Source organism: Thermoanaerobacterium aotearoense (assembly GCF_009905255.1).
Taxonomy (GTDB): domain Bacteria; phylum Bacillota; class Thermoanaerobacteria; order Thermoanaerobacterales; family Thermoanaerobacteraceae; genus Thermoanaerobacterium; species Thermoanaerobacterium aotearoense.
The window spans coordinates 2402574-2460244 of sequence record NZ_CP047602.1 but is presented as its reverse complement, the minus strand read 5'-3'; the positions used below and the strand labels follow the sequence as shown (position 1 = coordinate 2460244).

The 57671-nt window shown below is 34.8% G+C and carries 56 protein-coding genes and 1 riboswitch (2 of these 57 cut by a window edge); of the genes, 51 read left to right on the top strand and 5 right to left on the bottom strand.

Features of this window, described 5'->3' with window-relative positions; translation table 11 throughout:
- The 36 genes from GSH73_RS12300 to GSH73_RS12125 form a co-directional block, all read left to right on the top strand.
- Window positions 1-1124: the 3' portion of a DUF3794 and LysM peptidoglycan-binding domain-containing protein gene (locus GSH73_RS12300; RefSeq protein WP_014757675.1), read on the top strand. The gene continues 409 nt to the left of window position 1, outside the view; only the last 1124 of its 1533 coding nucleotides appear in the window; its start codon lies off the left edge, out of view; its stop codon occupies window positions 1122-1124.
- A gap of 150 nt (window positions 1125-1274) precedes the next feature.
- On the top strand, window positions 1275-2141 hold the full coding sequence (gene ispE, locus GSH73_RS12295; RefSeq protein WP_014757676.1) for a 4-(cytidine 5'-diphospho)-2-C-methyl-D-erythritol kinase: 867 nt from the start codon (window positions 1275-1277) through the stop codon (window positions 2139-2141).
- The gene (locus GSH73_RS12290) at window positions 2134-2811 is read left to right on the top strand and encodes a GntR family transcriptional regulator (protein ID WP_014757677.1); all 678 of its coding nucleotides are present in this window, start codon (window positions 2134-2136) and stop codon (window positions 2809-2811) included. Before ispE ends, GSH73_RS12290 begins: the two co-directional genes overlap by 8 nt.
- Window positions 2812-2818: 7 nt before the next feature.
- A complete protein-coding gene (locus tag GSH73_RS12285) occupies window positions 2819-3541 on the top strand; it encodes a nucleotidyltransferase family protein (RefSeq protein ID WP_014757678.1) in 723 nt (240 codons plus the stop codon).
- 82 nt (window positions 3542-3623) lie between these two features.
- Entirely contained in the window at window positions 3624-3836 is a 213-nt protein-coding gene (locus tag GSH73_RS12280) for a CLC_0170 family protein (protein ID WP_014757679.1), read from the top strand.
- 20 nt (window positions 3837-3856) lie between these two features.
- Complete coding sequence (locus tag GSH73_RS12275; protein WP_038069574.1) at window positions 3857-5470, top strand: spore germination protein; 1614 nt, start codon at window positions 3857-3859, stop codon at window positions 5468-5470.
- Entirely contained in the window at window positions 5454-6545 is a 1092-nt protein-coding gene (locus GSH73_RS12270) for a GerAB/ArcD/ProY family transporter (protein WP_014757681.1), read from the top strand. The genes GSH73_RS12275 and GSH73_RS12270 overlap by 17 nt, the downstream gene beginning before the upstream one ends.
- Window positions 6545-7693 carry a Ger(x)C family spore germination protein gene (locus GSH73_RS12265; RefSeq protein WP_014757682.1) on the top strand — a complete coding sequence of 383 codons (1149 nt, stop codon included), beginning with the start codon at window positions 6545-6547 and terminating at the stop codon, window positions 7691-7693. Before GSH73_RS12270 ends, GSH73_RS12265 begins: the two co-directional genes overlap by 1 nt.
- Before the next feature lie 95 nt (window positions 7694-7788).
- Window positions 7789-8424: a stage II sporulation protein R gene (gene spoIIR / locus GSH73_RS12260; protein WP_014757683.1), complete on the top strand. Its 636-nt coding sequence runs from the start codon at window positions 7789-7791 to the stop codon at window positions 8422-8424.
- Window positions 8425-8437: 13 nt separating this feature from the next.
- Entirely contained in the window at window positions 8438-9895 is a 1458-nt protein-coding gene (locus tag GSH73_RS12255; protein WP_014757684.1) for an aminotransferase class I/II-fold pyridoxal phosphate-dependent enzyme, read from the top strand.
- A 49-nt stretch (window positions 9896-9944) separates the two neighbouring features.
- Complete coding sequence (gene sleB, locus GSH73_RS12250) at window positions 9945-10661, top strand: spore cortex-lytic enzyme (RefSeq protein ID WP_014757685.1); 717 nt, start codon at window positions 9945-9947, stop codon at window positions 10659-10661.
- A 9-nt stretch (window positions 10662-10670) separates the two neighbouring features.
- Entirely contained in the window at window positions 10671-12005 is a 1335-nt protein-coding gene (gene ypeB, locus GSH73_RS12245) for a germination protein YpeB (protein ID WP_014757686.1), read from the top strand.
- A 66-nt stretch (window positions 12006-12071) separates the two neighbouring features.
- Window positions 12072-12257, top strand: a complete 186-nt coding sequence (locus tag GSH73_RS12240; protein WP_013786991.1) for a small, acid-soluble spore protein, alpha/beta type — start codon at window positions 12072-12074, stop codon at window positions 12255-12257.
- Between the two features lie 573 nt (window positions 12258-12830).
- Window positions 12831-14249 (top strand): ABC transporter substrate-binding protein, encoded by a 1419-nt coding sequence (locus GSH73_RS12235; RefSeq protein ID WP_014757687.1) that lies wholly within the window; start codon window positions 12831-12833, stop codon window positions 14247-14249.
- Between the two features lie 68 nt (window positions 14250-14317).
- The gene (locus tag GSH73_RS12230; RefSeq protein ID WP_014757688.1) at window positions 14318-15232 is read left to right on the top strand and encodes a carbohydrate ABC transporter permease; all 915 of its coding nucleotides are present in this window, start codon (window positions 14318-14320) and stop codon (window positions 15230-15232) included.
- A gap of 15 nt (window positions 15233-15247) precedes the next feature.
- The gene (locus tag GSH73_RS12225) at window positions 15248-16120 is read left to right on the top strand and encodes a carbohydrate ABC transporter permease (protein WP_014757689.1); all 873 of its coding nucleotides are present in this window, start codon (window positions 15248-15250) and stop codon (window positions 16118-16120) included.
- Between the two features lie 128 nt (window positions 16121-16248).
- Complete coding sequence (locus GSH73_RS12220; RefSeq protein ID WP_014757690.1) at window positions 16249-17286, top strand: LacI family DNA-binding transcriptional regulator; 1038 nt, start codon at window positions 16249-16251, stop codon at window positions 17284-17286.
- 41 nt (window positions 17287-17327) lie between these two features.
- Window positions 17328-19589: a glycoside hydrolase family 31 protein gene (locus GSH73_RS12215; RefSeq protein ID WP_014757691.1), complete on the top strand. Its 2262-nt coding sequence runs from the start codon at window positions 17328-17330 to the stop codon at window positions 19587-19589.
- Window positions 19590-19870: 281 nt separating this feature from the next.
- The gene (locus GSH73_RS12210) at window positions 19871-20359 is read left to right on the top strand and encodes an arginine repressor (RefSeq protein ID WP_014757692.1); all 489 of its coding nucleotides are present in this window, start codon (window positions 19871-19873) and stop codon (window positions 20357-20359) included.
- A 31-nt stretch (window positions 20360-20390) separates the two neighbouring features.
- Window positions 20391-21767, top strand: a complete 1377-nt coding sequence (locus GSH73_RS12205) for an amino acid permease (protein WP_014757693.1) — start codon at window positions 20391-20393, stop codon at window positions 21765-21767.
- A gap of 397 nt (window positions 21768-22164) precedes the next feature.
- Window positions 22165-23412: an arginine deiminase gene (gene arcA / locus GSH73_RS12200; RefSeq protein ID WP_014757694.1), complete on the top strand. Its 1248-nt coding sequence runs from the start codon at window positions 22165-22167 to the stop codon at window positions 23410-23412.
- Between the two features lie 28 nt (window positions 23413-23440).
- Complete coding sequence (gene argF, locus GSH73_RS12195) at window positions 23441-24430, top strand: ornithine carbamoyltransferase (protein ID WP_014757695.1); 990 nt, start codon at window positions 23441-23443, stop codon at window positions 24428-24430.
- A 68-nt stretch (window positions 24431-24498) separates the two neighbouring features.
- The gene (locus GSH73_RS12190) at window positions 24499-25926 is read left to right on the top strand and encodes a basic amino acid/polyamine antiporter (RefSeq protein ID WP_014757696.1); all 1428 of its coding nucleotides are present in this window, start codon (window positions 24499-24501) and stop codon (window positions 25924-25926) included.
- Window positions 25927-25941: 15 nt separating this feature from the next.
- Window positions 25942-26931, top strand: coding sequence for a carbamate kinase (gene arcC / locus GSH73_RS12185; protein WP_014757697.1), 990 nt, complete (start codon window positions 25942-25944; stop codon window positions 26929-26931).
- 51 nt (window positions 26932-26982) lie between these two features.
- Window positions 26983-27432: an arginine repressor gene (locus tag GSH73_RS12180; protein ID WP_014757698.1), complete on the top strand. Its 450-nt coding sequence runs from the start codon at window positions 26983-26985 to the stop codon at window positions 27430-27432.
- A 145-nt stretch (window positions 27433-27577) separates the two neighbouring features.
- A complete protein-coding gene (locus GSH73_RS12175; protein WP_014757699.1) occupies window positions 27578-28666 on the top strand; it encodes a D-alanine--D-alanine ligase family protein in 1089 nt (362 codons plus the stop codon).
- A 13-nt stretch (window positions 28667-28679) separates the two neighbouring features.
- Window positions 28680-29102 carry a YwiB family protein gene (locus tag GSH73_RS12170; RefSeq protein ID WP_014757700.1) on the top strand — a complete coding sequence of 141 codons (423 nt, stop codon included), beginning with the start codon at window positions 28680-28682 and terminating at the stop codon, window positions 29100-29102.
- Between the two features lies 1 nt (window position 29103).
- Window positions 29104-30792 carry an arginine--tRNA ligase gene (gene argS / locus GSH73_RS12165; RefSeq protein ID WP_014757701.1) on the top strand — a complete coding sequence of 563 codons (1689 nt, stop codon included), beginning with the start codon at window positions 29104-29106 and terminating at the stop codon, window positions 30790-30792.
- A 135-nt stretch (window positions 30793-30927) separates the two neighbouring features.
- The gene (locus GSH73_RS12160) at window positions 30928-31569 is read left to right on the top strand and encodes an MBL fold metallo-hydrolase (RefSeq protein WP_014757702.1); all 642 of its coding nucleotides are present in this window, start codon (window positions 30928-30930) and stop codon (window positions 31567-31569) included.
- A 602-nt stretch (window positions 31570-32171) separates the two neighbouring features.
- Window positions 32172-33107: an ABC transporter ATP-binding protein gene (locus tag GSH73_RS12155; RefSeq protein ID WP_014757703.1), complete on the top strand. Its 936-nt coding sequence runs from the start codon at window positions 32172-32174 to the stop codon at window positions 33105-33107.
- 12 nt (window positions 33108-33119) lie between these two features.
- Window positions 33120-34241, top strand: coding sequence for an ABC transporter permease (locus tag GSH73_RS12150; RefSeq protein WP_014757704.1), 1122 nt, complete (start codon window positions 33120-33122; stop codon window positions 34239-34241).
- Window positions 34242-34243: 2 nt separating this feature from the next.
- Window positions 34244-35386: an ABC transporter permease gene (locus GSH73_RS12145; RefSeq protein WP_014757705.1), complete on the top strand. Its 1143-nt coding sequence runs from the start codon at window positions 34244-34246 to the stop codon at window positions 35384-35386.
- Between the two features lie 86 nt (window positions 35387-35472).
- On the top strand, window positions 35473-36582 hold the full coding sequence (locus GSH73_RS12140) for a sensor histidine kinase (protein ID WP_014757706.1): 1110 nt from the start codon (window positions 35473-35475) through the stop codon (window positions 36580-36582).
- Window positions 36583-37227 carry a response regulator transcription factor gene (locus GSH73_RS12135; protein WP_014757707.1) on the top strand — a complete coding sequence of 215 codons (645 nt, stop codon included), beginning with the start codon at window positions 36583-36585 and terminating at the stop codon, window positions 37225-37227.
- A gap of 68 nt (window positions 37228-37295) precedes the next feature.
- On the top strand, window positions 37296-37958 hold the full coding sequence (locus tag GSH73_RS12130; RefSeq protein WP_284700707.1) for a beta/alpha barrel domain-containing protein: 663 nt from the start codon (window positions 37296-37298) through the stop codon (window positions 37956-37958).
- A gap of 88 nt (window positions 37959-38046) precedes the next feature.
- A complete protein-coding gene (locus GSH73_RS12125) occupies window positions 38047-39912 on the top strand; it encodes an APC family permease (protein WP_014757709.1) in 1866 nt (621 codons plus the stop codon).
- Between the two features lie 2 nt (window positions 39913-39914).
- On the opposite strand, the gene ltaE is transcribed toward GSH73_RS12125, so the two are convergent.
- A complete protein-coding gene (ltaE, locus tag GSH73_RS12120; protein WP_014757710.1) occupies window positions 39915-40952 on the bottom strand; it encodes a low-specificity L-threonine aldolase in 1038 nt (345 codons plus the stop codon).
- Window positions 40953-41102: 150 nt separating this feature from the next.
- Between ltaE and GSH73_RS12115 the strand changes: the two genes are divergently transcribed.
- Window positions 41103-41936, top strand: a complete 834-nt coding sequence (locus GSH73_RS12115; RefSeq protein ID WP_489884366.1) for an aldo/keto reductase — start codon at window positions 41103-41105, stop codon at window positions 41934-41936.
- Window positions 41818-42243, top strand: coding sequence for a 4Fe-4S dicluster domain-containing protein (locus tag GSH73_RS13905; protein ID WP_489884365.1), 426 nt, complete (start codon window positions 41818-41820; stop codon window positions 42241-42243). The genes GSH73_RS12115 and GSH73_RS13905 overlap by 119 nt, the downstream gene beginning before the upstream one ends.
- 49 nt (window positions 42244-42292) lie before the next feature.
- Here the strand turns inward: GSH73_RS13905 and GSH73_RS12110 are convergent, their stop codons facing one another.
- Window positions 42293-42598 (bottom strand): hypothetical protein, encoded by a 306-nt coding sequence (locus GSH73_RS12110; RefSeq protein WP_014757712.1) that lies wholly within the window; start codon window positions 42596-42598, stop codon window positions 42293-42295.
- A gap of 141 nt (window positions 42599-42739) precedes the next feature.
- Here GSH73_RS12110 and GSH73_RS12105 point away from each other — a divergent pair, with 141 nt between their 5' ends.
- From GSH73_RS12105 to GSH73_RS12085, 5 genes are all read left to right on the top strand, one after another.
- A complete protein-coding gene (locus GSH73_RS12105; RefSeq protein WP_014757713.1) occupies window positions 42740-42988 on the top strand; it encodes a hypothetical protein in 249 nt (82 codons plus the stop codon).
- 24 nt (window positions 42989-43012) lie between these two features.
- Window positions 43013-43480, top strand: coding sequence for a methylated-DNA--[protein]-cysteine S-methyltransferase (locus tag GSH73_RS12100; RefSeq protein WP_014757714.1), 468 nt, complete (start codon window positions 43013-43015; stop codon window positions 43478-43480).
- A gap of 35 nt (window positions 43481-43515) precedes the next feature.
- Window positions 43516-43614: riboswitch (TPP riboswitch) on the top strand.
- Between the two features lie 57 nt (window positions 43615-43671).
- Window positions 43672-44310: an energy-coupled thiamine transporter ThiT gene (gene thiT, locus GSH73_RS12095; RefSeq protein ID WP_014757715.1), complete on the top strand. Its 639-nt coding sequence runs from the start codon at window positions 43672-43674 to the stop codon at window positions 44308-44310.
- A gap of 200 nt (window positions 44311-44510) precedes the next feature.
- Window positions 44511-45626, top strand: coding sequence for an MGDG synthase family glycosyltransferase (locus GSH73_RS12090; protein ID WP_014757716.1), 1116 nt, complete (start codon window positions 44511-44513; stop codon window positions 45624-45626).
- Between the two features lie 13 nt (window positions 45627-45639).
- Window positions 45640-46182 (top strand): phosphatase PAP2 family protein, encoded by a 543-nt coding sequence (locus GSH73_RS12085; RefSeq protein WP_014757717.1) that lies wholly within the window; start codon window positions 45640-45642, stop codon window positions 46180-46182.
- On the opposite strand, the gene GSH73_RS12080 is transcribed toward GSH73_RS12085, so the two are convergent.
- The gene (locus GSH73_RS12080; protein ID WP_014757718.1) at window positions 46172-46609 is read right to left on the bottom strand and encodes a CBO0543 family protein; all 438 of its coding nucleotides are present in this window, start codon (window positions 46607-46609) and stop codon (window positions 46172-46174) included. The genes GSH73_RS12085 and GSH73_RS12080 overlap by 11 nt on opposite strands.
- Window positions 46610-46735: 126 nt before the next feature.
- Here GSH73_RS12080 and GSH73_RS12075 point away from each other — a divergent pair, with 126 nt between their 5' ends.
- Window positions 46736-47242 carry a ferritin-like domain-containing protein gene (locus tag GSH73_RS12075; RefSeq protein ID WP_014757719.1) on the top strand — a complete coding sequence of 169 codons (507 nt, stop codon included), beginning with the start codon at window positions 46736-46738 and terminating at the stop codon, window positions 47240-47242.
- Between the two features lie 444 nt (window positions 47243-47686).
- Here the strand turns inward: GSH73_RS12075 and GSH73_RS12070 are convergent, their stop codons facing one another.
- Window positions 47687-48652: a phosphodiester glycosidase family protein gene (locus tag GSH73_RS12070; protein ID WP_233432551.1), complete on the bottom strand. Its 966-nt coding sequence runs from the start codon at window positions 48650-48652 to the stop codon at window positions 47687-47689.
- A gap of 363 nt (window positions 48653-49015) precedes the next feature.
- Between GSH73_RS12070 and GSH73_RS12065 the strand changes: the two genes are divergently transcribed.
- The 6 genes from GSH73_RS12065 to GSH73_RS12040 all read left to right on the top strand — a co-directional run bounded on the left by GSH73_RS12065 (window position 49016) and on the right by GSH73_RS12040 (window position 56816).
- On the top strand, window positions 49016-52222 hold the full coding sequence (locus tag GSH73_RS12065) for a DEAD/DEAH box helicase (RefSeq protein WP_014757722.1): 3207 nt from the start codon (window positions 49016-49018) through the stop codon (window positions 52220-52222).
- Window positions 52223-52400: 178 nt separating this feature from the next.
- Window positions 52401-53480 carry a hypothetical protein gene (locus GSH73_RS12060; protein ID WP_014757723.1) on the top strand — a complete coding sequence of 360 codons (1080 nt, stop codon included), beginning with the start codon at window positions 52401-52403 and terminating at the stop codon, window positions 53478-53480.
- Between the two features lie 42 nt (window positions 53481-53522).
- Window positions 53523-53858, top strand: coding sequence for a hypothetical protein (locus GSH73_RS12055; protein ID WP_014757724.1), 336 nt, complete (start codon window positions 53523-53525; stop codon window positions 53856-53858).
- Between the two features lie 244 nt (window positions 53859-54102).
- Window positions 54103-54663 (top strand): hypothetical protein, encoded by a 561-nt coding sequence (locus tag GSH73_RS12050; RefSeq protein WP_014757725.1) that lies wholly within the window; start codon window positions 54103-54105, stop codon window positions 54661-54663.
- A gap of 38 nt (window positions 54664-54701) precedes the next feature.
- On the top strand, window positions 54702-55808 hold the full coding sequence (locus GSH73_RS12045; RefSeq protein ID WP_014757726.1) for a hypothetical protein: 1107 nt from the start codon (window positions 54702-54704) through the stop codon (window positions 55806-55808).
- Window positions 55809-56021: 213 nt separating this feature from the next.
- The gene (locus GSH73_RS12040) at window positions 56022-56816 is read left to right on the top strand and encodes a hypothetical protein (protein WP_014757727.1); all 795 of its coding nucleotides are present in this window, start codon (window positions 56022-56024) and stop codon (window positions 56814-56816) included.
- On the opposite strand, the gene GSH73_RS12035 is transcribed toward GSH73_RS12040, so the two are convergent.
- Window positions 56699-57199: a LiaF transmembrane domain-containing protein gene (locus GSH73_RS12035; protein WP_014757728.1), complete on the bottom strand. Its 501-nt coding sequence runs from the start codon at window positions 57197-57199 to the stop codon at window positions 56699-56701. The two genes, GSH73_RS12040 and GSH73_RS12035, sit on opposite strands and share 118 nt — an antisense overlap.
- 241 nt (window positions 57200-57440) lie before the next feature.
- On the opposite strand from GSH73_RS12035, the gene argC reads away from it, so the two are divergent.
- Window positions 57441-57671, top strand: partial view of an N-acetyl-gamma-glutamyl-phosphate reductase gene (argC, locus tag GSH73_RS12030; protein ID WP_014757729.1) — the beginning only. The gene runs 804 nt beyond the window's last position; only the first 231 of its 1035 coding nucleotides appear in the window; the start codon lies at window positions 57441-57443; the stop codon falls past the right edge of the window.

The window sequence follows — 57671 nt, the reverse complement described above, 5'->3', positions numbered from 1 at the left end:
CAAAAGAAAAGAAAGAGGCCATAGTGGGAATACAAAGTGATGAAGGTATAGAGTATCTGAAAAAGACCATCAAATTGGCAAATATAGTAGGTCAAAACAGCGCAGAGACTTTCTTGAAAGAACAAGTTAAGATTTCTGACGGTGAACCTAATGTTTCCAAAATATTAAAAACTGACATGATCATAAAGCCTGATGAGCCTAAAATAACAGATAACCGCGTCATAATACAGGGCAGTGTCCACGTGTATATAGTGTACGAAGGCGATTCGAAGGATGAGTACGGCTATGAAGAATGTGACCTAAACTACGCGAATTTTATAGACGTGCCTGGTGCATTAAGCTATATGAATGCCAATACTTATGAAAGAATAATAGAGAAAAACATAGAAATTTTGCCTGATGAAAGCGGAGACAACAGGATAATCGACATAGAATTGGTTTTAAAGACTGATGCTGTTGTAACAGAAAAAGATGAAACTGAGATCCCAGTAGACATATACGGCATCAATAGAAATGTTGAGCCTGTAATCGAGAAAATAGAAGCCATAAGTCAGCAAGGGCGTTTTAAATCACAAGCCATATTTAAAGAAAATGTGGAATTTAGAAACAATGTCAGGAGAATAATTGATGTTGTTGCATATCCTGTACTTTCAGACTATGCTTTAAAGGATGGAAAAGCCATCTTAGAAGGTGTGATCGATTATAACATCGTATATATAGGTGATAATGGCAATCCCATGTCTTATAAAGATGAAACACAGTTTAAGACGTTTTTAGATGTGCCTATAGATGACGGAGATCTTTTCATCGATTTAAAAGTAACGCATATTTCCTATGATATTATGGCCATGAAAGAGGCAGAACTTAAATTTGTAGTAGATGCAACTGTGGATGCTTTTAAAATTAGCAAGTACGATGTGCTTATAGATGCGAAAGAAGCTGAAGATTTAAGAAGCGAAGAAAATAGACACAGCATTACAATATACATGGTCCAAAAAGATGATGAGCTTTGGGATATAGCTAAAAGGTATAGGACTTCTAAAGAGGAAATAATTAAAGTAAATGAATTAAAGGACGAGAGGATTTTGGCTGGGTCGAAGCTTATAATACCTAATAAAATATGAGATTTAGGCTAAAGTTGGAATTCATGATTATTCCAACTTTATTTTTATTAGAGAAAATTTATTTGTTGATTTAAACATATATAGAAGGATTTTCGTGTATAATGTATAATATATATTATAGCGTAAATTTTTTGTGGAAGTGAATTGATAATGAACAAACTAAAGGCGAAGTCGTACGCAAAAATAAACTTGGCACTTGATGTCAAAGGGAAAAGAGATGATGGATACCATTTTGTTGAGATGGTTTTGCAATCGATAGATTTATATGATAAATTAGAATTTGAGATGTGTGATGACATAGTTTTGGAATGCGAGAGGAAAGACGTACCTACAGATAGATCCAATTTGATCATAAAAGCAGCAGATTTATTAAAAAGGGAATTTGGCGGATACGGTGTTCATATTAGACTTAAAAAAAACATACCGGTTGCAGCAGGACTTGCTGGCGGCAGTTCAAATGCCGCGGCAACTTTGGTCGCTTTAAATAAGCTTTGGAACCTTAACATAAAACTGCCTGTATTAAAAGACTTGGCTGCTTCTTTAGGTGCTGATGTGCCTTTTTGCATAGAAGGCGGTACAAAAGCGGCTTCTGGTATAGGTGATGTGCTTCAAGATTTAGAAACGCCACATTTAAGATTGTTAATAGTAAGGCCTTCTGTATCTGTATCGACGAAAGATGTGTATACTGAATATGACAATCTTGCTTTCATAGAAAATAATTATACTAAAAATATGATTGATGCCATAAGATCGGGAAGTATCATAAACATTTGTATGAAATTAGGAAATGATTTAGAGCGGGTGACCATCAGAAATTATCCTATTATAGGCGATATAAAAAAGATGATGGTTGAAAGAGGAGCATTAGGTACCCTTATGAGCGGCAGCGGACCGACAGTATTCGGCATCTTTGATGATAGTAAAAAATTGGATGCCGCTTACGATTCTTTTGTGGCTGATGGATTTTATGCATATATTTCTAATACTATTGATAAGGGGATAGAACTTTATGAATAACTATTTGCCATTGGAAAATTACAAACCGCTTAGGGACATTGTATTTGATTACATGAAAAATGCCATTATAACAGGTGAATTTAAGCCGGGAGAAAGGCTTATGGAGGTCCAGTTGGCGGAGAAACTGGGAGTTAGCAGGACTCCTGTAAGGGAAGCCATAAGAAAGCTGGAGTTAGACGGGCTTGTAGTCATGGTTCCCAGAAAAGGTGCGTATGTGTCAGATCTTAGCACGAAAGACCTGCTTAATGCGTTTGAAGTCAGGCAGTCTTTGGAAGGACTTGCAGCATCGCTTGCTGCTGAGAGGATTACGGACGATGAGCTAAAAAAGCTAAAAGACGTATTGGACAAATTTTATGAGGGGATACAAGAAAACGACGTAGAAAAGCTGATTAAATACGATCAGGAGTTTCATGACTTGATATTCAATGCTTCGAGGAATGAAAAATTGGTGCAGATAATGAACAATCTTCAAGAGCATGTTCACAGGTTTAGAGTAAGATATATAAGCGATTTTAAAAAGTCAAAGAAGCTGTATCAGGAGCACAAGAAGATATTGGAGTCATTGGAGATGCGAAGCTCAGACAACGCTCAAAAGTGGGCAGAAAAACACATACAGAATTTTCAAAATGATTTAGTGAAAGATATGAAGCATTTTAGCGATGGAGAGTGAATGAATCATGAATGCTTTAATACTGGCTGGAAGCACTGGCGATGAGAAGCTTCCAGAAAAGGCTCTTATTAAGATAAAGGATAGGTATATGATATCGTACGTGATTGACGCCCTAAGAGATTCGGGAAAGATAGATAAGATTGCTGTAGTAGGCGACAAGGAAAAGTTGCAATGTATAGATGGCATAGATATATTGATAGATCAAGGGAACTCTATAATAGAAAATGTCGTCAAGGGAATAGAACCTTTTAAAAATGACAGGCGTGTATTGATATTGACGTGTGATATTCCTATGCTTACGAAAGAAGCAGTAATAGACTTCGTAGAACAGTCTGAAGCTTTGAATGCAGACTTATGTTACCCAATAGTGAAAAGAGAGGACAACGAGAGGAAATTTCCAGATGCAAAGAGAACCTACGCTAAAATCAAAGAAGGCACTTTTACCGGTGGGAATATATTTTATATAAATCCTCAAATTGTCGATGCCTGCATTGAAGCGGCAAAACAATTTATAGCTTTTAGGAAAAAACCGTGGAAGTTAGGGCAGTTGCTGGGCCTTAAGATTTTGATATTGTTCGCTTTTGGCCGTGTGACTATAAGTCAGCTTGAGAGAAAGGTATCAGAGCTTTTCAATATTAACGCAAAAGCTGTAATATCTAAATATCCAGAGATAGGCAATGATGTAGACAAGGATGAAGACGTAGAAATGGCAAATAAGTATATAGCTTGATATATGCACAAAATAGGCGGAGGCCTATTTTTTTTGCATATATTTTTTTTATTGTGAAATACTTAAAAAAGGTGATGTGGATATGATGAATGTACTTCTTTTTTTGAAACAGGTTTTTAACACGTATTTGTTTGCCGTACTTTTCATAACAGGTTTTTATGAGGCAGTATTTGATCAGAGGAATCTTAAGAAAAAGGGACTTGATAAGGATTCAAAAATCTGCAGAAATATAGGCATAGCGTATCTTGCAATTGATGCAATCATGTACATAATAATTAAAATTTCACCGATTTGATGAGAAGGGAGTGCTTTTTTTTGGGATTTTTCAATAAACTTTTCAAAAACAAAAACAATGACAATAGGGAAAGCAAAGATGTGGAAAGCCCAAAGGTGAAAGAAGACATTGAAGAAAATATAAAGTACATAAAGGATATGTTAAAAGATTCTGATGACATAATTTACAGGGAATTCTGGGTTGGAGAAGAATTTCAGCACAAATTGGAATTAGTCTTTGTGGATGGGCTTGTGGATAAAGGCATTATAAACGAGCACGTGATGCATTCTCTTATGCTTGATTCAAGGCAGGCAAAACCTTCAATTGATGAGATCAAAAAAAACATATACGAAGTAATCAAAAAGGCAGCCATAACTGGTGGCGACATAAAGGAAATCGATGATTTAGACAAATGCATAACATCTATACTTTCAGGTGATACGGCTCTTTTCTTAGACGGGCATCCTAAAGTTGTCATTATATCCAGCAGAGGATGGCAGATGAGATCTGTCGCACCTCCTGAGACAGAAATGGTTGTACGGGGTGCAAGAGAAGGTTTTACTGAGACTTTGAGGGTAAATACAGCTCTTGTCAGAAGGTGGATAAGGGATCCGAAGTTTAAGATAAAGCAGATGCAGATAGGGAAAAGGTCTAAGACGGACATTGCTTTGCTTTACATAGATGACATCGTCAATAAAGATTTATTGTCATTGATACAAGAAAGGCTTAAACAGATAGACATAGACGGCATTTTAGAAAGCGGCTACATTGAGCAGCTTATAGAGGAAGACTGGCATTCACCGTTTCCACAGATGCTTAACACCGAAAGACCTGATAAAGTTGCTGCATCAGTGTTGGAGGGAAGGATTGCCATACTCATTGACAATTCTCCTTTTGCTTTGATAATACCTACAACATTGGCTACACTTTTCCAATCACCGGAGGACTATTTTGAGAGGTGGATGATTTCTTCACTTCTCAGGATACTAAGGTTTACGGCGGCAATCATCGCACTTGTAGGTCCATCTATATACATAGCATTTACATCATATCATCCTGGTATGATACCTACAAAATTGGCTCTTTATATAGCTTCGACAAGGCAAGGGGTGCCATTTCCTGCATTTATGGAAGCGTTGATAATGGAAGCGACTTTTGAACTTTTAAGAGAAGCAGGTATAAGGCTTCCTGTTCCAATAGGACAGACGATAGGCATAGTAGGCGGTTTGATCATTGGTCAGGCTGCTGTGATGGCAGGAATCGTAAGCCCACTGATGGTGATAGTGGTAGCAGTGACGGCTGTTTCATCTTTCTCAATACCCAGCTACAGTGCTGCTATTGCCTTTAGGCTTTTAAGGTTTGTCTTTATGCTGCTGGCGGCCGTATTGGGACTATACGGTATAATGTTGGGCTTTATACTTATGCTGACACATTTAGTTGTACTTAAAAGCTTTGGACTTCCTTATCTGTCTCCGTTTGTAGAGATAAATTTAAGCGATCTGGCAGATACAATTATAAGAGCACCGCTAATGGTCTTTAAAAAGAGGCCGCCTACACTGGATACACAGGATAAGAAACGGATGAAAGATTTAAGGCCAGAAAAAATCGAAAGCGTAGAAGTAGACCGGAGGGATAATAATGATAAAAAACAATGACAAGATTTCAGAAAATCAGCTTTCCATACTGCTTTTTACCACTATGTTAGGAGCTGGCGTATTAAGCTTGCCTGCAGATGTGGCTAAAGCAGCAGGACCCAATGGTCTTATTGTGATACTTTTAGGAGGGCTTGTGGCTTTAATATTTGCCAGGATTATAAGTTTCGTGGCGTCAAAATTTCCAACGGAGACATTTGTAGAGTATTCTGAGAAGATTATGACTAAGCCTGTATCTGTTTTGCTTACGATATTTTTAATCGTGTATTTTTTGATTTTTTGCAGTTTAAATTTAAGGATATTTGGTGAAGTTGCCAAGTCGTATTTATTAAATAGCACTCCTATAGAGGTAATAATGATAACTTTGATCTTCACGTCGGCGTACATTGTGCGATATGGGATAGAACCTATTGCAAGGATGTCAGAGATACTTTTCCCAGTAATGGTTATACCTACCATGATCATCCTTTTGCCTGCTTTAACAGATATAGATTTAAGCAATTTTCTGCCTGTACTTAGAATTTCTCCTTTAAGGCTTGCAAAAGGCATTTTGCAGACTACTTACAGCTTTGTGGGATTTGAAATATTGTACGTCATATTTCCGTACATTCAATTGGGAAATAAGCTTAAAAAAAGCATAAATGTATCTTTTTTTTCTATAATATTTTTTTATCTTTACATTACGTTTTTCACCATAGGTATATTCGGGTACAAGGAAACAAGTGTCCAATTGTGGCCATTGCTTACAGTCATAAAATCCATCAACTTTCCGGGTTTTTTCATTGAAAATCTCGAAAGCCTTATAATGGGTATTTGGACGTTTGCAGTGTTTACATCTATATCGGCTTTTCATTATGCTGCCACACTAAGTTTGTCAAAGCTTATAAAGGCAAGGGAACATTCATATCTTGTTATACCGCTTGTGCCTGTCATATACTTCATGGCGCTTATACCCGAATCAATCGTAGAGGTGTACAGATACGCATCATACGCTACATATTTGACGCTGTTTTTTGTGATTATCCTTCCTTTATTAATGTGGGCTATAGTGAAGTTAAGGCATGGAGGTGAAAGGTAATGAAAAAACTCATTGTCACGTTGATACTGATTATACCGTTAATTTTGACTGGTTGTTGGGACAAGGTTGAGATTGAGGACAGAGCATTTGTGATGGCTATAGGGATTGACACGTCAAATCAAGCAAAAAATTACGTAGTGACTTTTCAATTTCCAAATGTAAAACAGGTGTCCAGTGCTGCAGGTGGCGGCGGTGGTGGAGGAGGACAGCCTAATTTCTCCATATCAGAAATTGGGGATACGGTCTTCTCTGCATCACGTCATGTAAGCACAAGACTTGATAAAAGGCTTTTTTTAGGCCATACGAAAGCTGTAATATTAGGCAAAGATGTAGTCAGCAATAGGGATAAATTCCTTGAAGTATTGGATACTTTGGATAGAAGCTATGAATTAAGCAGGAAGCTAAGGTTGCTTGTGACGGACGGCAAGGCACAGGATATACTGCTTAAAAATTATAAATTTGATCCGGATATTGGCGCGTATATAGACGATATATTCAAACAGTACAACAGGACGTCAATATTTCCTAATATAGATTACAATAAAATAACCAAATCGTTGCATGACACAAATGGAAATGCCATAATTCCAGTCATATCAGCGGGAAAAGATGAGCTAAAAATTGCTGGTTCTGCCATCATAAAAAACTATAGACTGGCAGGATGGATGTCAGATGGAGAAAACATGGGGTACATGTGGCTTATGGGCTTTGTCAAAGGTGGAGACATAACATTTGACATGCCTACAACAGATGGCAAGGAAGTAAAGGTGCCATTTAATATCACAAATACCGTTATGAAAAGACAGGTTACTGAGCAAAACGGGAAGATAATATACAAATTGAAATACGATGTGGAAGGAGAAGTGACTGAATACAGCTTTCAAAAACATGGGGAGATGTTTGACACAAATGTCTTAAGTACAATGGAGAAAAAAGCCGATGGCGTCATTGAAAAAATGATTAATGAATCACTTAAAAAATTCCAAAAGGATTTAAAAGTCGATATGATTGGCGTGGGAGATTACATTGAGAAGTACAATCCTTCGCTTTGGAGCAAGGTTGGACCTACTTGGAATGAAAAATTCCCTGATGTTGTGGTAGAGCCTATTGTGACTGCTCACATTAGAAGGATAGGCTTATTTAGATAAATTTTGTATAATTCCCATCCTATTTGGCAATAATTGAAATTGAAGACAATTTACCTTACGGTTGTCAAATAAAAATAATTGGGGGATTATACATAATGAAACGCTTTATTGCAATTGCACTAATAATTTCTACAGTATTTTTCTTTGAGATAAGTAAAAACGATGACACATACGCCATGAAAAAGGATATCTCAAATAAGCTTATCAGATTTCACGTCATAGCAAACAGCGATTCTAAAGAGGACCAAAGCCTAAAGCTAAAAGTGAGAGATGCTGTAATCAAAAGCATGAACGACAAATTCATTGGCGCGACAAGTCTAAAGGAGTCAGAAGAAATAATAAAGAAGAACATACCATACATACAGAAAATAGCGCAGGACACTGTTTACGCCAATGGGAAAAATTATGGTGTCAAAGTCATGTACGGTCGCTTTGACTTTCCTACAAAATACTACGGCACAATTACACTGCCTGCAGGAAATTACAATGCACTTAGGATTGTCATAGGAAAAGGAGAAGGGAAAAATTGGTGGTGCGTGATGTTTCCGCCGCTATGCTTTATCGATATAACCCATGGGCTTACAAGTGAAGAAACGAAGAAAGAATTAAGCAGGTTTTTGTCAGAAGATGAATTGTCCATGATAGAGACAGAAAAACCGCAGGTGAAATTTAAAGTCGTGGAAGTGTTGGAAAGATACTTTAATGAAATAAAAATGGCATTAAAAGATTAGGAGGAAAACTTAGATGACAAAATACACCCAAAATGATGCGCCTTTATTTGAGGCGCTAAAAAATTATGTAGAGGAAAATGTGTATGCCTTTCACGTTCCCGGGCACAAACATGGGAAGGGAAACAAAGAATTTACCCAGTACGTTGGAAGTGCAGTAATGGGCATTGATGTAAATAGCATGGAAGATTTAGATAATCTCGCAAATCCTGTAAGTGTAATAGAAGAAGCACATAAACTTGCGGCACAAGCATTTGGAGCAGATTATGCCTATTTTTTGGTCAATGGAACTACATCTGGAATACAAGCCATGATAATGGCAGCTACAGAGCCGGGAGATAAGATAATAATGCCGAGAAATGCCCATAAATCAGCTTTTTCAGCTCTCATCCTATCAGGGGCAATACCTGTTTACCTGTATCCTGAAATAGATGAGGATTTGGACGTAGCATTAGGGATTAGTGTTGACAAGGTACAAGAGGCGATTTTAGCTAATCCTGATGCTAAAGCAGTCCTCATACTGAATCCTACATATTACGGCATTACTTCAGAATTGGAAAAAATAATCCATTTGGCACATGAAAATAATATGGCAGTTTTGTGCGATGAGGCACACGGAAGCCATTTTTATTTTCATCCTGATATGCCCCCTGGCGGTATCACACTGGGAGCTGACATTTGTGCTCTTAGCATACATAAAACGGGAGGCTCAATGACACAAAGCTCCCTTCTTTTGTCTAAAGGGGATAGAGTGGAGGTATCTTCAATAAAGTCAATTTTAAACCTTTTACAGTCCACTTCTGCTTCATACGTTTTGATGGCGTCACTGGATGTAGCGAGAAAACAGTTAGCTACTAAAGGTGAAGAAATACTTGCGAAAGTCATCGAACTTTCAGAATACGCTCGCGAGGAAATCAACAAGATAGATGGGTTAAAAGCCATTACCCAGAAAGATATAATGAGCCCATACATGTTGGATCCCACTAAACTTGTCATAAATGTATCAAAGACAGGTATGACGGGATACGAGATAATGAGAGAACTGAGGCTTAAATATCATATTCAATTGGAGATGGCGGATCTTAGCAATATAATGGCAATAATAAGCCTTGGCGATGAAAAAGATGATGTAGAGCATCTAATACGCAGTTTAAAGGAGTTTGTCAGAATGAAGAAAAATCATGATGAAATAACAACAGGAAACATTATAAGGCCAGAAGTCATCGTTGCCCCAAGAGATGCGTATTACAGCAAAAGCAGATCAATTCTTTTGGATGATGCAGAAGGTGAAATATGTGCGGAGATGATTATGGCATATCCGCCGGGTATACCAATGATTTGCCCAGGCGAAAGGATAACAAAAGACATAATTGAAAGGGTAAAGCTGCTTAAAATGCAGCATTGTCAGCTTCAGGGCACGGAAGATCCAAACATAGATCATATAAAAGTTTTGGGACACGTGTATAAAGTTTGATTCTCTACAAAAAATATCTACAAATACTAATTTGTAGAGGAGGAAAGAGATGAAAAACTATTCCGTTTCAAGAGTAAAAGTAGTTTTGCTTATATTAATATTATTTACGACTTTTTGCGTCGAGCTAAGCACGTTAAACATGTCCATGAAGACAATGGCGAATTTGTATTGGGGCAATTCTGGCTCGGATGTATCGAGAGTTCAATCAAGGTTAAAAGATTGGGGATATTACGACGGACCTGTAGATGGATTTTTTGGAGTCAGAACATGGCTGGCTGTGAGAAAATTTCAAGCCAATAATGGACTCAATGTGACTGGAATTGTGGACGATCAGACGAAAGTAGCTTTAGGATTTAATATTAGCAAATATACTTCAATATCAAGCACATACACTCCAGCAACATCTACTACTACAAACGACGATGTATATCTTTTGGCGATGCTTATAAACGGTGAAGCAAGAGGTGAGCCTTTTATAGGTAAAGTAGCCGTTGGAGCAGTTGTGATGAACAGAGTAAGGTCACCGATGTTTCCACATACGATTGCAGGGGTGATTTTCCAACCTGGAGCATTTTCTGCGGTTGATGATGGGCAAATGTGGCTTCCTCCCACTCAGGACTGCATAAGAGCCGCTCAAGATGCAATAGCAGGATGGGATCCAACAGGTGGAGCACTGTACTATTACAATGCATCGAGAGTACAAAATTACTGGATTTTTAACAGGCCAATAATAACGCAGATTGGCAACCATATATTTGCAAGGTAGGTGATGTAAATGAAGAGAATATCGACAGTTGTGATGCTTCTTTTGCTTTTAGTCGTAGGTGCATGGGGGTACAACCAATACATGCAAAAAGTAACATACCATAGATATTTGCAGGCACAATACGATAGATCTTTTTATCAGCTTGTAAACAGCATAGAAAACATAGAAACGTCAACAGGCAAGTTGATGGTTTCATCGCAAGAGAACACGACAATTCCCATTTTAAGCGATGTATGGAGACAGGCGTTTGAAGCGCAGGAGAACTTAAGCCAGCTTCCTATAAGTCAGCCTGAATTAGACAACACTTCAAAATTTTTATCTCAAATCGGCGATTATTCTTACAGCCTTTCAAAAAACGTCGCTGATGGTAAAAAATTGACAGACAAAGATTTAAAGACAATATCAGAGCTACATAATTACGCAGTGTATCTTGGGAAAAGTCTACAGGATTTAAGAAGCAAAATACAAGGCGGGTACGATTTAGACAACTTAAACAAAAAAGGTACTCAAAAGATGAGCCAGATAGACAGCAAAATACTAAATGTGAATATGAATACTGTAAATCAACAGATGTCTAACTATCCAACGCTTATATACGATGGACCCTTTTCTGAAAGCCAGGCAAAGCTGACGCCAAAAGGACTGACTGGCAGCAATGTCTCGTATGATAATGCAGTTTCAATAGCAAAAAGGTTTTTAGGAAGGCCAATATCGTCTGCAATTAAATACAGCCCTAACAATGGAAAGATAGATGCGTATGGAGTAGAATTAAAGCCAACTCAAAATGCTCCTTCTATTTACGTCAATGTAAGCAAGAAGGGTGGGCATGTAATATGGCTTATGGATCAAAGAGCAGTTTCTAAAGTGAATATATCAGAGACACAAGCATTAAATTACGCTATGAAATTTTTAAAATCGCACGGTTTCAGCAACATGGAAAATACTTACTCTATAAAGGCCAATGGAACAGTCCAATTTAATTTTACTCCTGTTCAGGATAACGTTCGAATCTATCCTGACATTGTAAAAGTAAAAATAGCATTGGACAATGGCGATGTAGTAGGTTTTGATGCCACATCATACTATATGTCACACGTTGACAGAAAAATAGAAAAGCCGAAGCTTACGGAGTCTGAAGCGCAAAGCAAGGTCAGCAAGAATTTAAAGATTGAAAGCAGCCGATTGTGCATAATACCGTTAGATGGTGGCAAAGAAGTTTTGGCTTATGAATTTAAGGGAACATACAGCGGCGATACATTTTACGTATACATCAACGCAGAAAATGGCGTCGAGGAGAAGATTTTGAAAGTCATAAAGACAAATCAAGGCAATTTGACGATGTAACTTCTTTTAGAATAAAAAAGTGCTTAGTAGGAAAAATATAAATGGGCCCAAAAGGAGGAATTGAAAATGAGTAGACGTCGCAATAGCCTCATGTCAGATAACCTGAAAGAGGAATTGGCAAAAGAGTTAGGCGTTTACGACATTGTAAAGACTGAAGGTTGGGGAAGTGTATCATCTCGTGACTGCGGCAATCTTGTAAAACTCGCTATCAAGAAAGCCGAGGAAAGTATGGTACAGAACAATAACTTCTAAGTCTCCTCATTAAAGCCCAGAAAGGCCGGGGAAGATAAATTTCTTCTCTGGCCTTTTAATGTTTATAAGGCATGTATTAAAGTTTTTACAAAAAAATTATTTTATACTATTGAAAATATTTTATTATTTGATATAATAAAGACAGATAATTTAAGTGTAACGTTAAACTTTTTGCATGTAGATGAAAGAATTTAAGATAGGATTCAAAATAAAGTTATATCGCGTGCATAATTATACTTTAATTATGGATAAGAGTTCTGATTTTCGCAGTATTTAAATTTCTTATTTTCTTGTAATTCAATTTCTTTTTATTCTCTTATCATATTATGTGTGCGATTATAACCCATTAATTGATTTAGCAAATTTAGAAATAATTACTTAGATTATAAGATGGTATAGATTTATTAATAAGATAGAACATTTAAAAGATTGTTGTGAGAATGATCTATTATACAATTTTTTAATGTAAATGTTAAAGAATTATATAATAAATCATGAAAGGAGGTGTAATTTAAGAAGTTTAACGTTAAATCTCATAAAAAACAATAAAAATAAAAAGAAAGGAGAATAAAATTGAAAAAAATAACCAGATTATTAGTGATTCTTTTGGCATTAATTTTTATACTAACAGGATGTAATACTAATTCATCTATTAATAATAGCACAAATAATAAATCTGAGCAAGCTAAAAAGAAAGTTGTGCTTAAACTGGGAATTTGGCCTGAGGATACATTGACGAATGATATTCAAACATTTAATAAATGGAAGGAAGAGTTTTCTGCTAAATATCCAAATGTTGAAGTAGTACCAGATCATTATAAATATGCTACAGATACATTCGTACCAATGGCTGAAGCGGGTGAAGTTCCAACAATTTTTGAAACATGGTTTACTGAACCACAGAAATTAATATCTGGTGGATTTGTAAAGGATATAACAAATGAATTAAAAGCAAGAGGATGGGATAAACTTATGAATCCATCTATCAAGGACTTGCTTTCAAAGGATGGAAAGATATATGGAATACCGCGGGATGGATATGCTTTAGGATTGTATTTGAATCTTGATTTATTTAAAAAGGCGGGTTTAATTAATTCTGATGGAACAGCGAAATATCCGAAAACTTGGGATGAATTAGCTAATGATGCTAAAATCATAAAAGAAAAAACAGGAAAAGCAGGCTTTTGTTTGTTAGCTAAAGATAATGCGGGTGGTTGGCACTTTTCACAAATTGCATGGGACTTTGGAGCAAAATTAGAAATTCAACGAAATGGAAAATGGTATGCTAATCTTAATTCGCCTGAAGCTATAGCTGCAATGAATTTTGTAAAGGATTTAAAATGGAAATATAATGCTTTAACGGATAATCCGCTAAATGAGGATTGGGCCTCGGGATTTGAAGCTATAGGTACAGGAAGAGCTGCTATGTATCTTGGTGCACAAGATGCGGTGAATCAGCCAACACAAGTAAATGGTTTACCAGTTGATAAATTATCTATAGTACCTGTTCCAGCTGGCCCCGGGGGTCAATATTCGTTAATGGGTGGTACGCCTTATATGTTTAGTGCTAATGCAACGCCTGATGAAATTAATGCTGCTATGAATTTTTTGGAAATAATGGGCAAAGCTCCTGTTGTGACTGACGAATCTATAGCTGGTCTCAAAGCAGATGCAGAGAATAAAGTAAAAAGTGGCGTTCCTGTAATACCGCCATTCCCATTATGGACAGACAGTGCTTATCTTAAAGCGCAAAATGATGTAATATCTCAATACAAAAATGTAAATATGGCACTCTATGATGATTATTACAATTGGATTAAAAAAGAAGGTGTTTTGCATCCGGAAGAACCACAATTAACTCAGGATATGTATTCAGAACTAACAAAGGTTTTACAAGCAGTTCTGACCGATAAAAATGCTAATGTAAATGAGCTTATGAATACAGCTAACAATAATCTTCAAACCTTATTGGATAGCAATATTAATAAGTGAGTTAAGCATAGTTAGAGTACTGTAAATACAGTACTCTAACTATCAAAAAAAGTTATAGGAGGATACCAATGTACAAGTCATATGTTTATAAAAGTGAAATTATGATGCCAACGTCAAACAAACTTAAAAGAAATATTTCTGGATGGTTGATTATGATTCCTAGTTTGTTTTTGTTTGGGTTTTTTGTATGGGGTCCATTATTGGAAAGTATTTATTTATCTTTTTATTCATCTAATGGCATGCGAATTGAAAAATTTGTTGGATTAAGTAATTATATGAGTGTTTTAGAATATCCAGATTTCAAAGCTGCTTTAATAAATACTTTTACCTATACTTTATGGTCTCTTGTGATAGGTTTTTTAGTTCCAATTATAATGGCAATAATTTTAAATGAGGTTATACATTTGAAGGGATTTTTTAGAGTAGCGACGTATCTTCCTAATGTTATTCCCGGATTGGCAATTGCAATGATGTGGACTTTTATTTTTAGACCAAGCAATTCTGGATTGCTTAATATAATATTAAAAATATTTGGAATCGGACCTCAGATGTGGCTTTCAAATCCGAAATGGACAATTCCTTTAATTGTATTTACAATGACTTGGAGAGGAGCGGGTGCGACTGCACTTATTTATCTCGCAGGTTTACAAGGTATTGATTCAGAGCTTTATGAAGCTGCTGCAATTGATGGAGCAAATATTTGGAAACGGTTAATCAATATAACCATTCCCAACATATATAATTTGGCACGTACTTTATTGGTGCTTCAAATATTATCTGTATTTCAAGTATTATATGAACCATTGGTTATGACAAATGGAGGACCTAATAATGCTTCTTTATCTCTTATGCAATTAGTTTATAGGTATGCTTTTGAAAAGTTTGATTATCCAAAAGCCGCATCTGTTTCGGTTGTAATAGGTGTATTACTTATAATTATTACAGCTTTATATAATTTAATTATTAAAGAAAAAGATATGTAGAGGGGAGCAGAGCAGATGGTTAGACTCAGTGAAAAAAATAGTGGCATTATAAGGCAGTTTGACATAAAAAGACGAAATGTGAAAATAGGTTATTATTTTCTCTTTTTGGTATCTTGTATAATGGTTTTTATTGCTTTGATACCGATTATATGGATTCTACTTTCTGGTTTTAAAACTTTAAATGAATTTGTTAATGAATCAACATTTTTACCTAAATCGTATGATATTAAAAATTTTATAAAAACATGGCAATTACTTAAATTTGGGAAGTATTATTTGAATTCATTTTATTCCGTAATAGGGAGTGTGTTTTTTGCTGTAATTTGCAACGGATTACTGGCTTATGATATTTCAAAAATTAAGCCATTTGGTTCAAAATTAATTTTTGCATTGATTATGTGGAGCTTAATGATTCCATCCACGACAAGTATTGTTCCATTATTTGTTAATATAAACAAGATAGGATTGCAAGGTACTTTTATACCATTGTGGTTATCAATGGGGGCTAATGCTTTTTATGTTATTTTATATAAAAATTTTTTTGATTCAATACCTCAATCTCTTGTTGAAGCTGCGAGATTAGATGGATGCAGTGAATTAGGTATATTCTTTAAAATTATATTACCATTAAGTGCTTCAATAAATACAGTTGTTGTAATTTATGCTATTAATGCTGCGTGGTCTGATTTTTTACTTCCGTATCTTGTTTTAAATAATTCTGGATATGAAACTGTGATGGTTCGTTTATTTCAATTTAGGACAAGTATTGCTACTGATGTTGATATTATAAGGGCAATTGTATTTTCAATAATTCCACCTATTATATTATTTGGTTTGTTTCAAAAGTACATTATGGAGGGAATTACTCAGACTGGAATTAAAGGTTAACGAATAGTGAATTTTTATAAAATATAATGATATATAATGATTTTTAAATAGAAAGGTGTGAGTATGTTAGATCAAATTCAGCAAATTAATTTAATTTATAAGTTGCTGAATTTGCTTAAAAGAAGATTATGGGAAGAAAAAAAGATATAGTTACTATAAGAGATATTGCAAAAGAAGCTAATGTAAGTGTTACAACAGTGTCAAATGTTATTCATAGAAATTATGGGCGAGTATCTCAAGAGACTATCAATCGAATAGAAAAAATAATTAAAGAAAAACAGTATATCCCTAATATGTCAGCTCGTTCTTTAGTCAATAATTCATCAAAGATTATTGGGGTTATTAATAATTTAATTCCAGAGATTAATAGCAGTTTTATTCAAGACCCTTTTCATTCTGCGTTTATTGGGGGTATAGAGAAAGAATTTAGCAAAAGTGAGTATTTTACAATGATTCGAACTGTAATGGATAAACAAGAATTAGTTGCGTTATTAAAAAATTGGAATTTAGATGGTATTATTCTAACAGGAGTTTTTGATGATGAGTTTTATCATACGTTAAAAATGTCTGAGATACCTGTAGTATTGATAGATAGTTATATAAAAGATGAAGAAATTTTAAGTGTCGGATTGGAGGATTTTAATGGGGGATATATAGCAACTAAATATTTAATCGAAAATGGTCATAAAAATATTTTATTTGCATCTCCTAAAATCAAAGCGAATGGAGTTGTTGAAGAAAGATTAAAAGGTTATAAAAAAGCTTTATGTGAGGCAGGTTTATTGTTTAATAAAAATAATGTATATGAGTATGAAAAAGCAATAACAATAGATGAATGCATAAAATTGGGACGCAAATTAAGCGAGCGACGTGATATAACAGCAATATTTGCTACTGCTGATATAATGGCAGTTGGAATCATGAGTGGACTTCAAGAAATGGGTGTGCGTATTCCTGATGATATTTCAATAATAGGATTTGATGATTTAGATATTAGTCGTATTACTAGTCCCAGATTGACTACTATTCACCAGGATGCGGAAAAGAAAGGTTTAATTGCAGCAAAAATGATGATAGCGTATCTTAAAGAGCATAATGTTAAGAGCAAAAAGGTTATTTTGCCTGTACATCTTGTAGAAAGAGAAAGTGTACGGAAAATTTTATAAAATGTAATTTACTTAAATATTATTACAAGGAGGAATTAGTTTTGGTTACAAAATTCAACGATGGAGTTGTTGTGAAAAAAAATGGTATAGCATTACAGATAAGGATAATCAATAGCAAAATTATTAATTTTTTTATAACTGATAAGGATGAAAAAAGAAAAGATACAGTTGCAATAGAGAAAAGAGAAGATGATACATTTTGCACTTTTGATATTTCAGAGAATTCAGATTTTATTACAATAAAAACAGAGTCTTTAAATATTATGGTTAATTTAAATGATTTTTCGGTAAAAATTTCAAATACGGAAGGTTTAATAATTAATGAGGATTATAATGGTGGTGTTAGATTCTATAATAATGATATAAGATGTTACAAGAAATTAAATGAAGATCATTATTATGGATTTGGAGAAAAAGCTGGTTATCTTGATAAAAAAGGTGAGTATTTAGAGATGTGGAATACGGATGAACTTATGACACACAATCAAGGTACGAAGCTTCTGTATCAATCATATCCATTTTTTATAGGGTTAAATAAAAAATATACGTATGGTATATTTTTTGATAATAGTTTTCGCTCTTTTTTTGATATGGGTTTTGAAAGTAATGAGTATTATTATTTTGGCGCTAAAGGAGGGCAAATGAATTATTATTTTATATATGGAGAAAGTATAAAAGAAGTAGTAGAAAATTACACTTACCTTACGGGAAAAATTAATATGCCACCAATTTGGTCTCTTGGTAATCAACAGAGTAGATATAGTTATACACCACAAGAAAAAGTTTTGGAAATTGCTAAAACTTTTAGAGAAAAGGGAATTCCATGCGATGTAATTTACCTTGACATAGATTATATGGAAGGATATAGAGTTTTTACTTGGAATAAAGAAGCTTTCTTAAATTATAAAGAAATGCTTCAGAAACTTAAAGAAATGGGGTTTAAAGTTGTAACGATTATAGATCCTGGTATTAAGAAAGATTATGATTATGATATATATAGAGAAGGAATTGAAAATGATTATTTTGTTAAAGATAAATTTGGTATACCTTTTATAGGACATGTATGGCCAGGAGAATCATTATTTCCTGACTTCTTGAGAGATGATGTAAGACATTGGTGGGCAGATAAACTTAGAAGTTTTGTAAATGAAGGCGTAGATGGGATATGGAATGATATGAATGAGCCTTCTGTTTTAGATGGGATTAACAAAACAATGCCAGAAGATAATGTACATTATCTAAATGGGTATAAAATATTGCACAGTGAGGCACATAATGTTTATGCAACATATATGGCAATGGCGACACAAGAGGGATTGTTAAAAGCCAGACCTAATGAAAGACCTTTTATTCTTTCAAGAGCAGCATTTTCTGGAATCCAGAAATATGCTGCGGTTTGGACAGGAGATAATAGGAGTTTGTATGAACACTTACTTTTAATGATGCCAATGATTATGAATTTAGGACTATCTGGTCAGCCTTTTGCAGGATCTGATGTAGGTGGATTTGGAGACGATGGCCAAGAAGAGCTTTTTATAAGATGGATTGAAGCTGGAGTTTTTACACCATTTCTGAGAATACATTCAGCAAATGGGACAAGGCCCCAAGAACCGTGGTCATTTGGGAATAAGTGTGAAGATATATCAAAAAAATATATTAAGATGAGATATGAAATATTACCATATATATATGATTTATTTTATATTGCTTCTCAAAAAGGTTATCCAGTTATGAGGCCATTGGTTTTTGAGTATCAAAATGATGAAAATACACATAATATATATGATGAATTTATGCTTGGAGATAATATGCTTATTGCACCAATTTATTTACCGTCAAAGACGATAAGAGATGTATATTTGCCTAAAGGCATATGGTATGATTATTGGAATGGTAATGAGTTTAAAGGCGAAAAACATTATCTTATAGAAGCACCCATTGACATTATACCACTTTTTGTAAAAGAAGGTTCTATTATACCTAAACAAGATGTGCAAGCATATATAGGCGAAAAACAAATAAATGAACTTATTATAGAATTATATAGCGGTTCATGTGGAGAATACACTCATTATGAGGATGATGGAATATCAGTTAATTATATTCGTGGTGAATATAATTTAACTAATTTTAAATTTAAATATATAAATGGAGTTTTAAAAATATATATAAACAGGATTTATTCAGGATATAAAAATGGAATTAAGAAATATAAATTTATATTTAAAAATTTTGACAAGATCGAAAAAATTTTTGTAAACAACAATGAATATAAAATAGATGATTGTGTTATAGAAATATAAAATTCTTATTAGAATTAAATATACAATATTATAAACAAATAGCAAAATTGCAAAAACCTCTTTCTTGGCTGTAAATAAAACAGTTTGAGAAAGAGATTTTTAATTGTTAAAATAGTATTTTGTAATATTTGGAGTAAGGGCTGATATTGTAAACTACAGTCTTAAAAAATTTTTAGTGCTCAACAAAAATTGTAGACATTTAATAGCAAACGCGATAAAATTATTGTGTAAAAAATGTTTAAAAATAATCAATAATTTGGTAGAGATTTGAGGTGAGTTATATGACAAAGCTGGATCGCCACAACAAGATATTAAAAATCATCAAAGAGAAAGATATTGAGAATCAAGAGGAATTGGTAAATGAATTGCAAAAAGAAGGATTCATTGTGACTCAAGCAACTATATCGAGAGATATAAAAGAACTGAAATTAGTAAAAATATTAAGCAGCGATGGCAAAAAATACAAATACTCCACCAGGGATGTAAATGAGAATATCACATTGGACAAATTTTTATCGCTTCTTTCTAAAGTAATTGTAGATATGGATTATTCAGGCAATATAATTGCTATTAAAACGTTGTCTGGTGCTGCATCCAGTGCCGCTGAAGCCATTGATGAATTGAGCTGGAGTGAAATAGTAGGCACCATTGCAGGAAATAATACTATTTTTGTGCTTATCGATAAAGATGATAATGTAAAAGGAGTCATTGATAAATTAAAAGAAATAGTTGATACGCATACAGGGGAAAATATAAAAAAGTTAAGCTGATTTTTGAAAACAATATAGGAGGCAAAATTAAATGAATTTATTCAGAAAGAAGTCGGCAGATCAACTGCTTGAGACTGCTGAGAAGACAAATTTAAACAAAAAACTCACCGCTATTGATTTGGCTGCATTGGCCATTGGTTCTGTCGTTGGAACAGGAGTGTTTGTGTCGACTGGTGAAGGTGCTTTAAAAGCTGGTCCAGCAGTGATTATCTCGTATATAATTGGTGGCGTTACGGCTGTTTTAGCTGCTTTTATATTTGCAGAGTTGGTCACGATGTTTCCGGTAGCTGGCAGCACGTATACTTATTCTTATGTTGCTTTTGGTGAAATAGTCGCTTGGATAATAGGATGGGATTTACTTCTGGAATATCTTATATCTGCAAGCGCTGTGGCATCAGGGTGGTCTGGTACTTTTATTGGATTTTTAAAAACTCTTGGCATTACATTGCCTAAAGTCATAACTACACCTCCGATTTCTGGCGGCATCATGGATTTGCCCGCAATTTTGATTACTGCGTTTGTGACATGGATTTTGTACGTTGGCGTAAGAGAAAGCGCTACCGTAAATAATTTGATAGTTCTTTTAAAAATTGCAGTTATAGGGTTGTTTGTATTTTTAGGGTTTAGTCACATTAAAATGGCTAATTTCACCCCATTTGCACCGTATGGATTTAAGGGGATAATGACTGCAGCAGCTATCATATTTTTTGCGTATGTAGGATTTGATGCTGTTTCTACTGCAGCCGAGGAGACGAAAAATCCGACAAGAGATGTTCCTTTAGGACTCATGGTGGCTGTGGTATTGATTCTTGTCATATACATGGCGGTTGCCATAACATTGGTTGGTATGGTGCCTTTCAAACACATAGATCCGAACAATGCGCTGCCGGGTGCACTTTTAAGTGTAGGGATTAACTGGGGTTCTGCACTGGTTGCTACAGGTGCTATTGTAGGCATGGTTTCGACGCTTTTAGTGACTTTGTATGGTCAGATAAGGATTTTTATGGTGATGGCCCGTGATGGCCTTTTGCCAGATGTTTTTTCAAGGGTTCATCCAAAGTATAAGACGCCACATGTAAATACGTTAATAACATGTGTTTTAACCGCTATTATTGCGGGGTTCCTCCCATTAGACGAAATAATTGAGCTTACAAACATCGGTACATTAAGCGCTTTTATCATTGTATCGATTGGCATATTGGTGCTAAGAGTAAAGATGCCAAACGCCGAAAGGAAGTTTAAAGTGCCATTTGTGTGGATTGTAGCGCCACTTACGATGATATTTAGCTTATATCTTATTGTCAACCTTCCGATGGTGACACTTGCAAGATTTGTCATATGGATGATAGTAGGTTTGATCATTTATTTCGCATACAGCAGATATCACAGCACTTTAAATGTAAGATGAGGAAATCAAAAATTTTTCTTAATGAGAATAACCGGGATTAAAACCTGGTTATTTTTTTATAAAAAATTTAAATTAATATTTTATGCAGTGTATGTATAAAAGTTTGTATAAGATTGTATATTTTATAACAATTAGCGACATTAAAAGACATTTATGAATAAAAATCAATCAGTATGCAAGTAAAAATTCATTATTTTTTATAAAAATCGGATAAATACATAAATTTCAGAGAATATACGCATATTTAAGAGGCAAATCGTTATTTTTCTTAGAGAAAACCATATCATATAAAATTAAAATATTTTAAGATTATTGCTATTTTATTGGATGAGCGTTTTAGATGTATAATTGCGGTGAACAGATGATGATAAATAAATTTAGAAATGGAGGTAACAATATGGAATCCTGTGTCAGTATCGATTCTTTGAGCATAAACGTCTATTCAGAAATAGGCGTATTAAAAAAAGTTTTACTACACAGACCTGGGAAAGAAATTGAAAATTTAGTTCCAGACTATTTAGGAAGGCTTTTGTTTGATGATATACCATATCTCAAGGTGGCTCAGCAAGAACATGATAAATTTTCAGATGTATTGCGAGAAAATGGAGTAGAGGTAGTGTACGTTGAAAATTTGATAGCAGATGTCTTAAATGACGATGATATCAAAAATGAGTTCGTTGAAGAATTTTTAAATGAAAGTGGCATAATTTTACCTGTTTTAAAGGATGCATTGAAAGAATACCTTCTTAGCATGAATACAGAAGAAATGATTGACACGATAATTGCTGGAATACGAAAAGATGATGTAAAGCTTAAAAAGGTCAATTCTCTTTCAGGCATAATTAAAGATGATTATCCATTTTACCTTGATCCGATGCCAAATCTATACTTTACAAGAGATATCGGCGCTTCAATTGGAAACGGCCTTTCTATAAGCAGAATGAAAACTGAAGCCAGAAGGAGAGAAACACTTTTTATAAAGTACATCCATAAATATCATGATCTTTTTAAAGATGCAAACATTCCTCTTTGGTACGACAGGACAATGCCTTTTTCCATCGAAGGTGGGGATGAACTGATATTGTCAGATGAAGTGATGGCAATAGGCTGCAGCGAAAGGACATCGTCGGAAGCAATTGAAATTTTAGCTAAAAACTTGCTAAACGGCGATACAAGCTTTAAAAAGATATTAGTCTTTGAAATCCCCAAAGCCCGTTCCTTTATGCACTTAGATACTGTATTTACAATGGTTGATTACGACAAATTTACAATACATTCAGGCATACAAGGAAATCTCAATGTCTATGAAATTTCAAGCGGAAGTGATGGTACTCTTAAGTACAGGAATGATACTAATTCACTTGAAAACATTTTAAGCAACGCATTGGGACTGGATTATGTCGAGCTCATAAAATGTGGAGGCGGTGATCCAATAATTTCAGGCAGAGAACAATGGAATGATGGATCTAATACGCTGGCGATAGCACCTGGTGTTGTCGTAACATACGAAAGAAACTACGTATCTAATGAATTGTTGGAAAAGAAAGGCATTAAAGTTTTGAGAATACCAAGTGCAGAGCTTTCAAGAGGTAGAGGCGGCCCAAGATGTATGAGCATGCCTCTCGTTAGAGAAAATTTAAGATAAAAACTAAAAGATTTGAGGAGGAATTATTATGCCAATAAACTTAAAAGGAAGAAGCTTTTTAACACTTAAAGATTTTGCAACAGAAGAAATAAGGTATTTGTTGGATCTTTCACGCGATTTAAAAGCAAAAAAGAGAAAGGGCCTGAAAGATAAACTTCTTGACGGGAAAAATATCGTCCTCTTGTTTGAAAAGACATCTACAAGGACAAGATGTGCGTTTGAAGTGGCTGCATTAGATGAAGGAGCGCATGTGACATACTTGGATATGAACAGCTCTCAGATGGGTAAGAAAGAATCGCTGGAAGATACGGCAAAGGTTCTCGGCAGGTTCTATGATGGAATCGAGTATAGAGGTTTTGAGCAAAAGGTCGTTGAAGACCTTGCGAAATACTCTGGAGTTCCTGTGTTTAATGGGCTTACAGATGTTGACCATCCTACACAGATACTGGCAGATATGCTTACGATTGAAGAACATGTAGCAAAACCGCTTGACAAAGTAAAGATAGTTTTTGTGGGTGATACAAGAAACAACATGTCTTATGCATGGCTTTATGGTTGTGCAAAAATGGGAATGCATTTTGTGGCATACGGACCTAAAGAACTGTGGCCAGATAGTTCTGTCCTTGATGAGGCAAATAAAATTGCAGAGAAAACTGGCGCTATACTTGAAGTTACGGATGATATTGAAAAAATAAAAGGTGCTGATGTCATATACACTGATATATGGGCTTCAATGGGTGAAGAAGATAAACTTGCTGACAGAGTAAAGCTGCTTACACCTTTTAGAGTTGATATGGAGATGTTAAAAGCTACACAGAATCCAGAAGTCATATTCATGCATTGTTTGCCATCTTTCCACGATTTTGAGACGACAATGGCTAAGAATGCGAAAGAGAAAATGAATCTCGACATTAGAGAAGTTACTGACGAAGTTTTCAGAAGCAAACATTCGGTTGTTTTCGATGAGGCAGAAAATAGAATGCACACAATTAAAGCAGTGATGGTTGCTACTCTATGATGCATCTTACAATGGGTTAGGTTACATACCTATCCCATTGTAAAAATAAATGTATAGGAGGGAAATATATGGAAGGTAGTGTTGGGAAGCAAAAAAAGTTGGGGCTGATGCTTTTAATAGCATTGGGTGTGGGTTCGATGATCGGTGGAGGTATATTCAATAGCCCTACTGATCTCATAGGTGTGTCAAATCCGCAGTCAGCTCTCATTGCGTGGCTGATTGGAGGCGTTGGCATAGTATCGTTAGCGCTGGTGTTTCAGATGCTGGCAAATAAAAGACCAAGTTTGACAGGTGGTATTTATTCTTACGCAAGAGCAGGTTTTGGAGAATTTGTAGGGTTTAATTCTGCATGGGGTTACTGGCTAAGCGCATGGCTTGGCAACGTGGCATTTTTGGTTTTGCTTTTCAAAACATTTAATAGCTTGCTTGGAAAAGGACATGAGTTAAAACCAGTAGTTACTTTCATAGTCGCTTCGATTTTGCTTTGGATAATACATTATATCATTACAAGGGGAATCAAAGATGCTGGTGTTGTAAATGCGATTGTAACAGTTGCAAAGCTGCTTCCATTGATTTTAGTCATCGTATTTGGATTGATAGTTTTCAAGGTTCCAATATTTAATGTGCACAACTGGACGACGACACTTGCATCCGATGGCAGTGCAAGTAGCTTAATAGGACAGATAAAAGGTGCCATGGGAACCATATTGTGGTGCTTTATAGGCGTTGAAGCCGCAACAGTATTGTCCGAAAGAGCTGAGTCTCAGAAGATAGTTGGTAAAGCAACAGTCTTAAGCATTTTGATTACGCTTTTGATTTACATGCTTATATCGACTATTGCAATGGGCGTTGTGCCTGCAAAGGTTTTAGCAAAAGCCAGCACTCCATTGGCAAATGTACTTCAAGCCACCATATTAGGCGGAGCCGGTGGAGTTATCGTAAAGCTTGGTCTTATAGTATCACTTTTAGGTGCAACTTTAAGCTGGATATTGTTAGCTGCAGAAATTCCTTATGTGGCGGCAAAAGATGGGGTTATGCCTAAGTGGTTTTCTAAAGAAAATAAAAACGGAGTGCCGATAAATTCGCTTATTTTGACAAATGTATTGACACAAATATTTTTAGTGTCGTTGTTATCTGATAAATTACAATCTGCATACTACACATTGTATTATATGGCAACTACATTGATACTTGTACCATACCTTTTTTCAGCACTGTTTTCTCTAAAAGTATGTAATGAAGACAAATCTTTGGTCGCTGATACGATAATTTCTTTGATAGCTACTATATATTCTTTGTACGTGATTTATGCTGTAGGCATATCGTATTTAGGTCTTGCATTCATAATGTACGCGATAGGTATAATTCCTTACTATATTGCTAAAAGAGAGAGAGGAGAAAAAGTCAGTAAGGCTGAAGTCATTTCTATGGCAATAATGATTTTAATAGCAATAGTGATGATTTATGAAGTTGCAACAGGAAAAATAACACCTTAGAGAGGAGAAAATAATATGGCAAGAATTGTTGTAGCACTTGGAGGAAATGCACTTCAAGAAAATCCTAAAGATACATCTGCAGAAGCACAGCTTAATACAGCACATAGCACTGCAAAAGCAATTGTGGATCTCATAGAAGATGGACATGAGGTTATTATTTCTCATGGCAATGGACCGCAGGTAGGACAAATTGTATCAACGTATGAAACAGCTAATTCTGTAAATAAGAATATACCTGTTATGCCTTTCCCTGAATGCGGTGCATTCAGCCAAGGGTACATTGGGTACCACTTGCAACAGGCGATTAGAGACGAGATGGTTAAAAGAGGCATCAATAAAGACGTTGCATCTGTTGTTACGCAAGTAGTTGTTGATAAGGATGATCCGGCTTTTAAAAATCCTACAAAACCTGTTGGATCTTTCTTCACAGAGGAACAAGCTAAAAAATTGATGGAAGAAAAAGGATACGTAATGAAAGAAGATGCTGGCAGAGGTTTCAGGAGAGTTGTCGCATCACCGATGCCGAAAAAGATCGTGGAAGAGGAATTGATAAAAACGATTGTCAGTGCAGGTCATGTGGTTATTGCTGTAGGCGGTGGTGGCGTGCCGGTAATTGAGAATGAAGATGGAAGCTTAAAAGGTGTTCCAGCAGTTATAGATAAGGATCTGGCTTCTGAAAAATTAGCTGAAATTTTAAATGCTGATATTCTCATGATACTTACGGCAGTGGAACAAGTCGCCATAAACTTCAATAAGCCAGACCAAAAGAATTTATCGCTGCTGACGGTAGAAGAAGCCAAAAGATATATGGAAGAAGGACATTTTGCAGAAGGCTCAATGCTGCCTAAAGTCAAAGCGGCAATGATGTTTGCAGAATCTAAGATGGGAAGAAAGTCGATAATAGCATCATTAAGCAAGGCGAAATTGGCAGTAATGGGCAGAAGCGGAACTTCCATAATCTTAAGTCCTGTTGTCGAAAGAAAACTTGCTGATTTAAAAGCTTAAAAGATATTATATCAAGTGCTATGGATACTTACAAAGGCGGTTTTGATAATTATGGTTTATAATCAAAAGGCTTTGAGACAATCAAAGATAATCGAGATAATAAGAAAAAAGGAAATAATAAACCAAAGACAGCTTATAGAGGAGCTTAAGCTAAATAAAATTATAGCTACACAGTCCACAATTTCACAAGATATTAAAGAGCTAAGGTTGATAAAAGTTCCAAGCACTGATATGAAATCATACAAGTATGCTTTTAATGAAGACTGCAGTCTTCCCAAAAATAATTTCTTAAAATCCATAGTTGATATTAAATGCAATGGGAATATCATTGTCATAAAGACACTGTCTGGAGCCGCATCTGCTGTAGCCGAGATGATAGATCTATTAAAGTGCGATGACATCGTTGGCTCTGTAGCTGGTGACAATACGATTTTTATATTGGTAAGAAAAGCAAGCAGCACAGTGGCTAAAGAGATTTTCAAAAGTGAAGTGACAAATTAAAATATTAAGGCGGATTTATCCGCCTTAATATTTTATCCTATTGAAAACTTTAGCTTGAATCCATATTTCTAAAAGGTTAGAATATAATTAATGAACAATACATAATTAATTATATGTATACTATTTGAAAGGAATGAATTCTTTTATGGATAAGCTTAAAGTAGCTGTATTGTTTGGGGGGCAGTCTGGAGAACATGAAGTTTCAAGGGTTTCAGCCACTTCTATAATTAACAATATAGATAGAGAAAAGTACGAAGTCTACATGGTAGGCATAACGAAAAATGGTCAATGGTATTTATACAGTGGAGATGTCCACAAGATCGCCACAGGCGAATGGGAAAAAGAAGCTGTGCCTGCTTTGATAGGACCTTCTACTAAGTACAAGGGGATAATCGCATTTAAAGACGGGAGCTACGAATTTTATCCCATTGATGTAGTTTTTCCAGTTTTGCATGGGCCCAATGGAGAAGATGGAACGGTACAGGGCCTTTTGGAGCTTCTTGAGATGCCGTATGTGGGGCCTAACGTGCTTTCGTCATCGTTGTGTATGGATAAGGTCTTTTCAAAGAGGATTTTTTTGGAGTCTGGCATACCTACGCCGAAGTTTACAGTCGTATACAGAAAAGATGTAAATGATGCAGAGAAGTATGAATATATAAAAAGCGAAATATTAGAAAAGATTGGATATCCTTGTTTTGTAAAGCCGGCAAACATGGGTTCAAGTGTTGGAATAACAAAAGTTCACAATGAAGGCGAGCTGTTTGATGCCTTGAAAATTGCTGCAAAGTATGATAGAAAGATTATTGTAGAAGAAGGCATTGATGCAAGAGAAATTGAGTGCTCCGTTTTAGGCAATGACAATCCAGAAGCGTCTGTCGCTGGCGAGATTGTTCCGGCACATGAATTTTACGATTACGATGCAAAGTATTTTGATGAAGCATCAAAACTTTTCATTCCGGCGCCTATACCTGATGCTAAGATGGAGGAGATAAGAGATTTGGCAATAAAAGCGTATACGGCATTAGACGTGAGGGGAATGGCCAGAGTAGACTTTTTGATGGACAAAAATACGGGTAAAGTCTACTTGAATGAATTAAATACGATTCCAGGATTTACCCAAATCAGCATGTATCCTAAGCTCTGGGAGGCATCGGGAAAGCCATACAGCAAATTGATTGATGAGCTTATACAATTGGCTTTATCTGCTTACAATGAGAAATGTACAAACTGGTAAAGGGGAGTTTAGCTTGAAAAAAGCTTTGATTACGGTCAAAGGCACACAGAAAAATGCGCAAAATGAGACAGATACGATAGAGCTTATAACAGAGGGTGAATTTTTGAAAAAAGGCGAATACTACTATATAAAGTATGATGAGTCTGAGCTTTCTGGCTTGGATAAGACGACGACTACGTTGAAAGTTGGCGAAGATTTAGTAATCTTAATGAGATTTGGAGACAATCAATCAAAGATGGTATTTGAAAAGAACACAAGGCATGAATCAAACTATGTGACTCCTTTTGGCAATATAATGCTTGGTGTAAAATCTGATGAAATCAAAGTAAATTTGACGGAAAACGGTGGAGAGTTAAAACTCAAATATGCCATCGACTTAGATAAAAGAGTATTAAGCGATAACGAACTACATTTAACAGTGCGGGAGGTTAATTAATTTGGATAATATCGTACAAAAGGTAAAAGATGAGATAACTGAAATAGTGATAAACTCTATAGAGGAAGCCAGAAAAAACGGCCTTTTAAATATTGAAGAAATTCCATCAGTGGAAATAGAGGAGCCTAAAGAAAAACAATTTGGAGATTTGGCTGTAAATACAGCCATGATAATGGCGAAATCTGCAAAGATGCCGCCGAGAAAAATCGCAGAATTAATTAAAGATGGACTTAAGCTTGAAGGCACTATGATTGAAAAGGTGGAAATAGCCGGTCCAGGGTTTATGAATTTTTACTTAAATGATGATTATAGCGTTGAAGCATTGATGCTTATAAAAGAAAAAGGCTCAGATTACGGCAGAGTAAATATCGGAAATGGCAAAAAAGTTCAAGTGGAGTTTGTATCAGCAAATCCAACGGGACCCATGCACATGGGAAATGCCAGAGGCGGCGCATTAGGTGACGCCCTATCATCTATATTGGACTATGCAGGATATGATGTTACGAGGGAGTTTTACATAAACGATGCTGGCAACCAAATAGAGAAATTTGGCTTGTCATTGGAAGCGCGCTATTTGCAATTATTGGGTGAAGATGCCGAAGTGCCTGAAGGTGGCTATCACGGCGACGACATAATTGAAAGAGCGAAAGAGTTTTTAGAATTATACGGTGATAAGTACAAAGATGCAGATCCAGAGGATAGGAGAAAAGCATTAATACAGTATGGGCTTAAAAAGAACATAGCTAAACTTAAAGAGGACCTTGAAGCGTACGGGATAGAGTACGACGTATGGTTTTCTGAAAATACACTGCATGAAAGCGGTGAGGTAGAATCAGTCATAAAAGAACTTAAGGAAAAAGGCTATACGTATGAGAAAGATGGTGCTCTTTGGTTTAAAGAGACGCTTTTTGGCGCTGAAAAAGACGATGTTTTGGTAAGGGCTAATGGTTTTCCCACATATTTAGCATCTGATATAGCCTATCACAAGAATAAATTTGTGACTCGTGGCTTTGATTGGGTCATCGACATATGGGGTGCCGATCATCACGGACATGTAGCACCGATGAAGGGTGCCATGAAAGCATTAGGCATTGATCCCGATAGGCTTGACGTGCTTTTGATGCAGCTTGTAAGGCTTATGAAGGGCAAAGAAGTAGTGAGGATGTCAAAAAGGACAGGCAAAATGGTGACATTGAGAGATTTGATTGATGAAGTCGGCAAAGATGCTGCAAGATTTTTCTTTAATATGCGTTCAGCAGACAGTGCTGTTGACTTTGACATGGACTTGGCTGTTGAGCAGTCGAATGAGAATCCAGTTTTTTACGTTCAATACGCCCATGCCAGAATATGTTCTATATTGAGGCAATTGAAGGAAGACGGGATTGATACAGACAATTTAAAAGAAGTCAACTTAAAATTGTTGAAAGAAGAGGCAGAAATCAGTTTGATTAAAAAATTGGCGTATCTGCCGGAGGAAATTACAATAGCAGCAAATACCATGGCTCCTCACAGGATTACGCGGTATATACTCGATGTGGCATCACTGTTTCACACTTTTTACAATAGCTGCAGGGTAAGAGGCGTTGACGAAGAACTGATGAAAGCAAGGATAGTTTTAATCGATGCCACAAGAATTGTAATAAAGAACGTACTTGATATGCTGAAGATAACAGCACCAGAGAAAATGTAAAGGCGGGTAATCCGCCTAATATTTTTATGGAGATTAGGCTATCCAGATGAGATTTATGATAAAGCTATGAATCGTGCCAATGATGTTAATATAGGATAGGATAATGTGTTATAATATGGCATAGGAGGTGTTAATGTGAAAATAAGGTATTTTGGACATTCCTGCTTTAAAATAGTGTCAGAAAATGGCACAAGCGTAGTGACAGATCCGTTTGATAAGACTGTAGGATACCCGCTGCCTGAAACAGAAGCCGATATTGTGACATCATCCCATTCTCATTTTGACCACAATTACTTTAAAGCCGTAAAAGGAGATTATAAGATCGTAAATACTCCTGGTGAGCACGATGTGAAAGGTGTTCATATAAAAGGAGTAAGCGTGTTTCACGATGACGAGCATGGGGCTAAAAGGGGCAAAAACATTATATTCGTGATCGAAGTTGATGGCATAAAGGTGTGCCATGCAGGAGATCTTGGACATATACTTACAGACGATATGATAAAAGACATAGGAGATATAGATGTATTGATGGTGCCGATTGGCGGGTATTACACGATTGATGACAGGCAAGCGGTAAAAGTAGTTGAACAGCTTAAGCCAAAGTTGACCATTGCGATGCACTATAGGACAAGCAACGTTGATTTTCCAATTGAAACAGAGGATAATTTCTTGAAGATGACAGGCGGACAAAAGATTCAATCCAATGAAATCGAAATTGACAAAAATTATTTAGAAGGCAGAAAAGAAGTAATCGCTTTGAATTATAAAAATTCCTAAATTTACCACATGCTTTTAAGTATATTATGTTGTAATCGGGACAATATAATATCGTAAGGTTCGCAATGGTTGAGCCAAGATCATCTAAGGACGAAAGTTCTTAGATGATCGGCCAAAGATTGATATTGGATCTAATGGTCCAATATCAGTCGGCGGGCAGACTGTAATATGTCTTGTAAGGCTTTATATTAGTCATAGAGATTAATATAAGGTTAAAAGAGATGTATTATAGTCGAGCTAAGATCATTATAAGTTCCGCAGGCCAGATGTATAGCTTAATGTTGTACTTAGGTTGGAGGTCTAATATAGTCGAGAGATTATATTAGGTTTCTAAGGTATTTATAATGGTCGAGCAAAGGTCTATATAGGTTTTGAGATGCTTGTATTAAGTCATAAGGTTTGATTTAATACAGGTGTGCAAAGATTTATATAGGCTGAAGCGAAGATCATTGCGAGCCTTTTTATATATAATCATGGAGACGGTTATCGCCGTCTCTTTTTTTGTGACAAAAGTCATATACAAGTAGTGACTTTTTGTACTTAATAAAGATCAATTTTTGTTATATGATTTAAACGTAAGATTCAAATAAAGGAGAATGTTTATGAAAGCTGTGAAATTTGAAAGATTGACCAAAAGATTTGGGGACTTAGTGGCACTTGACAATGTAAATCTTGAAATTGAAGAAGGAGAGATTTACGGCTTTTTAGGTCCAAATGGTGCCGGTAAAAGTACAGCTATAAATATAATATGCGGGCTTTTGAAGATGGACAGCGGAAAAGTCTATGTGATGGAGAGGGACATAAAAAGAGAGCCTGATTTCGCTAAAATGAATATTGGCGTTGTGCCACAGGATATTGCTATCTATGGAGAACTGTCCGCATACGAAAATGTAAGCTTTTTTGCAAGTCTTTACGGACTTAAAGGCAGGGAACTTAAAGAAAGTGTTGACATGGCGTTGGAATTCGTAGGTCTACAAGACAAAGCAAATTGGCTGGCAAATAAATTTTCGGGAGGAATGAAAAGGCGACTTAATATAGCATGTGCGATAGCGCATAAGCCGAAGATAATAATATTGGACGAACCTACAGTCGGCATAGATCCTCAATCAAGAAATCATATTTTAGAATCTGTGAAAAAGCTAAATGAGATGGGAAGCACTGTAATATACACAAGCCATTACATGGAGGAAGTTGAAGCCGTATGCACGAAAATCTCCATAATTGATCATGGAAAGATAATTGCCGAGGGCACTAAAGAAGAACTTAAATCAATCATTACAGATGCGAATACGGTGATGATAACTGTCACTTCAGTGGCGAATATAGATGAAAACAAACTTAAAGCTATTAACGGAGTAAAAAGCATTGATATAGATGAAAATACGGTAAAAATCGTAAGCTATAGGGATGTTAGCAACCTTGACAAGATAATTCACTACTTTACGTCTGATGGCATAGCTATCAAAAACATTGAGACACAGACGCCTGATTTAGAAACGGTGTTTCTGACGCTTACAGGTAGAAAATTAAGAGATTAAGGTGGATTGATCATGAGAGTATTAAAAATCGCATCGAGAGAAATAAAGGAAAATTTTAGAAGTAAGAAAGCTATGGTATTCATGGTTTTATTTCCTATAGTCCTTATGACCATATTAGGTTTTGCTTTTTCAAATACATTTAATAGCGATCACAAGATAAGCAATATCAGCGTAGAATACACAGATAACGGAAGCAAAGAGCTATCGAAAGGATTTAATAATTTTGTGGATAGCTGTGAGAAGTTGGGGATAAGGTTTCATGAGGTGAAAGAAATAGCCAGTGGCATAAACGATGTTAGAAATGTAAAGTATAATTGTGCGGGTTACATTGTCCTAAGAGGAAATAATATAGTATTTTACAAAAACGACAGAGACTTTGTTGATACAAACATTGTTGAGACGATTCTCAAAACTTTTGTTGATAGATTTAATGTTGTTGCTGTCTTAGCAAAGGAAAATCCACAATCATTATCAAAAATAAATGTAAGTGACAATTACGACTTTACGGAAATAGTGTCGTTAAATAGTGAAAGACAGCCGTCTTCTTACGATTACTATTCAATCACCATGTTGACGTTAATCATACTTTATGGCTCTATAAGCGGCATTTACTCTATAAACAGTGAGAGAGTGAGAAATACAGGCAATAGAATGCTTACAACCCTTGCTAAAAAGCATGAGATATTATTGGGAAAAATTTTAGGTTCATCGCTATCAGTTTTTTTGCAGTCAATTTTAGTTTTTCTGTACAGCAGGTTTATACTTAAAGCTTATTGGGGAAATGATATATACACAATCACGTTGATAATAATAAGTGAGATTATATTTTCTATAAGTCTCGGAATCTGCCTCGGGTTTTTATTTAAAAACAGCGGCGTTGCATCAGGTATTGTCAATGCAATAATTCCTTTTATAGCATTTTTGGGTGGTTCTTATTTTTCGGTAGATGCTGCGGAAGCCTTATTTAAAAATCTGTCCAACATATCACCAATAAAATGGACGAATTCAGCCATATTAAATGTGGCTTTTGCCAATAATTACAATGACGTATTAGCAGCGATAGTCATTAATTTGGCATGTGCTTTTGTTTTCGTGTTTTTAGCCGCTTATTTGTTTAGAAAGGAGGCTTTCTAATCGTGAGAAACGTTTTTCTTCTCGTAAAGAATACTTTAAAATTGTTTTTCAGGAGAAAAGGGAATTTGATTTATATACTGTTGTCGGTTTTAATACCTTTTGTAGTTTTGACGGTGAATCTGTCCGGTACTTCAAAATTAACGATTGGAGTCATAAACAACGACACAGGCATATTATCAAAAGACTTAGTAAACTCATTTAAAGATTCTCAAAAGTTCAGAGTTGTCAATATTGATAAAAGCAATTTGGATAAATACGTTACAAAAGGAAATATCGATTTTGCGATTATATTTCCGAAAGATTTCAGCAAAAATGTAATTGAAGATAAACCTTTAAAAGTTCAAATCGTGTCTATCAAAGGCAAAGAAGTCGCCTTAGCCGTAAAAAATTATGTTGATGAGTACATCAGCAATTTAAAATACCTGTCGATTTCTTCTAATGGCGATAGCAGCACTTTTTATAAAATGTACCAAGAATACGAAAAAAATGCATTGATAAAATTAGGAGAATACACAGTTAAAGACAAAAGCGTGATCAACGACATAATGACACGCAGCGTAGGTATGTTTATAATGTTTTTGATGATGGGAACGAGCAGGATAGCAGAGCTTATGCTGCAGGAAAAACGAGATAAAACTTACTCCAGGATATGCGCTGCACCCGTCAAATCTATAGTATATGCATCAAGCAACTTCATAGTGAATATGATAGTGACTTTGTTTCAGATAGGGCTTATCATGCTGCTTTTGGCTGTGTTTATGAAGCTTCCTTTTGACAAATCTTTTTTAGAAATATTTGTAATTCTTGTTGCGTTTGGGATATCTGCTATAGGGCTTAGTATGCTTATCGTAGCATTTAGCGATTCTACTGCTCAATCTGGAGGATTATCGACATTGATAATAACTCCAAGCTGTATGTTGGGAGGCGCTTTTTGGCCTATTGAAGTCATGCCGAAGATTTTCCAAAAGGTTTCATATTTTATGCCGCAAAGATGGGCTATTGACGCCATAACAAAAATAGAAGGTGCCACGTCCAGTAGTGATGTATTGCTGAATATTTTTATATTGCTGGCATTCGCTTTAACTTTTATACTGATTGCATCGTATAAAATGAAGATGTCTAATAAAATGGCAGATTTTGTGTAATTTAAGGCTTTAAGCCTTATTTTTTTATAGTGCAAATACAATCATTTTGGGATAAAATATAATTAGTCTATCAAGGAGATATTTTTATGGAAATGTGGATTATTGCGACAAAATTAATCATTATTTTATACATTATTGTAAAATACATATACACAGATGTGGCTACATATCCGGCAGAGTTTGTTGCTTTCATTCTTCTATACATTTGTATCAATATGGCGTATTATTTAACAAATGGAAAGATGATAAAAAAGCTTATGCTGTTTCTATCCATTGGCTTATTGATGTTTTCGTATAATTATGTCAGCGGCTTTTTTGTGTTTTTATTTCCACTTAATATTTATGAGATATTTTCGGGATTGACTACGTATTTGTTTAGCCTTGTCGCTTCGCTCTCAGTTATGATATTTATTAAAAGTGAATTGATGCCAGAATATATTATTACATTGTTGATGTCGTACCTTATATTATTTCTCAGCAAAATGTCATACGACAAGTTAGAAAGCTTAAAAAAGAGAAACGATGAATTGAGGTGGAAAGTACAGGATTTATACATAAGAATAGATAAAAATGAAGAGTATGAAAGGCAGCTTAAATACACTACACAGTTAGAAGAAAGAAATAAGCTGTCACAGAGAATTCACGATGATATTGGGCATACAATATCAGGAAGTTTGATGCAGTTGGAAGCTTCGAAGCTTCTAATGGATAGAAACAAAGATGATGCGAAAAAGATGATCCAAAGCACCATAGACACATTGCGAAATGGACTTGAAAGCATAAGAATTGCATTAAGGGAGATAAAACCACCACCGGAACAGATGGGGCTTAACAGATTGAAGCTTGTTTTGGATGATTTTGCATTAAAGACTCATATTTCTGCAAATTTAAAATACACTGGTATTATTGATAAGATTACATATTCACAGTGGAATATCATAATGGAAAATGTAAAGGAATTGTTGACAAACGCCATGAAATATTCAAAAGCCACTAAAGTTTCTTTAACCATTGACGTGCTTAATAAATTTATTAAAGTGGAAATGAAAGATAATGGCGTTGGCACTGATGTTGTAAGAAAAGGACTTGGACTTAAAGGCATCGAGGAGAGATGCGAAAGCGTTGGAGGAAAAGTCATTATAGATGGTTCAAATGGATTTTCGGTGATATTTTTGCTTCCATTGGAGGGATGTTGAATGCCGATTAAGATAATTATTGCCGACGATGACTCTCTTATTAGAGAAAGTCTTAAGATCATATTGGAAATGGATAAAGACTTTGAAGTAGTGTCTTGCGTTGACGATGGATTAAAAGCTTTAAACTACTGCTTAAATCACAAAGTAGATGTTGCATTGATAGACGTTAGAATGCCTATAATGAACGGTGTGCAGGCATCTTACGAAATATGCAGTCGTACAAAGACGAAGGTTTTGATACTCACTACATTTGACGACGATGAATACATAGTAGATGCCATAAGAAGCGGCGCAAAAGGATATCTTTTGAAGAATAATTCTCCCGAAAACATAAAGAATGCCATAAAAATGGTCTACGAAGGCAATTCGGTCATACAGGATGTAGTTCTTGACAAGATTAAAGAAGGGATTCGCAAGCGTGACGGTTCAAAAATCGACATGTCGATGTTCACGAAAAGAGAGATAGAAATAATGGATCTTATATCGAAAGGACTTTCTAACAAAGAAATTGCTGATAAACTTTTTATTTCAGAAGGAACCGTGAAAAACTATATATCGTCTATACTTGATAAGACATCCCTTCAGCATAGGACGCAGATAGCCATTTATTACTTAAATGGAAAAGAAAAAAATCAGTTTAAATGACATCGAAGTTGTGGTATACTACAATATGCTTTTAAAACTTAATTTTGGAGGTGATATGTGTGGACAATATGTTCATACCGGAGATAGTGTCTCCTTTGAGGCAGAAGATGGTCAGAGTTCCAGAAGTCATACAAAATGTTTCGGGTATAAAAATACATGGAAAAGTGATAAAGTCCATACTTTTTACTACAGACATAGCTATAATAAGAAACACAAATGCAAATGCCATATTAGCAGTTTATCCTTTTACACCGCAGCCTGTCATCACACATGCTATAATTATGGCGTCAGACATTCCTGTGTTTAGCGGTGTTGGCGGTGGACTTACACAAGGCAAGAGGGTAGTCAATTTAGCACTTGATGCAGAATTCCAAGGTGCTATGGGTGTCGTCGTCAATGCACCTACCGCAAATGATATAATCAAAAAAATAAGAGCTACGATCGATATACCGATAATAGTCACCATCGTCTCAGAAAATGAAGACATAAAAGGCCGCGTAGATGCAGGGGCAACGATTTTAAATATTTCAGGCGCAAAAAAAACGCCGCAGATTGTGAAAAGAGTGAGAGACATTTGCCCCAATATACCGATAATTGCCACAGGAGGGCCTACAGATGAGACAATAATGGAGACGATAGAAGCTGGTGCAAATGCTATTTCGTACACACCTCCAACAAATGCGGAGATATTTTCTCACGTAATGGATAAATACAGAGAGGAAAGGCAGTAAAAATAGTAAAATATATAGATAAATCCATATTGATAAATAATTAATAATGATATATAATCAATTATTATTAATAAGCGGAGGCGTTATAATGTTTAATAGACTTAAGAGGGCTTTAATAGGTAGACCACTGACAAATAAGGCTATTAAAAATGAGAAATACGGCGTAATATGGGGACTTCCTATACTGTCCAGCGATGCGATTTCTTCTGTGGCTTATGCCGGCGAGGAAATCTTATTAGTTTTGCTGCCTGCAATAGGCTTTATGGCGTATAAAAACCTACTTTATATTTCTGCTGCCATTATCAGTCTATTATTGATATTAACTTTTTCTTATATACAGACGATAGAAAATTATCCAAATGGAGGAGGCGCCTACATAGTCGCATCTGACAACTTAGGGAAAATAGCAGGAGTAGTAGCTGGTGCTGCACTGTCTGTCGACTATATTTTAACAGTGGCAGTTAGTGTGTCATCAGGTGTTGATCAGATAACATCTGCATTTTTATTTTTGAGGCCTTACTCAATACTTATATGTATCGCGATTGTCTTGATTTTAATGATAGGTAATTTGAGAGGTATACGTGAATCATCCAGAATTTTTGGTGTTCCTACGTATGCTTTTGTTTTTGGCATAGTTGCGATGCTTATTGCGGGTATTGTAAAGATAAAAGGAGGATATGTGCCTCCTACCACACCTTTAAAAGCTGTTGAACCAGTTACACTGTTCTTGCTTTTAAGAGCTTTTTCAAATGGATGTTCTGCTTTGACAGGTGTTGAAGCTGTAAGCAATGCGGTGCCGAATTTTAAAGAACCATCAGTGAAAAAAGCCATAACCGTCTTGATTTTGCTATCTTCTATTGTCTTAATTTCATTTGGCGGCATATCTGTCCTTATAAGCATGTATCACATTACTGCAGGTGACAAAGCCGTAATCATACAATTAGCAAACGAAATATTTGGCAGAGGCTTCATGTTCTACTACATTACAGCAACAACATTTATAATATTGGTAATGGCATCTAATACTGCTTATTCAGGATTTCCTCTTTTACTTGCAATAATGGCAAAAGAAGGACACATGCCGAGGCAGCTTAACAAAAGAGGTGACAGGTTAAGCTATTCAAACGGCATAATATTGCTTTCAGTTTTGGCTACTGTTCTTATTGTGGCATTCAGAGCCAATGTCACTTCCTTAATAGGACTTTATGCAATTGGCGTATTCATATCATTTACTTTATCGCAGACAGGCATGGCAAAGAGATGGATAACGACGAGAAGCAAAAATTGGGTTATAAAGGCAATTATAAATGGTACAGGTGCTATTGTTACGGCATTAGTTGTCGTAATTGTCGGGATAACTAAGTTTAGAGAAGGCGCTTGGATTGTGATAATAGTTATACCCGTTTTGGTATTTATGATGCTTAAAATAAATAAGCATTACAGAGCTGTGGCTGTACAGCTTAGAGTAAGCCCTGAAGACCTTCAGTGCATAAAGATCTCAGAAAATCATTATCGCAATAGGGTAATAGTGCCAATAGAGAGCATCAATAAGGCCAGTATCAGAGCATTAAGATATGCCAGGACGATCTCAGAGCATGTCATTGCCTTTAACGTGTCAATAGATGAAGAAAGCGGTGAAAAGATAAAAAAGAGGTATGCCATGCTAAATACAGACATACCGCTCATTGTCAAATATTCGCCATTTAGGAGAATTGTTGAACCGCTTCTTAAATTTATAGAGTCTGAGGAGTACAATTACAAAAAAGGAGACATGATAACAGTAATATTGCCGCAGTTTGTAGTCAGGAAAAGGTGGCACAACATTCTTCACAATAAGACGAGGGTTTATATAGAAAAGGAACTTTTAAAGCATAAGCACATTGTGGTTGCGACCATGCCACTGCAACTTCACGATGACGATGATATTGAAGATAAATGCAAAAAAGAGCAATAAGATTATTGCTCTTTTAATATTGCACTTATGGCGTGAAGGACTTTGTCAATATGGTCTTTTTTGATGTAATAATGTGTTACAAATCTTACAGTGTAGTCGTTGCCGCCGTTTACCTTAATCCCATAATCTAAAAGTTTTGAGGATAATTGTGCTCCTGTAAGACCTGTTGCAGATATGTCAGACATGACGATATTTGTCTGCACTGTTGACATGTCTACGTTTATGCCTTTTATGTTGTTTAAGCCTTCTGCTAAAAGCCTTGCATTTTCGTGGTCTTCAGCTAATCTTTTCGTCATTTTTTCAAGTGCAACAATTCCTGCTGCAGCTAAAATTCCTGCTTGCCTTAAACCGCCTCCTAACATTTTGCGGTACTTTCTGGCCTTTTTGATGAACTCTTTGCTGCCTGCCACAATAGATCCTACAGGTGCGCAAAGTCCTTTTGACAAACAAAACATTACGCTGTCAGCGTATCTTGATATTTCTTTTACGTCAACATTTAGGTATGTGGCTGCATTAAAAATCCTTGCCCCGTCTAAATGAACAGGTATATTGTGTGCTTTTGCGATTTCATAGATCTCTTTCATATTGCTTAAAGGTATTACTGTACCACCTGCCCTATTGTGAGTATTTTCCAGGCATATAAGACTTGTCTTTGGAAAATGGATATCATCTGTTCTAATGGAGCTCAAAACATCTTTAGGATCCATGATGCCGTTTATTCCACGTATAGTTTTAGCTTGAACTCCTGATAAGTACCCTATACCGCCTACTTCGTACGTAATTATATGGCATTTTTCTTCCAGTATTATTTCATCTCCATGATGGGTATGTGTCATGACAGATACCTGGTTACCTTGTGTTCCGCTTGTCACAAACATTGCATCTTCTTTTCCCATAATATCTGCAGCCATTTCTTCAAGTTCTTTGACTGTAGGGTCTTCGCCATAAACGTCATCGCCTACTAAAGCTTTATACATTGCATCTCTCATTTCTTGAGTTGGCAGCGTGACTGTGTCGCTTCTTAAATCTATGTATTCCATGAAATATTACCTCCAAATCTATTAGACTAATTTAAGATTAACATTGTTGAAAAACTAAAGCAATAGGCGGAGTTTTGCGGATTTTGTTATTTAAAGCAATGGTGCTATAATCAAATAAGAAATTTAAAATTTGAGATACGGAGGGGTTGTATGCAGTACAGAAAGTTTGGCAATACAGGTGTTAAAGTTTCAGCACTTGGATTTGGCGCAATGAGATTGCCTACAATAGGCGGAGACAACAGCAAGATTGATGAAGAAGAAGCCATAAAAATGATAAGATATGCCATTGATAATGGCGTTAACTATGTTGACACTGCATATCCATATCACAGTGGGCAAAGCGAAATCGTGGTAGGCAAAGCTTTGAAAGACGGATACAGGGAAAAGACGTATTTAGCCACGAAACTTCCGTCATGGCTCATTAATGAAAAGGAAGACATGGATAAATATTTAAATGAACAACTGAAAAAGCTGGATGTTGACTACATAGATTTCTACCTTCTCCATGCATTGGATAAAGACAGGTGGGAAAAGTACAAAAGACTTGATGTGTTCAACTGGATGGAAAAAGTTAAAAGAGAAGGCAAAGTCAAATTCATAGGTTTTTCTTTCCATGATGAGTACGATGTATTTAAAAACATAATCGATGATTATGATAAATGGGATTTTTGCCAGATACAGTACAACTACATGGATATAGAAAACCAAGCAGGCTTAAAAGGGCTTAAATATGCAGCATCAAAAGGTTTAGCTGTAATTGTCATGGAGCCTATAAGAGGAGGAAAGTTGGCTGGCGATCCGCCACAAGCTATAAAAGAGCTTTGGAACAGTGCAAGTGTAAAAAAGGACACCTGCAGAATGGGCTTTGCAATGGGTTTGGAACCATCCAGAGGTATCGCTTGTATTAAGTGGAATGAGCACGATGGAGCAAGTGAAACAAAATATAGAAAGTGCTTCAAGATCAAAAGCGAATGGCTTAACTGATGATGAGGTAAAACTTGTGGATAAGGTAAGAGAAACTTATAATAAGCTTTCGCCTGTAGGATGCACTGCCTGCAATTATTGTATGCCGTGTCCAAACGGTGTGAATATACCGAAGAATTTTGCCATATACAATGAAGCCCACATGTACAATAACTACAATGAAGCACTTAGAAATTATAATAGCTTAAATGAAGGAAAAGCAAGTTCTTGCATAGAGTGCGGAGAGTGCGAGACTAAGTGCCCTCAGCACTTGACGATAATTGAATATTTAAAGGATGTAAGAAGATATTTTAAAGAAGCAGTTTAAAAATAAGCCATATTGATGAAACCTAAGTTTCACCAATATGGCTTTACTTTTAGTAGTCAACGTATCCCTTTTTCTTGGCTTCTAAAAATAGCAAAAAGTTTATGAAGTAGAATATCACACCTGACGCCACGATAAATATGCTATTTAAATTAAATACTATTATGAGTATTCCAAAGATCACAAGATATATGGAATTAATTATGGAAAACTTAAGCTGCAACTTCAAGAATTCATCTGATTTTAAAAGCCTTATTTTTGCTTTTCTCGTATAGTAAGTAACTTTATCTTTATTTAATATGGAATACATCAAATAAATGACACCGGCAATTACTAATACAATACCTAGCCAATTCATCTTATTACACCCTTTCTTGATTTTATTTTAAAATTTGTTGAATAAAAAAGCAACTTATAATATTTTTTATAATACTTGCTTTGACGGTTTACTTGTGAAATAATAAATAGTGAATATCTTATTTAGAAGGGAGTGTCAAGGATGGTTCAAAGCGGATTTATGCTATTTCTGCAGTACTTTGTAGCATTAGCAACACCGATTGTTTCAGTTATCTTTTTGGTATTTTACATAGTTTATACAATGAAAAAGATGAAAAAGATTGATTCAATAGAAAAAAGCTTAGCAAAAATAGCAGCTTCAGGCAAGTCAGGATCAAGTGAGTCTTCTTACGAATCTAATGAAGATTTTGAAGTTGAAGATGAAGTCGAAGAAGAAGTTATCGTTAAATAGCAAAATGTATCAGGATGTGGTAATGTGCTGCGGGATGACTTAGATACACCCATTGGAACGCTAAGAATATATTCAAGCGAAGATGGCATAACGAGGATAGATTTTCCCAATGAAGAACATTTACAATGTTTAATGGGTACAAATTCGCTTATTGCAGATTGCAAAGAACAGCTTAGATTGTACTTTGAAGGTCGCTTGAAAGAATTTAATGTAAAGTTAGACTTACAAGGGACAGACTTTCAAAAATCTGTTTGGCGAGAGCTTATGAAGATACCGTATGGTTTTTACGCTACATACGGTGAGATTGCAAGGAGAATAGGAAAGCCAAATGCATCAAGGGCTGTAGGAAATGCCCTTAATAAAAATCCGATCCCGATTATCATACCGTGTCATAGGGTCATCGGCTCGGATATGACGCTAAAGGGCTTTGCAGGAGGACTTAATGTAAAATCATTGTTGCTTCAACATGAAGGTATTGCATTTAAAAAGTAATTTCATTATAATATAGTATAAATTAATCAAAAGACTATGTCCGCTGGGGGTGCTTTTAGCTGAGATGGCAGATGCCAAACCCCTAGAACCTGATTAGGTTAATGCCTACGAAGGGAATGCGGCAAAAGACCGCATCAGTGTGCGGTTTTTTTGTTTTAAGCGGTACATAGCCTCAAAAGGAGGTTATTTTCATGTCCTACATTGTAAGCATTTTTTCAGATTTCACAAAGATAAAGCCTGCCACACTTTCCATCATCATCGCGATTTTATTTGCTGTGTTTTTGTTTTACATCCTGAGAAATAGCGTGAAATTTAACGCAAAGATGCTTGTGTATGGAGGATTAGCAATAGCTATATCATTTGTCTTGTCGTATATAAGGTTTTACCATTGGCCTCAAGGTGGCTCTATAACGCCAGCCAGCATGCTTCCGCTGTTTGTCTTTGCATATTATTATGGAGCAGGTCCAGGCATAGCGGTGGGAATGGCTTATGGAATGCTTCAGCTAATACAAGATCCTTATGTTGTGCATTGGATACAGCTTCTCTTGGATTATCCATTAGCATTTGGAGCCTTAGGGCTTGCGGGGTTTTTCAAGAAAAACTTAAGCATTGGCGTTTTGGTTGGCGGGTTTGGCAGGTTTTTTTCACATTTTCTATCAGGTGTCTTCTTCTTTGCCAGCTATGCACCAAAAGGGATGAATCCTGTCGTCTACTCGCTTCTTGTAAATGGAATATTGGTGGGTGTGGAGGTTTTGATCTGCTTTGTGGTTTCTATTATTCCACAAGTTAGAAATGCAATTGAGATGATAAAGAAAAAAGCTTTAGCGTAAAATTTATTAAAGCCCTCTTTTTGACTAAGAGGGTTTTTATAAATTTTATACAATAAATTGATTTTGATGGTATAATATTAGATAGCAAATAAAAATAAACTATATTGGTGGATAGATTTTAACGCATTTTTAATACAAATTTAATTTAAATTTAATGTTTAAATGCGATAATCAATATAGTGATTGTGAGGGTCTTTCTGATGGATAAAATAAAGATTTTAATACTTTATGAAGATATAGGAACTGGACACAAAAGGACAGCGACGGCTTTAAAAAAAGCCTTTGAAAAAATGGATGGAGTTGAAGCTTTTGTTGAAAATCCACTTGGAGAGAAGTTTCCAAGCTTGTCTTATCTGACGACGAGGATTTACCTAAAGACGCTGAAATTGACGCCTGAACTGTGGGGTTATCTCTATGAGATGGAAAGGGACAAGATAGAAAGGCGCATAAATAAGCTGGTAGGCATATCCGTTTATACATTTATAAAAGATTACGTATTAAACTTAAAGCCTAATGCTGTAATATGCACCCATCCGTTTTCTTGCTCTATTCTGTCTCATATAAAGAGAGATCTAAATATTCCAATATTCGCTATATTGACTGATTATGATGTCCATGCGTATTGGATACATCACCAGATAGACGGGTATTTTGTCGGTTCTCAAGAGATGAAAAGTCAGATGAATTTGATGGGTGTTTCTGATGACAAGATAAATGTGACTGGCATACCTATTGATGAAGAATTTTACGTCAAAAAAGATAAAAATGAGATAAGACGAAAATTGGGTTTTGAGGTAGATAGGCCATTGGTGATGGTGATGGGCGGTGGGCTTGGACTCGGAAACATAAAAAAAGCCGTCAATGTTATACAGAGGCATAAAGATTTGCAGATTGCTGTAATATGTGGCTTAAATAAGAATTTAAAGGCTAAAATAGAGGAGATATCAGACGATAATGTATTTGTGTATGGTCATGTAGACAACGTGCATGAATTTATGGAGGCTGCTGACGTCTTAGTGACTAAAAGCGGCGGCCTTACTGTCACTGAAGCCATAATCAAGAGATTGCCTATGATAATTTTTGATCCTATACCGGGACAAGAAGAGAGAAATCTCGAATTTTTGCTTAAAAAGAGGATTGCCTTGAGAATTAAAGACATAGAGAAATTAGATAAAAAGATATTAGATCTCTTGTCTGACAAGAAAAAGATAGATGAGATGAAAGAGCGCATGGAGGAAATCGGCATATACAATTCAGCAGACAAGGTGTGCAACGTAGTTATAAATCATATAAAAAATGATGCTTTAAAGGTGTAAGGAGGTTTCATTTGTGTCGGGAGTGAAGAGATTGATCATTGCGGAGGACAGAAATGTATTTTTTCTTTTGAATGAAAGGATAAAATGCAAAACTCTTGATAAGATCATGCCTAAAATAACCCATATAGGAGGACCGTATTTTACGATTTTGTCTTGCTTGCTATTAATTTTGTTTGGGAAAAATAGCGTTAAGATTTCGGCTATTCAAGCTCTTACTACTTTGACAAGTAGTCATTTGGTTGTGCAAGTTTTAAAGAGAATATGCACGAGGCCAAGGCCATACATGGTATTGCCTGAAGCCAATACATTCAAGTACTTGTTGAGGGATTATTCCTTCCCATCAGGTCATGCTACGGCTATATTTTCGTTGGCTGTTTCTTTTTCATTTTTCTTTCCTGATTTGACTATTGTCTTAGTAAGTTTGGCTATTTTAGTAAGCCTTTCGAGAATCTACATGGGACTGCATTATCCTTCAGATGTCATAATAGGCTCTACCGTTGGTATCCTATTTTCATATATAACGCACATGTATGGCTTGATGCTGCCTATTCTTTAAAAAGATACTTGTATTGAAGAGTTATAGCTAACAATGTGAAGATGTACGTTATGACTGAGAAAAAGTAATTCCATCTGTTGTAAATGAGAAGCCTGTTTATGTGAAATACTGCTTCAATGGCAGTCAGAAATAGTATCCATGCAGCCATATATATGGTGTAGCGCAATTTCCCTTTTGGCAAGTATTGTATAAAAATCATGCCATAAGGTGGGCCTATAAATGTCTCCATCAGAAATGACAGAATGCCATTTGGAATAGGTGCATCAATGTAATAATAGTATTTCAAAGTAAAGTCAAATATCACATCCAAAGAGAAGCCTATCACAGATGAAAGCAGATAAGCAGGTATCAGCACTTTTAACTTTTTTCTATCTATCAAAAAAAGCGATATACTCACTGTAAAAATTGAAAAAATTATGTACCACATAGCATCACCTTAAGTTATTTTGTCCTCTATGGGAAAAATTATTTTGGCTTTTAAAGATGATTGACTAGAAAATTTTGTAATGATAAAATGGTTAGTAGAGGATAATAATTTTCGGGAGGTGTTGTTATGTTAAATGATATTGAGAAAAAATATTTGACTGACTTAGAAGTGGTGAAACTTGCTATAGATATAGAAGAAAGAGGATACGAATTTTATACAAAGGCTTCGGAGAAATTCTCCGGCGATGAGAAATTGAGAAAGTTTTTTGATGACATGGCACAAGAAGAAATTATACATAAGTCCAGATTTGAAGAACTTTATAATAAGCTTTTAAACGAGAAAAAAGGCGATGATAGCCTGTACTTTGATATGGAGGCATCTATTTATTTAACGTTGCTTTACAATACATCTGTATTTCCATCGAAAGATGCTGTTGACGAAGTTTTGCAAGGGATAAATAAATTTGAAGAAGCTGTAGAATTGGCAATAAGAGCGGAAAAAGATTCTATAATATTTTACGATGAAATAGTCAAAGATGCTAAATTTGACTCTACGAAAAAAGTTGCAATCACATTATTAAATGAAGAGATAAAGCACTTCATAGATCTAAGCAATATGATAAAAACGATATAGAGACTTAAAAAATTTGATGTAAATAAAAGTATATGAGGTGTTGTTATGCTAACTGCAATTGTAGGATGTATTTTGATTTTAAGTTTTATAATAATCTTTGTAAAATTGACACATGTTGTGGGTTCGGGGATATTTAACTATATACGCAAAATATTCAGGTGATATTTCTTATTCAATTCTATCAATAAAAAATGCACCCTTGATATTAGACCTTTTGTCTAAATCGTGGGTGTATTTTTTATTGTTAAGTTTTATTTTTGTTAAGTTTTATTTAATCCATGGTCTGATCAGAGTTTTTTATACACAAAAAATGTTTAAACCATTCAATTACCACTTGTTTGGCTAAGTAATAGTTAAGTTTAGCAATGCGTAAATTATCTCTTTTACATATAGTTAGATGCTTATAATTCTATTTTTCATAAAAATTTTAACCATAATAATTACTTACTTGGCATAAAAGATTGTTGGAACCATTCTTTCACCAAGTGGATTTATTGGATTATTTATTACTTTTCCTTTATAATAGAGTGTTGTTGAAGAACCACCATCAAGGTTTGCGGCATTAACCGCTCCATAATCTAGCATTATATTCTGAACATCTTTTAAAGTTGCACCAGTTAAACCCCTAATAAACGTTCCATCAATTACTAAGAATATTACTGTACCATCTTTTCTTTGCCCTATAGCTGTTCTTGATGTTGAACCCCATCCACCATCGCCTTTTTTAATCATAGGTTCTCCATTAATAATAAGTGCAGGTCTAAAACTAACTCCTTCTTTTATTCCAGCATTTTTTATTTCATCTAAGGTGTATTTACCAACAAGTAATTTACCATCATCGGTAAATCCTATAAGATCTATTTTGCCATCTGTACTATATGCATTATCATATAAAATTTTCCCATTATGAATAATAATGCCGCCTGGTATTCCACCACTGCCTGTCCATGCTCCATTTACATATCCGATAAAACCACCTGCATTAATTGCAACTACAGCATTGTTTTCTTTAGCGATCGTACTTACTGTTTCCCCTTCTTTAGGCAATTTGCTTGATACACCAACTTGTATTCTTGTTGGATCATGTATTAATATTACTTTGCCTTTAAATCTATTACTTGATATGTCGTATACTTCAATTGTGTTATCATGAGAATTTGTAAAATTTAATATATTTTTATTGCTACTGCCTGTAGCGATATTATTAGAATTTTTCATGATTTCATCTATTTTACTCTGAGGCAAGAATAATGTAACTATATATTTATGACTAAAAGTTGTCATTGCAGATGTAACTAATGTATTTCTTATATTTGCGAATGGCCCATAAAATATCAATACAGGAATTACAATAATTGATAATATGAATTCAAAAACTAAATATACAATAATTCTTTTCGTCAAAATCATATTTCTCATAGATAACTTTCATTCCTTTCATTTATAAACGGCATTTATTTTTAGTTTAAGTTTTTTGGGTGTCCCATGTTGTACATGGTAGTTATTCATAGTATCCTCTGTAATATATTAGCATAAAAAATATTCAGGTATCAACAGGAATTTAAAAAATTTTCAAAAAATATATTGACTTTATAGGTAAACCGCATTATATTAAATAACATAGTGTTGCCTATTATTTGCTAAAAGTATTGTCATGTATTGTAAAAAATCTCATTTTAGCTTAATATATATTTGTAATTATATAGTGTCGGCTTAAACATTTGTTTGATATAATTATTAATAACAAAAGTTATATTGATTGGGATGGTAGTTATGATTCAGTTAACTGATACGGAAATTAAAAAAAGGTGTGAAAATGATAGTGTCTATAAAAGAGGCATTGAATATTATTTGGCAGGTAGGATACACAATTTTACATACAACAAAGCTGGCACTGTATTTCAAGCTTTTGTGATGGGCACATCTTTGTACAGGGTGATGATACAAAAGTATCACGGTGAGTTGTACACAAGCTGTACATGTCCAGCAAAATCTAGATACGACGGTGATTGCAAACACATTGCAGCAGTTTTAATGTATATAAAAAATAATCAAGCTGAGATAGAGGACAATCTAAAAAACAAAGTTGCTTATGATTTATTTGAAGAATTTGAAAAAAGGGAATACATACCTGACGAATTAAAGCAGCCTGTTAATATAGAGGTTACATTAGAATCTTATCAATTTAATCAATTTAATACATCTTTAAGCCTTAAAATGGGCATTGACAAATTGTACGTAGTTAAAAGCATAAAGAAGTTTTTTGACGATATTGATGAAGGAATGGTTGTAGAATTTGGCAAAGGTTTTTCGTTTGATCCAAGCGTAAATACATTTAAAGAAGAAGATATGAAGCTTATAAAGTTCTTGAGAGAGATATATGAGATTGACAAAATCAATACCGAAAATTCATATTACAGAGTTGATTCAGTTGTTTCCGGAAAGTATGTAAGGCTTACGCCATCAAATTTGGAGAAATTTATTGAAGTGATGAAGGGAAGTCACTTTAATTTAGTTTTGGATGGGAAAACCTATTACGATGTGGATGTAGTTTTTGATGATCTTCCTATTAATTTCAAACTTGAGAAAGGAAATAACGAGAAAAACCTTAGGCTTACCATTGAGGGAATTGAAAAAGTAAAGGCGTTAGACAGCAGAGGTAATTTTTTTGTGTATGATGGAAAAATATACAAGGTTTCTGATAAGCAGCGTTTTGCTTTAGCGCCATTTTACAATGTATACATTACTAATAACACCAATAGCGTTGTATTTACTGAGAAGGATAAGCAGAGGTTTGCAGAAGTAATACTTCCAAATATAGATAAAGCAGGAAGCATCGCGATTGATGATGATGTGAAATCGGAATTTTATAGTGAGCCACTTGTTACGAAGATTTACCTTGATAAAGAAGGAGAAAGAATAACCGCTGATATAAATTTTACTTACGGTGAGTACAACATAAATCTGTACGATGATGGAAAGACGAAAATAAAGCGTGACTGCATTTTAATTAGGGATGAAGCTGCAGAAAAACGTATATTGGATATCTTTGAAAAGTGTGAATTTAAGGTAAAAGATAAATCGGTTTACTTAGATGATGAAGATTCTATATTTAACTTTGTGTCAAATTATTTGCCTGTGCTTCAAAAATATGCTGATGTGTACTATTCTGAATCATTTAAAAGGATGAAATTCTACAAAAGATCGTATAGCAGCAGCATTAGGATTCAAGACGACGATTTGTTGGAATTTAGCTTTTCTATTGACGATATAGATAGAGATCTCATTCCAAAGATATTTGATTCGATAAAAATGAAGAAGAAATTTTTCAAGTTGCCTGATGGATCTTTTTTGCCTATTGATGATGAATTGGTAAAAATAGCAAATTTCATTAATTCATTGGACTTAAGCAGCAAGGATTTAAAGAAAGAAATTGTAAAGATTCCAAAATATAAAGCGCTTTATATTGATGAAAAACTTGAAAGTGACAGATTAAAGATTGATAAGGATGAAAAATTAGATAGCTTAGTTAAAGCCATAAAAAATCCAATGGATGCTGAATTTGAAGTGCCTGAGAAGTTAAATGGTGTCCTGCGAAAATATCAGGAAGTCGGGTTTAAATGGCTTAAAACATTGTCATCATATGGATTCGGTGGAATACTGGCAGATGACATGGGATTAGGAAAGACGATACAGACTATAGCATTTTTGTTGGATGAAAAAGAAAAGCATAAGGAACCGGCAATAGTCATCTGTCCTACGACTCTTATCTACAATTGGGAAAGTGAAATACAAAAGTTTGCACCGAGTCTTAAGACTTTAGTGGTATCTGGCAACAAAAGCGAAAGGGGAAGCCTTATTAAAAGCATAGAGGAGTCTGACGTAGTCATAACTTCATATCCATTGATTAGAAGGGATATAGAAAGCTATGAAGATATTGAATTTAGCTATTGCATTTTGGATGAAGCACAGCATATAAAAAATCCAAAGTCTCAGAATGCAGAATCTGTTAAAAGGATAAAAGCCAAAGGGTATTTTGTGCTTACTGGTACGCCTATAGAAAATTCTCTGACTGAATTGTGGTCTATATTTGACTTCTTAATGCCTGGATACCTTCTGTCTCACAGAAAATTTGTGGAGAAGTATGAGAAGCCAATAGTGAAATACAAAAATGAAGAGGCGCTTAATGACTTAAGCAAACATATAAGGCCATTTATATTGCGAAGGCTAAAAAAAGATGTTTTAAAAGAACTGCCACAGAAGATAGAAACTACGTCATTTGCTGAACTTACGAAAGAACAAAAGGAGCTTTACATGGCGTACCTGGAGAATGCAAAGACTGAAATAGAGGAAGAGATACGAAATAAAGGCTTTGAAAGAAGCCAGATAAAGATAATAACTGCTTTAACGAGGTTAAGGCAGATATGCTGCCATCCATCAATGTTTGTAGAAAATTACAAAGGTACCAGCGGCAAGATGGAGCTTCTGATGGAACTGATTCAGGAATTAAAAGAAAGTGGACACAGGGCCCTGATTTTTTCTCAATTTACGACAGCGCTTAAGCTTATAGAAGACAATTTAAAGAGGGAAAAAATTTCATACTTGTATTTAGACGGTGATACAAAAACGAAAGAGAGAGGAGAATTAGTCAAAGCCTTCAACAAAGGCGACTCGGATGTGTTTTTGATTTCATTGAAAGCAGGTGGAACAGGGCTAAACTTAGTAGGCGCAGATACTGTCATACACTTTGACCCCTGGTGGAATCCGGCGATAGAAGATCAAGCGACAGATAGAGCCCACAGGATTGGGCAGGTTAATACAGTACAAGTCATAAAGCTTATAACGCAAGGTACAATTGAAGAAAAAATTGTAAAGCTGCAAGAGAAGAAAAAAGAGATGATAAATTCTGTCATAAATCCAGGTGAAACGTTTATAACTAAGTTGAGTGAAGAAGAAGTAAAAGAGCTTTTTGCAATGTGATTTAATGATTTGCAATTGCCGATTAAGGCAGTTGCTTTTTTTATGTTACAAGATTGTAATAGAAAATTAAGGAATAATTAATAAAATTTATAATTTTAAATTTTATAATAGAGATGAGGCATGGGAGGTTAAGAGTATAATCTATATTGATAAAAGTCACTTTGTCTGGGAGGCTATTATGAATAAAGTGAAACTATGTTTATTAATTATCGTAATCTTAATACTTGGTGGCTGTAGTATTAAAAGTACAAATACAGACTTAAGCAATGATAATATAATTATTGATAAAACAAATGGTAATATACTTGATGAGTTAGAGGATAAAAAGACCTCATCGATTGAAAATGCACATCCAATAGCTGTGCTTGATGATGGCAGAAAAGTGTTTTTGCAGGTCAATCCTGAAGTTGACAACAGCATTTTTGTTACCTCAAGTGACAGCTCAATAATTTTTAAAATTAATGCTGGAATTTCTAAAAATATTTATGATGCAAAAGTCATGGGGAATTGGATCGTGTATGTTGAATCCAGCAACGATATGACAAAAAGCGATTGGGCTTTGTATGCTAAAAATATAGATGACAATCGTCGCATAGAAATTGATAAAGGAAATGTTGTAAATGCAAAAGTAAAAACGCCTACTTTGTTAGGAGCGTTGATAGCTGCATCTAACGACAAAATTGTATGGACAGCTTTCGAAAAAGATGAGAAATCTGTTAATGCAATTGTCAAATTATACGATATTGAAAACAATACTTATAAAATCATTGATAGATTAAATGTTGAAGATGGAGAATTCGGGCAGCCAGGATTAGATGGGGATTGGCTTGTATATGATATTGGGAAGATCGATATGAAAGCACTGGCAAGAAATGGGAAATTGGTTCTTGTAAATCTTAAAAATAACGAAAAAAGAATATTAGATGAAGGATTAAAAGTTAGCGGTGCATCAATTAAATTTCCATATGGAGTATGGAATTCAGGCGATTCTATTCTAAAATTATACAATATAAAGACAAAAGAAGAAAAAACTATTGTAAATTGGGGTATGACAGGCGTTTGGAATAGCTCACTTAATGATAAATTTATTTCATGGAATACTAACGGTGATGGTTTATACATTTACTCTATAGAAAAGGGAGAGATATTGAAGTTAAAAGATTCAGGTATTACAAGCGGTGGTAATATTTCAGACAATATACTGTGGTGGTACGTCAAAGGAGAAAAGTGCAAATCAGAGTGGATTACTTTGGATTAAATAAATTGCTAAATGCTTTTTAAGCATATTGGAGTGATATTTATGATATCAAAAAAATGGATAATGACAATACTACTTATTTCGGCTCTTACAGGATGTTCAAATCTAGAAAAACAGGGAGATGTGGTAGGCGGAATATCTGATAATGAAGCTTTGAAAATAGCTAAAGAAAAAGTGGAAATTACTAAAGTAGAATCAGAAGAGCTTAAAAATTTAGAAGTTGATCTGGATAAATTTTTTGATGATCCAAAACTCAAGGAAAAATCTCCTTGCCCTGTTTATTGGATAATAAAAGGTGTTGATAAAGAAGGAGAGTCTTTAACTGTATATGTAAATTATAAAAAACCCGACATTTATTATGTTAAAAATGAAAGATAATCTAATTATTAAATTTATCGTGGCATTTGCCATGTTTTTTTATGTTACAAGATTGTAATAGAAAATTAAGGAATAATTAATAAAATTTATAATTTTTAATTTTATAATAGAGGTGAGGCATGGGAGGTTAAGAGTATAACATTTGAAAATGATAAAAATAATTTTTATGATGTGGAATATTTTTAGAAAAATTTAGCTTCTATATATGTAGAAGGGGAAATACGGGAAATGGAGGTGATCAGTAGTGGTATTCTTTAAAAGAACTGTTTTATATTTTTTGATATTTTTTGCCTTTATCGTGGTCGGATGTTCATCTAAAAGCAATAACAGCGTTATTAAAGAAAAGGGAAATAATTCAATAGCGCAAAAGTATTTCAATATGCTGACTAAGGAAGATAAAATTAAAATTTCAAATGCGTCTCCGGAAGAAATAATAAATATCTATTATAATAGCATAAATGATAAGAATTATAATCTCGCCGTTGTTTGTGCCTCCAATTTTTTAAATAATGCAGCAAATAAATCATCTGAAGATATCAGTTATGTGTATAATGAACATATAGAATATTTGAAAAATATAAAGAGAATTGACATCAAATCAATAGAAGTATATCCAGATACGATGAAAAAGAATGGTAGTGAAAGTGTAGAAAAACATTCTAAGCTTTACTGCGTTTATTATATGCAAAAATCAAATGATATTAAAAAATTTCCTGAGGAAGGGTACTTCACCAGATTTATTACAGTTTCTAAGTCGCCTTTATATGGTGGCTGGTGTATAAGTTATATTGCTTCATCACCATAAAGTTTTTTAAGAAAAGCTATATACGGGAGGTAGATGATGTGGTTAAATCGTTTAGAACTTCATTAGCTTTTATATTTTTGCTACTTATGTCTGTTGTACTCTTTGGCTGTTCTGACACAGTGAGAAATAATGCTGAAGTGCCATTTGTTGTTTTAAATGATGATGCTGGAAGCTTTAAGGCGGATATATATTACTGGAATGTGATAAATAATAAAATAAAAGAAACAAATGAAAACTTATATAAAATTCCACAAAAGATGATAGTAAATAAAGAATCATATACGATATTTCCGATAGCTTGGGATGGACATAATCATGTAGTTTTGCCTTCTTATTTAGAAGCATCGGACAAATTTAATGACTTTGTAGAAAAAGCGGATTTTTATTTTCAACCAAAGACGATATGGGGACAAGACGTAAAGTTGGTAAAAAGCGATGAAGAAAATAGGTATAAGTTAACATTAACAGAAGACGGTAAGACTGAGGAGAATGAAATAACGATTCCTCTTCATACTTTTAAAGGAGAGGATGGCAAAAAATATGAAGCAACAAAATGCGGAACAGTAACATCGGTAGTCAAGACAAGTTATGGTGCAGCAATGCTCTATCCTTGTTTCACATTAGGTGGCGGAAAATTATTTATTTTAAAATATGATAACGCATCAGAAAGCATTAAATGGCAAGAGGTTGGACCTATTAAAGGTATAGAGTTATCACCAAGCTTTCCGCCATTGGCTAATCGTACGGCTACTATCGGAGAAAATTTTATCATAAGAACGCAAGCTAATCCTATAGAAGTGTATACCGAAAAAGTAGGTTATAAAATTATAAATAATATATCTGATCTTCAGAAGAAATACGCATCTGAAACATTAAACAGTGAATTCCCTGAATATATAGATGTTTTAGGAAGCTATAATGATATTTTGTTTTTAAGTATACCAGTGCATAAAAATGAAGGGACAGAATTGTATATATTTGCTGTGAAGGATGATAAACTTATAGGGATTATGCACAGAACGATAAATGATATTGAAATAATTGATACGGCAGGAAATGTTGCATCAAAATATAATATGCCTAAAGCGAAAACTTTAATCGGCGAAGATGATGTCTATTTTCCAAATGTGAACGGCATGGATTGATTGATAGATAAATTTATAATTCCTAATTTTATAATAGGTGAGGTATGGGAAGTTAAGAGCATAATATGCAAAATGATAAGAATTATTTTTATGATGTGGAATATTTTTAGAAAAATTTAGCTTTTATATAAGTAGAAGGGGAAATGCAGAAAATGGAGGTGAGGAAAAGAATTATGAAATATTCCCCTTAAATATGAGGGAGGTAGATCTTTTATGAAACATCAAACAAGATTAACAGCAGTACTGCTTATAACGACGTTTTTAATAGGTATAGTGATTACAGGGTTTACTTCAATACCGAAAGCAAGCGCAAAAGAATCGGTTAGTCTGAGCAATACGACAAATTTTGATGACTCTATTGCAGTAATTAAAGGGATGATTCAAGCAATTAACGATCAGGATCCTTATGAGTATATGAACTATTTTACCAATTCTAATCGCACAGCCATGACACAATTTCTTTCAAGTAATAAATCAGAATCATTCTTTAAAGAGAAAGAGGCTAAGTTGATTCAAATTAAAGAGCTTCCAAAGGAAGTAGGTGTAGTAGCTGCAGGTATTTCATCTGGAGAAAACTTAAATTTGGACGATACACGTATTTTTTACGCTGAAATTAACTTCACGGTGGATAAAGAAGATAAATGGCTATATAATGGTATAAACTATCGTGTTATTGTTGTTACAAAAGAAGATGGAAGCTGGAAAATAGTAAGGCTATCAGTCCCATCTATAGAATACTTAAAAGATACTGGCAATGGATTTAATTCAGATGATGAAAATATTGCCGCTAAAATCGAAAATACTCTTGATAAAAAAGGGCAAATAATGAATATGAAAGGCACAGTTATTGATAATATTGCTGCAAGTGAAAAACAGCCTTTTTACTACTACTACTTTCTCCGGCTCCTTATGACTAAAGCAAGGCCCGATAAGATTATCATGATCGAGATTATCAAGTTTGGGTTTAGCCATACGATGGAGAATTGGTTGTACAAAATTGATGTATAGCTTAATATTACAGTAGCGGTAATTACCATGACTAAGCCCATCAGTACAAAATCCCTGCTTACGATGTAAAGCTGAAAAAGACCTATTGCAACAGATAGAATGTATAGAGGCCATGTGTATTCAGAGTAAATCCAGTTTGTGAAGATGTCAAAGTAAAAAATGATGCCCATTGATGTAAGTATTCCGCCTGGAACTAAGATTTCAGGATTTTTTCTTTGCTTTAAGTAGCTTACTTCCATCATGATTCCTGGTATCAATATAAAAAGAGGCCATATATTAGACATATCTAATGATATTCCGTATCTTGATAGCAAGCCCAGGTTGTCATTGAGATATATAAGTCCTAACAATATAAGTACAATTCCGATTATTTTTCTTCCCATGATTAAACCTCCTGAAAAGTTTTGGCTTTCATTTATATTTTACTATAAATGGATGAAAATTTAACTATATTTTTGCGAAAAAATACTTGAAAAAATTTCAGAAGGTGATATAATAATAAAAACGGTGAATAAATATAAAAATAAACTACTATTTATACATATTTCACATTATTTTTTTAATGTTTAATGCATAAATATAAGTTAAAATTAATATATATAAAATATTGAAGGTGGGATCTCAATGGTGAGGGTCGGCATATTAGGAGCTACAGGTTATACAGGCGTAGAACTCATTCGAATCTTATCAAATCACGAAGATGTCCAGATAAAATATTTGTCATCTCAAAACTTCAATGGCAAAAAAATTGAAGATGTGTATCATTCTTTGAAGGGATATTGCGATGTTGAGCTTCATGAGCTAAACATTGACGACATTGTTGAAAGCTGTGATGTGGTATTTGCAGCACTTCCA

Excerpts from the sequence above, each read along its gene's own strand:
- ispE (WP_014757676.1), top strand. The coding sequence starts at position 1,275 with ATGAACAAACTAAAGGCGAAGTCGTACGCAAAAATAAACTTGGCACTT.
- GSH73_RS12290 (WP_014757677.1), top strand. The coding sequence starts at position 2,134 with ATGAATAACTATTTGCCATTGGAAAATTACAAACCGCTTAGGGACATT.
- GSH73_RS12285 (WP_014757678.1), top strand. The coding sequence starts at position 2,819 with ATGAATGCTTTAATACTGGCTGGAAGCACTGGCGATGAGAAGCTTCCA.
- GSH73_RS12280 (WP_014757679.1), top strand. The coding sequence starts at position 3,624 with ATGATGAATGTACTTCTTTTTTTGAAACAGGTTTTTAACACGTATTTG.
- GSH73_RS12270 (WP_014757681.1), top strand. The coding sequence starts at position 5,454 with ATGATAAAAAACAATGACAAGATTTCAGAAAATCAGCTTTCCATACTG.
- GSH73_RS12265 (WP_014757682.1), top strand. The coding sequence starts at position 6,545 with ATGAAAAAACTCATTGTCACGTTGATACTGATTATACCGTTAATTTTG.
- spoIIR (WP_014757683.1), top strand. The coding sequence starts at position 7,789 with ATGAAACGCTTTATTGCAATTGCACTAATAATTTCTACAGTATTTTTC.
- GSH73_RS12255 (WP_014757684.1), top strand. The coding sequence starts at position 8,438 with ATGACAAAATACACCCAAAATGATGCGCCTTTATTTGAGGCGCTAAAA.
- sleB (WP_014757685.1), top strand. The coding sequence starts at position 9,945 with ATGAAAAACTATTCCGTTTCAAGAGTAAAAGTAGTTTTGCTTATATTA.
- ypeB (WP_014757686.1), top strand. The coding sequence starts at position 10,671 with ATGAAGAGAATATCGACAGTTGTGATGCTTCTTTTGCTTTTAGTCGTA.
- GSH73_RS12240 (WP_013786991.1), top strand. The coding sequence starts at position 12,072 with ATGAGTAGACGTCGCAATAGCCTCATGTCAGATAACCTGAAAGAGGAA.
- GSH73_RS12230 (WP_014757688.1), top strand. The coding sequence starts at position 14,318 with ATGTACAAGTCATATGTTTATAAAAGTGAAATTATGATGCCAACGTCA.
- GSH73_RS12225 (WP_014757689.1), top strand. The coding sequence starts at position 15,248 with ATGGTTAGACTCAGTGAAAAAAATAGTGGCATTATAAGGCAGTTTGAC.
- GSH73_RS12220 (WP_014757690.1), top strand. The coding sequence starts at position 16,249 with ATGGGAAGAAAAAAAGATATAGTTACTATAAGAGATATTGCAAAAGAA.
- GSH73_RS12210 (WP_014757692.1), top strand. The coding sequence starts at position 19,871 with ATGACAAAGCTGGATCGCCACAACAAGATATTAAAAATCATCAAAGAG.
- GSH73_RS12205 (WP_014757693.1), top strand. The coding sequence starts at position 20,391 with ATGAATTTATTCAGAAAGAAGTCGGCAGATCAACTGCTTGAGACTGCT.
- arcA (WP_014757694.1), top strand. The coding sequence starts at position 22,165 with ATGGAATCCTGTGTCAGTATCGATTCTTTGAGCATAAACGTCTATTCA.
- argF (WP_014757695.1), top strand. The coding sequence starts at position 23,441 with ATGCCAATAAACTTAAAAGGAAGAAGCTTTTTAACACTTAAAGATTTT.
- GSH73_RS12190 (WP_014757696.1), top strand. The coding sequence starts at position 24,499 with ATGGAAGGTAGTGTTGGGAAGCAAAAAAAGTTGGGGCTGATGCTTTTA.
- arcC (WP_014757697.1), top strand. The coding sequence starts at position 25,942 with ATGGCAAGAATTGTTGTAGCACTTGGAGGAAATGCACTTCAAGAAAAT.
- GSH73_RS12180 (WP_014757698.1), top strand. The coding sequence starts at position 26,983 with ATGGTTTATAATCAAAAGGCTTTGAGACAATCAAAGATAATCGAGATA.
- GSH73_RS12175 (WP_014757699.1), top strand. The coding sequence starts at position 27,578 with ATGGATAAGCTTAAAGTAGCTGTATTGTTTGGGGGGCAGTCTGGAGAA.
- GSH73_RS12155 (WP_014757703.1), top strand. The coding sequence starts at position 32,172 with ATGAAAGCTGTGAAATTTGAAAGATTGACCAAAAGATTTGGGGACTTA.
- GSH73_RS12150 (WP_014757704.1), top strand. The coding sequence starts at position 33,120 with ATGAGAGTATTAAAAATCGCATCGAGAGAAATAAAGGAAAATTTTAGA.
- GSH73_RS12140 (WP_014757706.1), top strand. The coding sequence starts at position 35,473 with ATGGAAATGTGGATTATTGCGACAAAATTAATCATTATTTTATACATT.
- GSH73_RS12135 (WP_014757707.1), top strand. The coding sequence starts at position 36,583 with ATGCCGATTAAGATAATTATTGCCGACGATGACTCTCTTATTAGAGAA.
- GSH73_RS12130 (WP_284700707.1), top strand. The coding sequence starts at position 37,296 with ATGTTCATACCGGAGATAGTGTCTCCTTTGAGGCAGAAGATGGTCAGA.
- GSH73_RS12125 (WP_014757709.1), top strand. The coding sequence starts at position 38,047 with ATGTTTAATAGACTTAAGAGGGCTTTAATAGGTAGACCACTGACAAAT.
- ltaE (WP_014757710.1), bottom strand. The coding sequence starts at position 40,952 with ATGGAATACATAGATTTAAGAAGCGACACAGTCACGCTGCCAACTCAA.
- GSH73_RS12115 (WP_489884366.1), top strand. The coding sequence starts at position 41,103 with ATGCAGTACAGAAAGTTTGGCAATACAGGTGTTAAAGTTTCAGCACTT.
- GSH73_RS12110 (WP_014757712.1), bottom strand. The coding sequence starts at position 42,598 with ATGAATTGGCTAGGTATTGTATTAGTAATTGCCGGTGTCATTTATTTG.
- GSH73_RS12105 (WP_014757713.1), top strand. The coding sequence starts at position 42,740 with ATGGTTCAAAGCGGATTTATGCTATTTCTGCAGTACTTTGTAGCATTA.
- thiT (WP_014757715.1), top strand. The coding sequence starts at position 43,672 with ATGTCCTACATTGTAAGCATTTTTTCAGATTTCACAAAGATAAAGCCT.
- GSH73_RS12090 (WP_014757716.1), top strand. The coding sequence starts at position 44,511 with ATGGATAAAATAAAGATTTTAATACTTTATGAAGATATAGGAACTGGA.
- GSH73_RS12080 (WP_014757718.1), bottom strand. The coding sequence starts at position 46,609 with ATGTGGTACATAATTTTTTCAATTTTTACAGTGAGTATATCGCTTTTT.
- GSH73_RS12075 (WP_014757719.1), top strand. The coding sequence starts at position 46,736 with ATGTTAAATGATATTGAGAAAAAATATTTGACTGACTTAGAAGTGGTG.
- GSH73_RS12070 (WP_233432551.1), bottom strand. The coding sequence starts at position 48,652 with ATGATTTTGACGAAAAGAATTATTGTATATTTAGTTTTTGAATTCATA.
- GSH73_RS12065 (WP_014757722.1), top strand. The coding sequence starts at position 49,016 with ATGATTCAGTTAACTGATACGGAAATTAAAAAAAGGTGTGAAAATGAT.
- GSH73_RS12060 (WP_014757723.1), top strand. The coding sequence starts at position 52,401 with ATGAATAAAGTGAAACTATGTTTATTAATTATCGTAATCTTAATACTT.
- GSH73_RS12055 (WP_014757724.1), top strand. The coding sequence starts at position 53,523 with ATGATATCAAAAAAATGGATAATGACAATACTACTTATTTCGGCTCTT.
- GSH73_RS12040 (WP_014757727.1), top strand. The coding sequence starts at position 56,022 with ATGAAACATCAAACAAGATTAACAGCAGTACTGCTTATAACGACGTTT.
- GSH73_RS12035 (WP_014757728.1), bottom strand. The coding sequence starts at position 57,199 with ATGGGAAGAAAAATAATCGGAATTGTACTTATATTGTTAGGACTTATA.